Here is a 57,202-nt window from a genome sequence, read left to right as displayed (position 1 = left end):
TACGCGCACTCGATGCCGGCGATCTCTCTCGCGCACGCCGCCACCTGATGCTGTCGAAGACGGAGTGGTACCCCGGGCACCACTTCGGGCGCGACCTGATCACTGCGCAGACCGGCTGGATCCTGGAAAACTATGGGGTGCAACACTGCTGGGATTCCGTCGAGCAGTGCTACAACCTGCCTACGATGGGCCAGGTGCTCGATCAGATCGACACCATGCCGTACCGGGACCAAGTGCAGTGGCTGGCGACGCTGTTTCATCAACACGGCATGAAATACGAACTGCACGAGGACGAGGGCGGCTTCTGCTTCGATACCAAGCCCTGCGGCAGCGGTGGCCGGCTGATCGAGGAAGGCGCCTATGCCGCGCCGAAGAACCTGCCCATGGTCAAGGGCCCGGGCGTCGAAAGCTTCGGAGTCGACGCGATGCCCGTGTATTGCATGCATTGCCCCGGTACCAACAAGTACGTCCTCGAACACGACGGCCCCTACTTCCTGCTCGTCGAACCGGGTATCGAGGACGGCCGCATCACCGGGCATTGCCGGTTCAACATCTACAAGTCGCGGGAGGCGATCCCGCAGGACGTCTATGACCGGGTCGGCGTTCGGCGGCCGACTTCCACGGGGGTGAGCGCGCAGTGAACGACATGAGTACCGTCAATCAGCGGTGGATGGCCTGGGGCGGAATCGTCAGCATGGTCATCCTGCTGCTCGGCATGTGGGTGATCGCCGGGTTCGTGCCGCCGCCGGGCCCCAACAAGACGCTCGAGGAGATCGTCGCGATCTATGTCGAACGCGGCGCACGGATACGGATCGGCATCATCATCGCCTGCGCCGGCGTGACGTTGTTGGCGCCCTGGTCCGCCGCCATCGCGGTTCAGATGCGCCGCATCGAAGGACCATCCGCACCGCTGGCGTTGAGCCAGGCGCTGCTGGGCGTGATGTTGCTCGTCGAGTTCTATGTGCCCTGCATCATGTGGGAGGCCGCGGCTTTCCGTCCCCAGATCGATCCCGGCTTCACCTACCGCATCCACGATCTTGCGTCGATCATGTTCATCGCGCTGCCCTGGACCGGGATGCTGCAGGCAGTCATATTGGCGGTGGCCATATTTCAAGATCGACGCGAAAACCCGGTGTTTCCGCGCTGGTTGGCCTATTTCAGCCTATGGGCGGCATTCTGCTTCTTGCCCGGGGGCCTGAACTGCCTTGCGAAGACGGGCGTCATCGCCTGGAACGGCCTGCTGGCGTGGTGGCTCGGCCTAACGATCTTCGGCGGGTGGATCTTCGCGGTCTCTGTGTGCCTGGTGAAATATGCGATCCCGCACCAGGAAGCCGAGCAGACCGCCGCTGTCACCGCCAATTGATCACATTGCCCGTGCCGTTACGTCGACGCCGGGTCCAGGAAGCTGGTGGCCTGTCCTTCTGGAGCGGTGACGCCGATCATCCGGGCCAGTAGCTGAGTCGCCGGGTTGTTGACGGCCATGGTGTGGTCAGCGGGCAGGGCGCCCGCCTCGATGAGCATGTTGCCCGCCCTGTTCATCAGTACCGCGAACCTCAGGCCACCATAGACCTCGAACCACCTGGCGTGCGGAATCGCGTGGCCGCGAAAAGACGCGTAGCGGGCCAGGGTTTCGTCGCGGCCGGGCAGGCCGGCCGGCCACGGCGCGCCGACACCCTCGCTGTGGTGCCGGTCGCAGAACAACCACCAACCGAGGTCACAGCCCGCGGGCGCCAGCGTGGCCAGTTCCCAATCCAGGACGGCCGACACGCGGGGACCCTCGAACATCAGATTCCCGAGTCGTGCATCACCCCAGGACAATACGGTCGGACCGGGATCGGCGGGCCAGTGTTGGGATAGCCAGGCGAACGTCTCCTCGATGGTGGGACACACCTTACCGGCAGACCCCCAATCGAAAAATGCCCGCCACCAAGCGACGTGCTGAGCCAGCGCGTCGGCCCCCAGTGTGGGTCGGTTCAACGATTCCAGTCCCAGGGCGCGCCAGTCCACGGCGTGAACGGCGGCCAGCGTGCGCAGCGCGTCGTCGGCCATCACGGTTCGCTCTAAGTCGGACAGCGAATGCACCCAGCTGTTTGGGTCGGCGGGGAACGGCGGCTCGTCACCCGGGATGCGGCCCTCGCGACGCTCGATGACGAGGAAGGGACTGCCGAGGATCGCTGGATCCGGTTCGGAGAACAACACTTTGGGCACCGGTATGTCGGTCTTGCGGGCCAAGGCGTCCATGATCAACGCCTCCCTTGCCAGGTCGTATTCGTAGACGACGCGAAAGGCGCTGGGCTCGACGCGGATGACGAAACGCTCGCCGTCGTCGAGGTCGACGAGGAAGGTGTCGGTGGACCGGCCGTTGCCGACCGGGGTGGTCACTTCGGCGACGGAGGCTCCTTCGAAGCGTTCGGCGATCCACCCCGCCGCCCTGGTCCGGATTCTCTCGGCGCTGACCCCTCCGACGATGGCCATACTCAGACCAGTTTCCGCAGAATGCCGTAGGTGGCCAGGCCGGCGCCGTGGCGCCCGTCGCTGAGCCGCAGATTCACGAACTCGTCGTACGCGGAAAACGTCGGCCCGGTCTGGCGTCCGCCCTGCGGAACCCAGAATCCCACCGGCCGGTCGGCGATCTCGATGCGGACGGGGCCGCTCGGCAGCACCGTCTCGACGTCATTGAGCAGTCCGGATCCGTTGCGCGCGAAGGAGAATCGATCCAGCCGGTGTTGACCGTCCGGGGTGAGACGGAAGGCGAGGTCGATCTGCGGGCCGACCAGGCCCTTGAGCTTCCAGAAGACCAGGAACTCGTCGCCGAGCTCGGCCATCAGGTACTGGTATTCGTCCCACTGTGACGACTCGCTGCGGTAGCCCCAAGTGCGATCCCGTAGCCCGACGCCGTCGAATGAGCGTTGTTCGCCGCGTACCGCGATAGTTCCGGTCGCGCGTTGCGGCTGCTCGTAGTGATGCAGCGGGCGTCCCGCTTTGTTCGACGGCAACGCGTTGAGGGCGTGCAGGTCGATCGGTTGGTACTTCGGGTCCACGGTCGCGTTCAGTTGCAACTCGGGATGGTCAACGATCAGGCGACCGTCGAGATCGACCGTGATGTGTTCACTTTGGTGGGTGCCTTGGCGAGGGGTCTCGATGAGTTCGAACGCCTTGCCGCCGGCCCACGCCGACACGCGGGTCCGCCCGGGGAAGGCGAGGTCCGGGGAGGACATGTGATGGGTCATCACGTAGACGTCCGAGGCCGGGTCCCACCAGCAGAACAGCGCGTAGTCGCGCCAGGGCGTGCCGTCATCGTCGACGGGCGCCACGTCGTGATGTATCGGCGTCGCCAACGGCCCCCAGCGTCCCAGATCGACCGTGTCGTGAACTGTCATGTCGCCCTTCCTCGAGTCAATACGTGCGTTGTACGTATTGACTTCGAAAGTTACTCGCGCCGCCGGTTCCGGGGAACCCTTTCCAGGAAATTTGGGGCATTCGTTGCGAATTCTTTCCAGGAGATTCGTGACAAAATGCACGACCATGGCTCGCACCCGGTTGTTGACACACGACAGCATCGCTGCGGCCGCATTCGAACTGGTCGACACCGAGGGCGCCGGCGCGCTCACCATCGCGCGGCTGGCGGAGCGCCTCGGCGTGGCCCAGATGACGCTCTACAACTACGCCGCCGGCAAGCGGGAAATCGTCAACATGCTGCCCGACGTGTTGCTGGCCGACCTACCGCCGATCGATCGTGGCACCGGTTGGCGCGATCAACTCGGCGCGTGTTTTGCCGAGGTCCACGACAGGCTGGTACGGCACGGCAACGTCACGCAATTGATCGCGGGGCTTCCGGTGGCCAGCGACGCCCAGACAAAGCTGTTCTCAGAGGTGCTGGCGCTGCTCGACGCCGCCGGCTTCTCGGGACGGGACGCGCTGACCGTGCACCGCACGCTGTCGACCTACACGCTGGGCTTCGCCCTGTTCCAGATCGCCGAGAACTCGGTTGGCTCGCCCAGGCCCGGAACCGATGCCGCGCAATTCCGCGCCGGGCTGCGTGCGGTACTGAGCGCGTTCTCGCCCGACGGCTGAGGCTCTGAACCCGCTCATCTGGTAGTCATTACTCAAGCCTTCGAACGCATTGAACTGGCGCCGGGTGACAACACCGATGCCATCGAAACCGTCACCAGCATCTGGGATTTGCGCCTCGACGAATCGAAAGGACAGTAATGGGCCTACAGTTGACCGACTCCGAGCGGGAGGCGTTGCTGACAAACGCGCACACTGCGATGATCACCACGGTGCGCCGCGATGGATGGCCGGTCACATTGCCAATCTGGTTCGTCTGGACAGATGGCTGTTTTTATGTCAGGACGCCGCCGTCGTCGGCCAAGATGAAGCGCATTCGTCACGACGACCGATGTTGTGTCCTTGTCGAGGCGGGCAAAGCCTGGGTGGATCTGGCTGCCGTTGAATTCCCGGCTCGCGCAGTCAAGCTGGACGCAGGCCCGGAATCCGAAAGAGTTGCTGAATTACTCGACGAGAAGTACGCCGATTTCCAGCCGCCGTGGGACCGTGTCCCCGACGTTGTTCTCCGCAGCTACGCCGAACAGGTCTACCTGCGCATGGAGCCGGCCGGACCGATGATCAGCTGGGACAACTCGAAGATCAGGCTAAAGCCGCAATAGAGGCGACGGCGATGACTCCAGCGACCGCGAAATCTGCTGGCGTCCGGTTACGGCGATAGGCCTCATTCCCGAACAGTGGATCACCGCAAGTTGCGCGATCGGGTCGGTCGGCGATTGTGTCGCGCAAATACACCGCATCCGCGACGCCGGTGCCGACGAACTGGTCACCTACGGTTCGACCCCCGGCCAGAACGCCGCGCTGGCCCGCGCGTGGGCAGCATCGCATGATCCCGTATCTGCCGAGCCCGGTGCCTGAAGACCATTCAGGCGGCGTTGACGTCGGACGGCACCGGCGTTCGGGACAGCAGTTCGGTCAACAGCCAGACGGCATAGGCGGCGATGCCGATCGTCACCGCGGCGCCGAGGTAGGTGGCCCAGAGCGGGGCATCGGAACCGAGGGTGAGCCAGATCGGAAGAGCCAGACCGGCGTTGACCATCCCGTCGGCCATCGGCAACAGCGGGATGATGGCCGCCAGCTTCCAGCCGCTGCCCAGCCTGCCACGCAGCGCGAAGATCAGCCCGCCGGCGGCCATCGGCATGATCGACTGAACGGCAGCCTGCCACAACGGAAAGCCCCAGAAGTTCAGTGGCTGGTTTCCGTAATAGGCGTGAAAGCCGGTGAGCACACCCGGCGTTTCGACCAGCACATTGCTGACCGCGAACACGCCCCAGAGCTGCCAAATACGGACTGCCGGAACTCCCTTGGAGAAGACCCAGTACGACAGGTAGCCCTGGCCGCCGACGAACCACGGGTAGGCGAACACCAGGGCCCAGGGGATCGGGCGGCCGAGCGCGGTGAAGGCGCTCTGCTGCCCGAGCACGGGAAAGTATAGGCAACTCAGGACGTCGGCCACCGGTTCGAACAGCGCGGCCAGCGCGCCGCCGATGAAGCAGAACAGCAGCAGGGGGCCCTTGCCCCGGCGCACATGGTCGATGGCGATGACCAGCACGATCAACATCGGTACGCCGGTGACCACCGTGAAGAGCATTTGCGCGGCGGCTGGCATCGTCGTGTGGGCGATATCGGGCACATGGTGGCTCATCGGACGCTCCTGGAGATCGGCCCACAGTCAGGATGGCAGGGTGGGCATGGGTTCCGGTGGTGGATGGTCGATTCCGATCAACGGGGCGAGCGCCTGGGTGCCGATATTGTTCACCGGCCACGGGGAGTCGGGGGCGATCACGCCGAACGTCTTGAAGAGCGTCCCCATCCGCTGGAGGTGGACGGCCAGGCGGAACGCCGCGAACGTTTCGTAGAACGCGAAGTCATCCACTCCGATGCCGGTCTTTTCGCCCCACAGCGACACGGTGTCGACCTTCGAGAGGAATCCGGGCAGCCCGCACGGGTCGCCCGGCGCGCCGGTGTGAGCGTCCCCGAGTAGCGCCTTCTCGACGAGGAACCACCAGCCGAGGTCTTGGAGCGGATGACCGATGGACGCCATCTCCCAGTCGATCACGCCGACTGTGCGGAAGTCCCGAAAGATGAGGTTTCCCAACCGGGCATCGCCCCAGCTGAGGGCCAGCGGCTCGGGGCCGGCGGGACGGTTGGCCGCCAGCCATTGGCGTCCCGCCTCAGCAATGGGATTGGGTTCGTCCTCCGCGGCCCACTGCAACGCTTCGTCGTAGTACCGTAACCGCCCGTCGAGACCCGCCGGATACATCTCGGTGAGGAAGTCCAGCCCGGCAGCGCGCCAATCCAGGGTGTTGACCGCTGCCACCGTGTCCACCGCAGACCGCCACAGCGCGGTTTGCTGGTCTGGGGTGGCGTCGTGCAGCCAGCCCGCCTGCCAGTAGGGCGGCATGTCGGGCTGCACTTCACCTGCGATCCGATCCATGACGAAAAACGGTGCGCCCAGCCATTCTTCATCTTCCTCATACCAGTGGACGCGTGGCACTGGGATATCGTCACATTCGCCCAGGGCGGTCATCAATCGATACTGGGGTTCAAAGAAATCCGGTGCGCGGTAGAGGAAGTTGAAGTCGGTGGCCTTGACCCGCAGGGCCAGCGAGTGCCGATTGCGGTGGCCGCCGCCTGTCCAGGAGGCGTCGAAGAACAGGGTTTCGTTGGTGAAGCCGGCTCCGGACGGGTTGGTCACGGCGCTCAGTTCGATCTCGGAGGCACCTCGGACTCGGATATCCAGCCATTTGAGCAGGGTCTCGCGGGTCTGCGCCAGATCGCGCTGAGTCGGTACACCCATCGCTAGGCCTGGCCGGAGCTTTGCAGCGCTTTGTCTCGTAACCACTTTCGGAAGTGACGCGCATAGGTCCAGTCCTGCAGTTCGCCGCAGACGGCGTTGTTACCGTCCCACTCCCAGCGTTCGTAGCACCAGTAGGCGGCCAGGTCTCCCCACAGTCCCGGCCAGTCCAGCCCGGAGACGATGCGACCTTCGGCGTGCAGGGTACGGCCCAATTCATCAGTGGCATCGATGATCTCGCCCAAGGGCCAGCCATCGGGCGCGTTGATGCGTTGACGAGTGCCCGAGACAATGGTCGCGGGGACACCGTCCTTGACGTGGAAGCCCGCCGTGATCTTGTCCTTGACGCCATCGAGAGGGTCGTCCTCCCAGGGAATGTCGCATGTGGCGAAGGTGTTGAAGGCGTTGCGGTCGTCGGCCATTCCCAAGGAGTAGCCGCCGCGCAGGCGATGCATGTTCGCGAGAATCTTGCGCGGCCCCCAGGTGTGGTCACGAAAGACCACTCCGTCGCGCACGTCGATCGACTCGCCCTCGATGATCAGCGTTCCGTTCATCCGGCCGAAGTGCTCATAGTGACCGGTGGTGATCTCACCCTCAACGTCGCGGACGAAATCGAACATGCCTGCGTCGACGTCATTTTTCTGCTTGTCGAGTTTCAGGTAGTGAGGCGGGTACGACGCGGTGAACGTCAATTCGAATTCGCATCCCGGGGATTCGTACGTATAGCGATGTTCTTGCTGGGCGATGATGGTTTGGCAGCCGAAGCCGTTTTCGAGCTTGAAGTCGAACATGTCGGCCCCCTCGGGGATGCCCATGTGCCAGCTCCAGCCGTTGTGGGCAATCGTATTCATCGTCCGGCCGGTGGGATCCCAGATCAGCGGGCCGCCCATCGCGGTGTCCTGGTTCGGCCGGAAATAGAAATACAGCAAGCCCATGAGGTCGCGTTCTGGAACCCGGAAAGAGATGTAGGACGCCTCGTTCCACCACGGATCCGCATTTCGCGGATGAAAGCTGTCGTCCGCAAGGTTGATGACTTCCGACCAGACCATCCCGCGTCCCTCCTGCGACCTGATTGACATGTCTTTGGCCAGTCGGCAATCGATCCGAGAAGCCTTGTCACGTCACAGGTATACGTGTATAGTCCGGTCGGTGTCAAGACCCACAACCGGGAGTCGTGAATGACCGACCAGGGCGTCGACATCGCGATCCCTATCCTGGTCGACCGCCACCTGCCCGCTTCGGCGTTCCTTGATGCCGCCCGGGCCTACCAAACCAGCGGTGTCGTCGACTACATGCAGGGTTGGGATCAGCTGTCAAGCATGTTCCCTCCCCAGCTCTGGAACGTCGGCAACGCCCCGATGGCGTCCGTGGTGCCGGATCTGGACTCCTACCCGGATTTCGTCGCGATGCTCTCGGCGGCCAGTGTCGTCGCGCCCGGGCTGGGCACGGTGTTGAGCACCGATGCGGTGCGGCGTGGGCCGGCCGAACTGATGCAGACGATGCTCACCCTCGCCAACCTGACGCAGGGCCGTGCCCAGTTCCACTTGGGCTCCGGAGAGGTCAAGCAGTGCAAGCCTTTTGGCTGGAAACGCGCGGAGGGCTGGGACAAGCTCGAAGATGTGCTGCGGCTATCCCACCTGTTTTGGGAGCACGGCTCCGAACCTTTCGACTTCGACGGCAAATACTGGCAGTTGCGCGACGCCTGCTTGGGGGGAGCGCGCAACTATCGGCCTCAGATATGGGGGCTGGGCGGCGGTCCTAAGTTGATGGACTACGCCACCTCGTACTGCGATGGCTTCGCGACGTTGGCGCCATTCGTCGCCTACAGCCCGGAGCGTTGGCACCAGATGGTGACCTCGATGAAGGACCAGCTCGAACGCAAGGGCCGCGACCCGCAACAATTCGGATTCGGTTTGTACTGCGCGTATCTGGCGCACGACGATGAGAACCTGATCGAGGCCAAGCTCAGCAACCCGATGGTGGCCTGGTTCACCGCCGTCGTCGGCCGGGTGGTGATGACCGACTGGGATGCCGCGGGAATCGAACCACCGATGCCTCGGGAATGGCATTATGCGCTGCACCTGAAGCCGCACAGTCTGACCGACGCCGAGGTGTCCGACATCCTGTCACGAGTCACCCCGGCCATGTCGGATCGGGCGTGGATCAGGGGCACCCCGGCCAGGGTTTCCGACCAACTTCAGGCGTTCGTCGACGCCGGCGCCACGTGGATCAGCGCGATCGACATGATGCCTTCGATCCTCGACCTGGAAGATGGCGCGACGGCGGTGTCTCGGACGTTCGACATTGCGGGGCGGCTCAAGTCACGCAATACCGCACTGGCCCGCACGGTCTGATCGCCGCTGCGCCAACTACTTGCGGCGCGGTGCTCGGGGTTCGCTGGCGGCCTGCTTGGCAATTCCGTCGAGGATCAGAGTGAGGCCTTCGTCAAAGCCGCCTGCGGCATCGCGCGTGGTGAGCAGCTCGGCTAAGGCGGCCACATGCGGGAATTCGGCGGCTTCGATGTTGCGTAGCCCGGCCAGTCGGGTCGAGGCCGCCGCAGAGGACCGGCGGCCCGTGTGCTGCTGGTTGAAGCCGGCGGTGTAGGAGGCGAGTGTGTCGTAGGCGGCGACGATCTGCGGATCCGACAGTCCCGCCCGCTCCAGTGCCGCGAACACTCGTTCCATCCACCGAAATGCGACCTTGCCATCGGCCGGCTGGGCGGCGATGATCTGCGCGAACTCCGGGTGCGCCAGCCACATTCGGTGTAGCGCACTGAACACCGCGGCAACTTCGCCTCGCCAGTCCTCGCTGTCAACCTCGGGCACGTCCAGGTGGTCGAGCAGCCGATTGGCCAGTATGACCAGCAGCTCCTCTTTGGTTTGTACGTGCCGGTACAGGCTCATCGCGGTCACGTCGCAGCGTGCAGCGAGCCCGCGCATGGTGAGCGCCTCGAATCCTTCTTCCTGGATGAGCCGAGTCGCCTCGGCGATGATCGCCTCGAAAGTCAGCGGGGAAGAAGCGGGAATCGACACGACCACAGTATACGTGTATATCGGGGCGCCGAGAAGCTGCGCGCTTGCGGCGAACGGCGTCAGACCCGGGCGGCAGGCTATCGACCAGCACGCCGTCCTCGACGGTGGCGACGTAGCCACAGAGGGCTTCGCATATGCGCCAGTAGGTGTTCGCATGGTTGACGGTCATGGCGCCCCGAATTCTATGGGCTTTAGATTACGTTGTCACCAACAGCGCGTCCCTCGGCAGAAACGGCAGAGGACCGATGCGGTCACCGCTTCGTGACCAATGCGCACCCGTGAAGAAACGTTCACGTCCAGGCGGGTGCAAATGACTCGCGTGATCAATCTGGTCATCTGATGATGGACACGGTGGTCGGCAGGCGACATCCTAGGTAGGTGGAGATCCACCATCTGCGGTACTTCGTTGCGGTGGCCGAGGAGCTGAGCTTCTCGCGAGCAGCTGAACGACTCCATATGGCCACCTCACCGCTGAGCCGGCGGATAAGAGATCTCGAACGTGAACTGGGTGACGCGCTGTTCGTCCGCGGCTACCACCAGGTGTCGCTTACTGAGGTCGGCGCGCGGATCCTGCCGTTGGCCGTCGAGTTGGTCGACAAGTTCGAGGCGCTCCGCGCGACGGCCTCGGAAGCGGCGCAACCCGCGACGCGCTTTGCCACCGTTGGGATGGCCCCGGAAGTATCGCCCTGGCTCCGCTCGACATTCATCGAGCTCGTCAATGCTGTCGTCCCCCGCGTGCGCATCAAGCATGAACCAGCCAGCACCGCGCCGCTCCTGCGAGCGGTCGTTCGCGGCGAGATCGACCTCGCCTTCGTACACGGCCGGGTAACCGACCGCGGCCTGGTCGCGGTGCACGTAGAAGATCAACATGTAGCCGTCGTCGTGGGTCGCGGCATCGGCTTCGACCACCGCACCAGCGTGCGAATTTCGGAGCTTGCCCACCTGCATTACGTGTCGTTACGCGAGTCGGCAGCTCCGTTCGTCTATCGGGTCACCGACGAGCTGTTGAATAACAACGGAGTGCACGGCCGGATCGCCATCTCGTCGAACAACCAGGCCGACCTGGTCCCGATGGTGGCCGCCGGCCAGGCCTTCACCATCTGCGGTTGCGACTTCGGTGCTACGCGAAAAGTGTTCGCGGACGAATCGGTGGTGATGCTGCCGTTCGATGACGATATCCGCCTGGCCACCTACGCGGTGTGGCGGAAGGACAGGTTGGCCGACAGCCCGGCGCTCCGCGAGCTGAGTGGGATCGTCTGGGATCGACTGGCCGCGTAAAGGGGAGTCGTCCCATCAACAGATGACCAGTACGGTCACGTTCCGTTTCGCTGATTTGATCATGGACATTGCGGAGCATCGCGCCTTACGGTCACGGTGCGGCGCATCTCTTTACGAGATACCTCGGCGGGTGGTCGCTGCCGCCCTACCGGGAGCCTGACACATCGGAAAGCGAGCATACGTGGGCAGATTCGACGGCAAGGTTGCGTTCATCACCGGTGCGGCCCGGGGGCAGGGCCGCTCGCACGCGCTACGGCTGGCCGAAGAGGGCGCAGCCATTGTCGCGATGGACATCTGCGACCAGATCGAGTCGGTGTTCTACCCGATGGCCAGCAAAGACGATCTCGCCGAGACCGAAAGGTTGGTGACCGCGGCCGGCGGCTCGATCATCACGAGCGTCGGCGACGTCCGCCGCCGTGAAGACGTCCAGTTGGCGCACGACGGCGGAATTCGCGAGTTTGGCAAGATCGACATCGTGCTGCCCAATGCTGGCATCATGCCGGTGATCGAGCCCGGGGATCGCGAACAAGCCTGGTATGACGCAATCGACACCATGCTGACCGGTGTCTGGCACACGCTGGATGTGGTGGTGCCGGGAATGATCGAGCGCGGTACCGGTGGCGCCATCATCATTACGAGTTCAGCCGCGGGATTGAGCAGTATCGGCCTGAACACCTATCCCGGACAGGCGGCCTACGTCGCCGCCAAACACGGCGTCGTCGGGTTGATGCGCCTGTACGCATCACAATTGGCCAAACACATGATTCGGGTGAATACGGTCCACCCGACCGGTGTGAACACTCCGATGGTGGCCAATGAGCAGTACGGCGCCTGGGCGGTGGCGAACCCTGAGATAGCGGGCGGGCCAAACTATCAGAACCCCATGCCCGTTGAGTTGATCGAGCCGATCGACGTCAGCAACGCGATCGTCTACCTGGCGTCCGACGAGGCGCGCTACGTGACCGGGGTGACCTTCCCAGTGGACGCCGGCTACCTGAACCGTTGACCCCACCGGTCGACCGACGCCAGTTCCTAAGGAAATTCGATGTCCGATGTGTGCAAGACCTCGACCCGGCCGGACGGCTGGGATCATCTGCAGTACGACCACCGTGACTCGCGGATCGTGGTGGCGCCCCACGACCTATGGCGGCGGCTGCGGTCGCAGTGTCCCGTCATCCACAGCGATCGCTACGGCGGCTTCTGGTTCGTCAGCCGGTACGACGACGTCAGGACGGTGCTCAACGATTGCGAGACGTTCACCACCACCGAAGGCGTCAACATTCCGCGGCAGAACATATCGCTGTTGCCCGGAGAGGTCGACCCGCCGTTGCATCGCGAATATCGCCGAATCCTGGAACCTCAGCTCGCGCCCCAGGTGGTGAGAAAGCATATGCCGTGGATGCGCAAGCTGGCCAGGGAATGGCTTGCCAAGGTCTCCGGCCGGGACCACTTCGACGCTTGCGCCGACTACTGCGAACCGTATGCGAAACGCGTTGCGCTGCGCGTCATCGGCTACGACCTGGCCGATCTCGATAAGTTGGATCACTGGACCGGGGTGCTGGCGGCTGGTGTCCGCGACGATGAGGAGGGACTCCGCCTGTCGACCGAGTTCTTCGGACACCTGGCTAAGACCTTGCAGCAGCGGGCCGCCGAGGACCCACGCGAGGACATCATCTCCGCGATCGTGCACGGCCGGGTCGAGGGCCGCCGGCTGACCCTGGAGGAACAGCAGAGTCTCCTGCTGCAGGCCACTTTCGGTGGTTTGCACACCACTGGCGCGGTGATGGCCGGCGCAATCGTGTGGTTGGCCGGGCACCCCGAAGACCGGGCGCGGCTGCGCAAGGATCCCGCGCTGATGGGCACCGCGATTGAGGAATTCATCCGGTACGTCACGCCGGTGCCGCACATGAACCGCGCTGCGGCGAAAGACACGACGTTGGGGGGATGCCCGATCGCCAAGGGAGAGCGGGTGATGTTCGGTCTGGGGTCGGCCAACCATGACGAGAGCGTATTCAGCGACCCGGGCGACGTGGTGCTCGACCGCTTCCCCAACAGGCACTTGGGTTTTGGCGGTGGACCACACCGATGCGTTGGTTCGCACCTGGGCAAGCTGGCCGCGCGGGTCGGCCTCGAAGAGTTCGTGGCCGAGTTCGCCGACTTCGAGGTGACCGATTATTACGCGCTGCGGTACAACGGCGGGGAGGGTCGGGGGCTGCTGACCGTCCCGATGACCGCCACCGCGGATCGGTAATACCGTCGCCATGCGGGTGGGATTCGTCGGACTCGGCGACCAGGGTGAACCGATGGCCCAACGAATTCTCGATGCCGGGCACGATCTCGCCGTGTTTGCCCGCCGTCCCGAACAGGCGGAAGCGCTCATCTCACGCGGTGCCGTCAGCGCAAACTCTTTATCGGACCTTGCGGATCGCAGCGAGCTCCTCGGTGTCTGCGTCGGCACGGACGCTGACGTCCACGAGGTTGCCGCGGCCGTGGTTGGGCACATGCGGCCGGGATCGGTTCTGGCCGTGCATAGTACGGTCGATCCGCAGACGTGCATCAGCATCGGTGCCGACGCGAGCGCTCAGGGTGTTGCCGTCATCGACGCACCCGTTTCCGGCGGCCGGGCGCGTGCTGCAGCTGGTGAGCTGACGGTCATGGTTGGCGGCGAGGTCACGGCTGTTGAAAAGGCGCGGCCGGTCTTCGAATCCTTTGGCGCCCAGGTGATGCACGTTGGCGAGCTTGGCGCCGGCGAGGTGCTCAAATTTGTCAACAACTACCTGTTCGCCGCCCAGGTGTCGATCACCGCGCAGGCGATCGAATTGTGCGGCGAACTCGGGCTTGACGTGGCGCAGTCGATGACGGCGATCGCGTCGTCGACGGGATCGAGCCGGACCATCCAAATGTTCGTCGACGGCGGCTGCCGCAGCGCCTTTCCCATACACAGTGCCGGTCGCGCACGCGGCGCTGAATTGTTGGCCAAGGATATCGGCCTTGTCGATTCCCTGCTGGCCGGACGGTCGGTGCCGGAACTGCTTTACCGCGCCGTCCGCGCGGGGCTACTGGTGGCAGCGGGCGCGGAGCCCACCGGCGACGATCTGTGACGCTATGCGCCGAGGGATGGCGTCCCGTCATCGGTGCGCCGTCGCACATCCGTGCGCTCGCCGTCGTGTGAAGCGATGAACTTCAACGCCAAATCGTTGAACTGGTCCGGGAACTCGACCATTGGGCTGTGTCCCGCGGCGGCGAAGACGGCGAGTTCGGAGTCGGGCAACTTTTCATGCATTTCGTGGGCGCACCGGGGCGGCACGATGGCGTCGTGCTCGCCCCACACCAGCAGCACCGGGCAGGTGATCGATTCCGGGACCGTCGCGTTGACGGCGCGACCGGCGGCGGCGACGGCGTCGGCGGAGCCCGGGCCGCCGAAAAGGGGCATGGTCTGGGCCGCCAGGGCCGGCGACATGACGCGGGGATCACGGAAGGCCGCAAAAAGGGCAAGCCGCCGGACCCACGCCTTGGTTGTCAGGGCGCGACGAACGAAGCCTCGTCGCAAGACGGCGGTGCAGATGCGCAGTGCTACGAGGATGACGGCCAGGCGTCGCTCCGACATGGGCACACCGCCCGCGTCAACCAGGATCAGGCTTCGCACCAGCCGCGGATCGGCGCTGAACATCGCGATTGCGACCAGCCCGCCCATGGAATGCCCCGCCACCGTAGCTGATTGGACGTCGAGTTGATCCAGTAGCTCGAGCACCGTGCGCGCGTGGGTGGCCATTTCGGCGGGCGCTGGCAATTGCTCGGATCGACCGAAACCTGGTAGGTCGACGGCGATGACCCGGTGGTGCTGGGCCAGTGCCGGAATGTTCTCCAGCCACCACTGCAAACTGGCGGACATGCCATGCAACAGGACGAGAACGGGCCCGGTCCCGTAGTCAAGATAGTTCACCCGTAGGCCGTTGATCGGGCGACTGGCGGTCGACGGGGCCCAATCGATGTCGGTCCAGTGGGGAACCGGTGCCCCGGCGCCGGACAGTGGCGACGTCATCCCCGCAGCCTCGGTTGAGGGTGTGCTCTTGACCTCATCACGAGAGGTTAACGCACGTTCGTTCGCGCCGTTGCGTCAACTATCTGGCACAAGCCGGCTCGACGTCCTTGTGCTCGAGTGCCGCGACGTAGTCGGTGGGTGCACCACCACAGAGGCCTTGATACCGGAACAGCCGGAGTTTTCGTTCAGCCCATGCGCCGACGATGTGATCTCCCTTCGCGCCTCGACAGTTCCGCGCGATCTCGAACTGGCGCGACACGGCTATCACGAGATTGATATCGACCCGCCCTACATCGCGCTCGGCCCAGAGGGTCGATCGCCTTCTGGCGGGACATCCGTCGCACCTCCGATGAGATCAGTCGCTTCTCTCCTCGTGATGCGAGCAGGGTCGAGGAACTGATTAAGCAGTTGATGCCCATCTCTGACGTGGCGATCCAGTTGATGGCGACCAATCCGACACGACCCGACTTCGCTGCTAAGTCAGTCGAGGGGGTGGCGGCGGCGGACGACCTGGATTCCCACCATCGTCATCACCAGGTCGCCGTTCTGATCCACCATCTCGTAGAGGCAGTGCACGTCGGCCTTCCGCGGGCCCATCCTGACCTCGACGACCTGCAACGACCCGGTGAGTACCGAACCGGGACGCACGGGATTCGGCAGTCGCATTCGATCGAATCCCTTGCCGGCCACCAAGGCTGTCCGGGCCATGAACCTCGGTGACGAGATGCTGGCGAACAGCGACAGGGTGTGCATGCCGCTGGCGATCACGTCGCCGAACGGGGAGTCCGTCCCGTCGACGTGGATGGGTAGCGGATCGAAACGCCGTGCGAAATCGATGATTTCGTCACGGGTGACTTCGACGGGGCCCAACTCCATCCAGTCCCCGACGGCCAGATCCTCCGCATACAGAATCCGGTCGGCCGTCATCGGCGCAAGATCGCGGCCCTCGTGTCGCGGCAGGCTCATCCAGTCAGGCTAGAGGGTCGCTCGATGGGCGGTTCGGCCGGATACGCCCCACCAATATGTACCAAACACTGTTAGGCTGATCCCGCCGCAGTCCAGCGAAAGGACCGTCAATGACGACGCAGACCGATGTGGCCGTTAGCGACACGCATCAGGGGTTCCGCACCGTTCGGTGCCCCGCGGACGGACGAGTGGTCGGCACGGTGCCCGATATGACGCCGGGGCAGGTGCACGACATCGCTGCGCGGCTGCGTGCCGCCCAGCCGGCGTGGGAAGACCTGGGGCCCGACGGCAGAGCCAAACACCTCTTGCGCCTGCTGGACTGGGTGCTCGACAACGAGAAGCGGCTGATCGGCATCATGCAGGAGGAAACCGGCAAGTCCTGGGGTGATGCCCAGGTCGAGACCGCCGTTTTCGTCGACACGGTGAATTACTTCACCAAGCACGCCGCGGGGTTCCTCGCCGACCGCACGGTCGAGCGGTCGGGAGCGATGGCGCTGACCAAGAACCTGCGCGTCTTCCATCGGCCGCACCAACTCGTCGGCATCATCACCCCGTGGAATGGGCCGCTGGCCACCTCCACCATTGATGGCATCCCGGCTCTGATGGCCGGCGCCGCGGTCATGTTCAAGCCATCCGAGGTCACCCCGTTGACCTGGGCCGAGGTGACCCGCGGCTGGTTGGAGGAGGTCAATGGACCGCCGGTGATCGCCTGCGTGACCGGCGGTGGTGGGGTCGGGGCCGCGGTGGTCGACGAGGTGGACATGATCCAGTTCACCGGGTCGACGGCCACCGGACGCAAGATCGCGGCTCGGGCGGGGGAGCGGCTCATCCCATGCAGCCTGGAGCTCGGCGGCAAGGACGCCATGATCGTGCTCGACGATGCCGACATCGACCGCGCAACCAGCGGCGCGGTATGGGGCGGCCTGTGGAACTCCGGGCAGATCTGTGTCTCGGTGGAGCGAATCTACGTGCAGGACAAGGTCTACGACGAATTCGTGGACAAGCTGACCGCCAAAGTCGTGGCCCTGCGTCAGGGCATGGACCGCGATGGCAGCTTCGAAACCGAGATCGGGGCGATGGCCACCGCGAACCAGTTGGACGTCGTCGAGCGGCACGTCACCGGCGCACTGCAGGCCGGTGCCCGCGCCCTCACCGGCGGTAGGCGCGCCGATACCGGGATGTTCTTCGAGCCGACGGTGCTGACCGGTGTGGACCATTCGATGGCGTGCATGCGGGAGGAGACGTTCGGTCCGACGTTGCCGGTGATGCGAGTCCGCGACGAAGACGAGGCCATCCGGCTGGCCAACGATTCGCCTTACGGGTTGGCCGCCAGCGTCTTCAGCGCAAACAAGGAGCGAGCCGACCGGGTCGCCCGTCGGCTGGAAACCGGCGCCGTCAACATCAACAGCGTGCTGACCGCGACCATGTTGATCACCCTGCCGATGGGGGGCTGGAAATCCTCGGGCGTCGGTGGTCGAAACGGCGGGGCCGCTGGGCTTCTCAAATTCTGCCGGCAGCAGGCCATCGTGACCGAGCGGTTCACGCTGAAATCCGAACCGCACTGGTATCCGTATCTACCGCGGATGAGTCGACTGCAGGCTCTGCTGGTGCGACTCACCGGCGCGCACGACTGGCGGCGTCGACTCGGCCGTCGGGGCAAGAATCGAAAGGGGTGAAGGATATTGTCTCGGCTGAGCATTGACCCGGACAAGTGCCAGGGGCATGGCCGTTGCGTGCTCATCGCGCCGGATTATTTCGAGATGGACGACAGCGGTTTCGGAGTGGTGCTGCGCGACCATGTCGATGACGCGGACAAGGCGGATATCGACGAGGCGATACTGAGCTGCCCGGAACACGCCATCACACTGGAGTGAATGGGGGGCGCGCCCCTCAGCCGGAACCGGCGATAGTCTCGTCGGCGATCAGGGAATTGACTTCGTCGTCATCAAAACCGGCCTCACGCAGTACATCCCGGGTGTCCGCACCCCTCGATTTCGGTGCCGGCCCCCTTCGGCCCGGGGTGCGTGAGAGCCGCGGTGCGGGGTTGGCGGTCACAGAGCCGTCCGGCTCGGTGACGATCGTGGAGCGGGTCCGCAGGTGCGGGTCCTGCGCGAGCTCATCGAGTTCGAGAACCGGCGCCCCGCAACCGTCGACGTCGGCAAACACCGACGTCCAGTGAACGCGCGGTTTGGTCGCGAAAGCGGCTGCGATCCTGGCGCGCAGTTCGGTCCACTGCGCCGTGTTGAGCTGTTCGGACAGCTCAATGTCATCGACGCCGAGAGCGCTCAGGAAGTTGGCATAGAACTTCGGTTCGATGGCGCCCACGGCGAAGAACCGACCGTCGGCGCAGGCGTAGGGACCGTAGAACGGGGCGGTGCCGGACAAGATGTGCCGGCCACGGCCGGCCCAGATCCCGGCGTTGAACTCGGCGATGTTGGTCAGGTTGAGCAGCGCCGAGCCGTCGGTGATCGCCGCGTCGATGACTTGGCCCCGTCCGGTGATGGTGCGCTCGTAGAGCGCCATCACTATTCCCAGCGCGGCGAAGAGCGAACCACCCGCCAGATCGCCCAGCATGGCCAACGGCGGCACCGGGTGTTCGTCGCCGATCACGCCGAGGGTGCCCGCGATCGCGGCGTAGTTGATGTCGTGTCCGGCCCTGTCCCGGTAGGGCCCATCTTGACCCCACCCGGTCAGCCGGGTGTAGACGAGCCGCGGATTGCGCTCGCACAACACATCCGGGCCCAGGCCACGTCGCTCCAGGGTGCCGGGACGATTGCTCTCCAACAGGACGTCGGCGGCGTCGGCGAGCCGGGCGATAACCTCCGGGCCGCGTGGTGCGCGCATGTCGACCACGGCGGAGCGTTTGCCCCGCGACAGGGATCGGGCCGGATCGAAAGGGTGCGGGGTGCCCGGTCGTTCGACGGCGACCACGTCGGCCCCGAAGTCGGCAAGCAGCATCGAGCAGAACGGGCCCGGGCCCAGTGCGCTCACGTCCAGCACACGCACGCCGGTCAGCGGCGGCGCACCGGCCGGCGCGGGCCCTGGTGGCGGAAGGTCGACCACCCGGCCAAGATACCAAACAAAGTTTGTTTGTTGTGGCGGCGCCGCGCGGTGCTCAACGGAGGTGTGTCTCGGGAAGCCCCCATAAACCAAATAACGATCGTCAAATGCTTGACGATGTCTTATGCTGGACAGCATGTCCATGCGCACCTTGATCCAGCTCAGCAGGGGTAAGACGAGTAGGCAGGCCCACCGCGATCTGCCCACCGCCGGCGGCAACGGCGAACTCCTGAAGGACGACGAGCTCACGCGCCGGGGGTTCGACGGTCGCGAGGCCGTCTTGTACCGGACCAATGACCCGACGGTGTTCCGCACCGAGGGGCGGTTCCGATCGACCAGCGTGCTGCTCGGTGACATCAAGCCGGAGGACCTGACCGATTCGCGCGGCAATCCACAGCGCCTGTACTACAACGCCGATGCGACCATCTGGTTGTCCCGGCGGGCTGAGCCGATGCCGTTCTATCGGCGCAACGTCGACGGCGACGAGTGCTGGTTCGTCCATCGTGGATCGGGCACCGTCGAGACGGAATTCGGTCCAATCGGTTACGGGCAAGGCGATTACGTCGTCATCCCCAAGGCGATCACCCACCGCTTCGTCGTCGATGGCGGCGAGACCATGTTGTTCGGCATCGAGACGGTTGGTGAGCTACGCGCACCCACCTATGTCGGACTCGGCCGTCACGCCCCCTTCGATCCCGACGTGATCCGGGTGCCCGAACCCACCGCCGCCCCCTCGGACAGTGACGAATACGAGATCAGGGTCAAATACGACAACGAATACTCGTCGATCTACGTCGACCATCACCCGTGCGACGTTGTGGGCTGGAAGGGCGATTACTTTCCGTTCGCGTTCAACATCGGCGACTGGAACGTGATCATGTCCGACAGCCTGCACCTGCCGCCGTCGATGCATTGCTTTCTGGTCGCGGACGGCATCAACATCATCAACCTGCTCCCGCGCCCGTTCGAGTCGGTCCACGGCGTCGAGCGCATTCCGTGGTTTCACCGCAACGCCGACTACGACGAGATCGCCTTGATCCACGGTGGCAAATCGTTGGGACGTTCGCTCAAAGCTGGTCTGGTCAGCCATGATCCGCAGGGAATTCACCACGGGTTCCCCGATCGTGCGCGCATCAAGTCCCGCCGCGAATGGGACGAACACGCGCGAATCGAATGGGAAATCATCATGGTCGAGGCCGCGCTGCCGCTCAAGCTCGATCCCGTCGTTCAAGGCTGACACGACGCCGCCAGCCACGGCGCATCGCATGTTGGACGTGATCCACTTCATATGGCATGCTGGCCAATTAAATACCTAACACTGTTTGAGTACCGTCCGCCTGACTTTCGGAGCCGTCTCGATGACCTCGTCCGCTGTTGATCGCAACCTCGCCGCGCTGCTCCCCACTTTCGACCTGTTCGATGCCGAACACGAGAACTGGAAGTACGACGCTTTCGCCCACGCTCGTGAGCACTGCCCGGTCGTACGCACCGAGACCGAGCTCACCGGTCCGATGTGGATGGTCACGCGATACGCTGACGTCCGCCACGTTCTCGAGGATTCCGAGACGTTCTCGTCGCAGGGAGGCTCACCCGCGCCCACCCCTATCGGTCTGGGCCCGCTTGATGCGGATCCGCCGCTGCACACAGGTTTTCGCAAGTTGCTCAACCCGTACCTCTCACGGAAGTACGCCCTGACGTTCGAACACGAGATGCGCAGCATTGCCCGCGAGCTCATCGACACGTTCATCGACAAGGGGAAGGTTGAACTGCTCGGTGACTTCGCAGGCCCCTTCGTCTCGCGGGTGCTGGCGTCGGTGGTCTTCAACGAGACCGACATGGCGAAGATGGAACGGGCAAAAAAAGTGGTCTTCGCGGTCACCGAAGACGGCACCGAAGAAGACTTCATGAACCTCGGGATGCTCGCCGCCGAATACCTGGCCGCGGCCACCGAGAATCCGCCGGAGGAAGACGGCATCCTGCGGTCCCTTGTCACCGGGATCGTCGACGGCAAGCCGCTGGAGCCCCAGCAAGCGCTCGGCGCCATCTGCGTGCTGTTCCTCGGCGGGCTGGACACCACTCGTTCGGCGATCGGCACCATCGCCATGCAGGTTGCGCTGCAGCCCGAACTTGAAGCGCGGGTGCGGGATCCGCGGTGGGTGCGCAACGACATGGACGAGTTCATCCGGCACGCATCCCCGGTGGCCACCTTCGGTCGGACCGTCACCCGCGACACCGAGGTTGGCGGTTGCCCAATGAGCAAGGGGGATCGGGTGTTGGTGCGTTTCGATTCGGCCAACCGCGACGAAGAGAAGTTTCCCAACGCCGACCAGCTGCAGTTCGACCCACCGCGCGGCGGCAACGCCGGCTTCGGCCTCGGCATCCACCGCTGCGTAGGCATGCACTTGGCACGACTCGAGATCACGATTGCGTTCGAAGAGCTGCTGGCGCGCATCACGAATCTGAGATTCGATGGAGATCCGGCCGATCTCAGGTGGGCGCCCGGCATCGCAAACTGCCCGGACCGCGTTCCTCTGACTTTTGAAAAAGTATAAGCGCCAACACATTCCGATCCGCCTATAGGAGAAACACATGACCGGACGGGTAGCTGGCAAGGTTGCGTTGATCACCGGTGCGGCGCGCGGACAGGGGCGCAGCCATGCGTTGCGGCTTGCCAAGGAGGGCGCTGACATTATCGCGCTCGACATCTGCCGTCAGATCGAGTCTGTGCCCTATCCGCTATCGACTCCCGAGGATCTCGAGGAGACCGCCCGTCAGGTCAAGGAACTCGGTCAGAGCGTGGTGACCCGCGAGGTCGACGTCCGCGACGGGGAGGCGCTCATCTCCGCGGTGAACGACGGAGTGGCCCAGCTTGGGCGACTCGATATTGTGATAGCCAACGCCGGGATCCTTTCGGTCGGTGCGTCTTTCGAGCTGTCCGAGGAGACCTGGTCGCAGGTGATCGACATCAATCTGTCCGGGGTGTGGCGCACCACCAAAGCGGCGGTACCGCATCTGATCGCCGGCGGTAACGGCGGATCGATCGTGCTGACCAGCAGCATTGCCGGGCTCATCGGTCAGCCCGGAATCGGGCATTATGTCGCGGCCAAGCACGGAGTGGTCGGGCTGATGAAAACGCTGGCCCTCGAACTGGCGCCGCTGAACATTCGGGTCAACAGTATCCACCCGACGAATGTCGATACCGGCATGATCATGAACGAGGCGACCTATCGCGTGTTCCTGCCGGATGACCCGCATCCGACCAGGGAGAAGTTCGCGGTGCCTGCCGGTGAGATGAACGCGCTGCCGGTGCCGTGGATCGAACCAGGCGATGTGAGCAATGCGGTGCTATTTCTGGCCAGCGACGAGGCCCGCTACATCACCGGGATTTCGCTGCCCATCGATGCGGGTGCGGTGATCAAGTGAGGGGCAACGGCGCCGGCCAGGCTTTAAACGGCGTGGAGGACATCGTCTCCCAAAGCGGTGGCGAGGTGTTCGACGTATTGGTAGTCGGTGCGGGCGCGGGGGGAATGGCAGCGGCGGCGCGCCTCAACCGTCTTGGCTACCGGACGCTACTGGCGGAAGGTCGCGATCGCGTCGGGGGACGTGCCTCCACGATTGACATCGAGGGATTCCGGGTCAACACCGGAGCGCTGATCATCGAGACCGGTGGTGAGAACGGCAGGCTCTTCGACGAACTGGGTGTATCGATGGGAACGCGCTTGCCTGCGCAGCCGCTGGTGCTGCGCTTGGGTAAGCGCGACGTGCCGGTGATGAACGGGCCGGCCGGCGCCATAGTGAAGACCGCGGTGGCACTGCTGGGTGGTTCCGCGCGGCGGTTCCCTCGGATGCGGCCTTCGCCTGGGCGCACGCTCGCCGACGTGACGGCGCGGAGGGGTCCATTCCTGCGTGGCTTGCTGCGCAACTTGACCAGCGCGCTGTTCGCGGCCGAGCCCGCCGACGTCGAGGCCGCGTTGCTGTTCGACTACCTCACCAAACCCAAAGCTCTGGACACCTACGCCATGCACCCCGAGGGCAGCATCGGGCCGTGGCGTGCGCTGGCGGACCAGTTCCAGCGCACCGGCGGCAAGCTGTGGCTGAACAGCGAGGTCACCCGGCTGACATTTGACGACACCGGTCGGGTCACCGGTGCGGTCGTGCGCCGCGAGGGCCGCGACGTGTCGGTGTCCGTCGGCGTCGTGGTCAGCAATGCCGGCCCGGTGGCGACGGTGCGGATGTGCGGTGAGGAGAACCTGCCTGCCGGCTACGCCGAACGGATCAGGGCGCAATCGGCGCCGAGCACCTTGATCACGGTGAACTTCGCCAGCAGACGGCCGCTGACAACGGTGCCGGGAGTGGTGTTCTTCGGTCCGACGCGCCGGCTGGCCTACGCAGCCAATCTGACCGAGACATGCCCCGAGATGGCGCCACGGGGATGGCATCTGTACGCCGGCGCCGGCACGCCGCATCCGGCCACTGGCCCATTCGATGAGGCCGTCGAGATCGAGATGTTGAAAGCCGATCTGGCCGAGCATTTTCCGGGTTTCGAGACCGCGAAGATCTTGTCGATACAAATCTGTGCCGGTGAGGATTGGCCCGCCCAGCGGGCGATCGCGGGTCGCGACCTTCCGCAAACCACACCGATTCCCAACCTCTTCAACGTCGGCGACGGCGTGCGGGAATGGGCAACGGCGGGGCAGAGCGGGTGCGTGCACTCGGCACGGTTGGTAGTCGACCGCATTGCGGCCGCGCTCCCAGCACTGGCGGGCGCAAAGCGATCTGCTGGCTGACCGGGTCCGCGATATGGTTTGATGGCAAGAACCAATTATTGTTTGGTTAATCGACTGCAAATGGTGAGACGATGAAGACGCTAGTCATCGGTGGCAGTGGGTCCACGGGTGTCCCGGTGCTGGAGGGCCTGCTGCGGCGCGGACACGACGTGACGATGCTGCATCGCGGCGTGCACGAACCCGACGGCCTGCCGGATGTCCCGCACATCCACGCGGACCCGCATTTCCCGGAGACGCTGACCGAGGCCATTGGTGACGCCCAATACGACGTCGTCCTGGCCATGTACGGTCGGGTCGCCACGATCGCCGAGGTATTCGCCGGCCGGTGCGGCCAACTGATCAGTATCGGCGGGGTGCCCGCCTACCGGGGCTGTTTGCAGGCCGCGAAAGTTCATCCCTACGGCATGGCGGTCAATGCCCGCGAAGACGGGCCACTGTCCGACGGCACCGAGCCGGTGCCTAAGTTCGCCAAACTGATTCGCGCCGCCGAACGCGCCGTGCTCGGCCGCGCCGAATCCGGCGCGTACCGAGGCACGGTGATTCGCTACCCGGCGATCTACGGACCGCGCAACCTGGTGCCCTGGGAATGGTCGGTAATGCGCCGGGTGCGTGACGGCAGACGTCGGATGGTATTGCCGGACAACGGGCTATGGATTATCTCGCGGTGTGCGGGCCGTAACGCCGCCGAGGTAGTACTCGCCGCGGTCGACCATCCCGAGATGGCCAACGGCCAGGCCTACAACGCCGCCGACGATGACCAATTCACCGTTCGGCAGTGGGCCGAGGCCGTCATCGACATCATGGGAGCCCAACTGGAATTCGTCGGCGTACCGCGGGAGATGGCGCCGTCGGCGCTCATCGAGCTGTTGCCGCCGGGCGGTGATCCGCACATTCTGCTTGACAACAACAAGGCCAAGCGCGAACTCGGCTACCGGCAGGTGGTTCCCGCCCAGGTGGCGATGGTCGAAGCGGTCGAGTGGCTTACCGCCAACCCGGTGACGCCCGCGGACTATCCGTTGTATCCTGCGCGCTTTGACTACGACGCCGAGGATCGGCTGATCGATGCCTACCTGCGCGCGGCGGCATGGGTGCGCGAGCAGGTACCCGACGAAGCCCCCGATGTGCGCCACCCGATGCCGCATCCCAAGACCGTGTCCGTAGGCCGCGACGAGGGCGGTCGGTGATTTTCGTGACCAGAAGGCCCGGGAGGCAACAGTGAGTCTGATGTGGCGTCGATTCTCCGAGCTCGTCGGTGTCGAGCACCCGGTGATGCAGGACGGCATGGGTCCCTCGCCGACGACGCACCTGGCCGCCGCCGTATCGGCGGCCGGCGGGCTGGGCACGGTGAGTTGCCCGAGCATCGTCAACACCTCAGAGGAATTTCTGCGCAAGGGGTTTCGCGGCGCGATCGAGTACGTCGCGTCGAGCACCGACCGGCCGTTCGCTGTCAACGTGCCGGTCGGTCGCACCCCCGATGGAGAGCTGCTGCTGGTGAGCCGGACCTGTATCGACGAGGCGATATCGGTCAAGCGTGACGGCGGCAAGGCGGGCGAGCAGTTGCGCGCGATCGTGACGTCTGCCGGCTTCGCCGGCGAGTTCGGTTCCGCCATCCGCGAATCCGGCCTGGTACACATGGCCAAGGTGGGTTCACTTCGCCATGCCATGAAGGCCGCCGAGTACGGCGCCAACGTCATTATCGCCTCCGGCTACGAGATGGGTGGGCATACCCACGCCAAGGGTGTGCACACAATGGTGTTGGCGCCGCAGGTGATTGGCGCCCTCGATATCCCCGTGGTGGTCTCCGGAGGCATCTGCGATGGGCGCGGGCTGGCCGCGGTGCTGGCAATGGGTGGTGCCGCAGCGGCCATGGGCACGCGGTTCATCGCCACCCGGGAGCATCAATGGCACCAGGCCTACAAGCAGCGGATCGTCGACGCCAAAGAGTGGGAGGACGTCGTTTACGGCGGCATTTACGCGCCGATCCGCGGTCTGCGGAACGACGCGATCGCCGCGCTGGATAAGGCCCGGGAAACCCTGTCGCCCGAGGAATTCCAGGCCTGGGAAGAGGAACAGATACGGGTCGCCCAGCGTGACGGCGACGTAGAGCGCGGCCTCCTCGTCGCCGGGCAGGTGTCCGCCGCGATCCACGACATTCCCACCGTCGCGGAGTTGGTCACCCGGATCGTGAACCAGGCACGCGAGCTGCTGTCCGCTTCGGCCACGGTGCTCAAAGAGCCGGCGTGTCCATAACGGAGACGATCAATTCTGGCGGCGTCGCCGAGCTGGTGGTACACCACCCGCCCGCCAACGCCTACACCATCGCGGACCTGGCGCGGCTCACCGAACTGCTGCGCAGCTATGAGCACCGCGAGGAGGTACGCGTCGTGGTGCTGCGTGCCGATGGCAACGGGTTCTGCGCCGGCGGTGATCTCAAGGAGGTGCAGACCCTGCCGGGGTTTGGGGGAATCCTCGGACAGGCCAGGGGTTCCCAAGACTCCAGCTTGGCGATCGCCGAGTGCGCGGTACCGGTGATCGGCTGCGTGCACGGCTACTGTGTGGGGGTGGGGGTGTTGCTGGCTGGCACCTGTGACGTGCTGATCGGCAGTGCCGCAACGAAATTCGTTCTCGCCGAGGTCGACAACGGAGCCACCACCGGTGGGGTACAGGCGCTCGGCCTGCTCCCGGAGAAGCGGATGCGCACCGCGATGTTCACCTGCGAACCCTTCGACATCGCCGAGCTGCACGCCTATGGCAGCGTCTACCACGTGGAGCCCACCGCGGCGGCCGCGGTGGACAGGGCCCGGGAGGTCGCCGCGACGATCGCGGCCAAGACGCCGCGGGTGGTGCGCGCGATGAAACAGTCGCTGAACAATACCGCCGCCCGCGACCTACGCACCCTCTATCGGCAAGAGCTCAGCTATACCTTCGAGCTCAACATGCTCGGGGACGCCTCGGCCGCGCGGCAGACCTTCCTCGATCGGACCCGTGCGGGCTATCTGGACGGTGATTGACCGAGCCCCGGCTCACGACGTGGTCGCCGGTTCCAGCCGGATCGGTAGCGCGTCGGCGAATCCGGTCAGCACCCGCGGTCCCGGGGTGAACGTGGCCGGCATCGCCAGATAACCATTGACCAGAGGGATCGTCGGGTACTGGCGGACGCCCTCGCGGTCGATGACGTAGTCGGGTATCCGCCGAAGCACCTCGCCGAGCAACACGGTCAGCTCCATCGGTGCCAAGAACACTCCCAGGCAGCGGTGCACACCAAAGCCGAAAGACAGGTGCTTGCTGCTGTTTTCGCGGTCCAAGCGCACCTCGTCGGGGTGCGGAAAGACCGCGGGGTCGAGGTTGGCCGCGCCGATCGCGCAATACACCCGGTCACCCGGCGCGAAGCGGTGGCCCTCGATCTCGACGTCTTTGATGACCGTGCGGGCCACCCCGGTGCCCGGTGGAAAGTACCGCAACATCTCGTCGATGGCCGAGGGGATCCGGGCCGGGTCGGCGATCAGCGCTTGGCGCTCACTCGGATGTGCGGCCAGGTAGCCGAACATGTGCGCGATCAGCGCGGTCGAGGTGTCGATGCCGCCGTTGAGCAACATGAACAACAGCTCAGTGACCATCTCGTCGTCGAGCGGCTGGTCATCGACCTTGCCGGTGAGCAGCGCGTCGACCAGATCGCCACGCTCGCCGGCCGTCGCCCGGCGCTCGGCCACGGTGGACCGCACATCGTCCACGAGCGCCATCAGGTCGCGCACCGAACCCTTCTCGCGATACACGGCCTTGTGCAGCGTCGTCGCGTACTGTTCCCACTTGTCCAGCGACAGCCCGAAGTAGTCAAGGGAGACCAGCGCGGGCAGCGGGTTGGCGATCTCGTCAACGAAATCGACGCTTCCGGATTCGATGACACGATCGATGGTCCAGGACACGATCTCCTGCATCCGTGGGTGATAGGTGTCAATTGCCTTGCGCGACAACAGTGGTGCCAGCAGTTTCCGGTAGGCCTGGGATACCGGCGGATCCATCTCCATCATGCCCATGCGGACCGGGTTGGTGGGCACCGTCACGCCCCCGCCGACAACCTCGTCACCGAAGGACAAATCGCGGCCGCAGACGAAGGTGTCGGGGTCGGCCAGCACCTTCTTGATGTCGTCGTAACGGGTCAGGATCGAAAAGCCGTCGTGCCGATCACTGTGTGCCACGGGGCAGTGTTGGCGCATACCGGCATAGATGTCGCGCCAGTGCTCGGCGAAGTCTTGCGAGTGATGGTCGAACTGATCCACAGCGGCTCTCCCGATCCGGACGGCGACGATCGCCACAATACCAAACAGCGTTTGGTACAGCAACGTCGCCCGGGTGCCCGCGGCGGGTGCCGAGATTTTGACTGGACGAACGGCCGAGCGAGTGCTCTACCAAACACCATATGGTTATGATGGGCACACCGCAGCGCCGACGCGATCGGCCACCGGGGTGATGACCGTCGCCACTAGTGAAACCGTAAAGGGGCCGGCGATGAGCGTGGAGCACTATGCAACCGACGTCGTGCAGTATCACTCGCGTCGTCGGCCCGATGAGCCGGCAATCGAGGACGTGCGCACCGGCGAACTGGAGACGTGGCGTGAGCTCGAGCGTCGCGTCGCCGGCTTGGCCGGAGCACTCGCTGACGACCTCGGCGTCGGTCGCGGTGACAGAGTCGCGGTGCTGGCGGCCAACCACCCGTGGGTATTGATTCTGCAGTTCGCGTGCATGCGAATCGGCGCGATGCTGGTTCCGCTGAACTTCCGTCTCGCGCAGCCTGAACTCGAGTTCTGCTGTGTCGACTCTGAACCCGCTGCGCTCGTCCACGACGCGGCCTGGGCCGAGATGGCGACAAAAATCGGTGCCGCGGCGCGGGTGCCCCGATTGGCGTCATTCGGGGTTGAGAATGCCGCGTATGACATCGTTGCCGCCGCCGACTGCGGGGCGCCCCGTAGTGCGGCGCCGATCGTCGACGTCACCGACCCGGTCCAGTTGATCTATACCTCCGGTACCACCGGACGGCCCAAGGCGGCGATCTGTACGCACCGGATGTTGCACTACCAGATGCTGAACTCACTGGACCCTTACGAACTGACTTCGCGCAGTCGCTACCTGGCGGTGCTGCCGTTCTTTCACGCCGCGGGTCTCAACAGCATGACGAACCCGATCCTCGCGCTGGGCGGCACGGTCGCCGTGCTGCCGTCGTTCGACCCGGCCGAGACCGTGCGCTTGCTCTCCGACCCCGCAAACGGGTTCACCCACTTCTCCGGAGCGCCGGTGATGTATCAGGTGATGGCCCGCGTTCCGGCGTTTGCCGAGGCCGACTTCAGCCACATGCGGCACGGTCAGGTCGGTGGTGGGTTCTTGAACTACGAGGTGACCAAGGCCTTTCACGACCGGGGTTGGCCGCTGAGCCCCGGATACGGCGCCACCGAGATGGGTCCCATCGTCAGTGTGGTGAGGCCATCGGACTCCCTGACGAAATTCGGCTCGTGCGGCGATCCCGTGCAGTACACCAACATTCGCATTGTTGGGCCGGACGGTCACGATGTCGAGGATGGCGAGGCGGGGGAGTTGTGGGCCAACGGACCGGCAGTGACGGCCGGCTATTGGCGTCGCGAGCGCGCCGCCGACGCGGCTTTCGCGGGGGATTGGTTCCGCACCGGGGATGCCGTCAAGCGCGACGAAGACGGTTTCCTGACGATGGTCGACCGTTTCAAGGACATGTACAAATCCGGCGGCGAAAACGTTTATCCCGCCGAGGTCGAGCGGGTGTTGCATGAGCATCCCGATGTCGCCGACGCGGCCGTCATCCCCATCGTCGACGAGCGCTGGGGCGAGGTCGGAAGGGCGCTGATCGTGCTGAATCCGGGTGCCGATCTTGATCGCGGCGCGCTCGCCGAGCACTGCAGCGGACGCCTGGCCAGGTATAAGGTGCCCACGGAGTTCTTGGCGGTGGAGCCGTTCGAACGCAATGTGACCGGCAAGCTCCCCAAGGCCGATTTGAAGAAGCGATACGGTTCGCCGACCCCGACCGTCTCAGCCCAGTGAGCGTCTTGTGAGTGTCTTCCCACCCTGGCGGCGGTGTTTGGTTAGCCTGGGACCACACATTCTCGGGAGGCGAACGGCATGGTAAGGCCCAAAGTTGCGCTGATCTCGCGGCGCAAGGTTCTCGAGACGGCGCTCACCATCATCGACCAGGACGGGCTGGCGGGTCTGAGCATTCGCCGCTTGGCCGACGCGCTCGGTGTCAACGGCGCATCGCTGTACCATCATTTCGAAAATAAAGACGAAATCCTTGTCGGGGCAGCGGAATTGGCGCTGAGCAACGTTCGTACGCCCGAAGCGTCCGACGACAACTGGCGGCATTGGATGTCCCAGAACGCCCGCAACCTGCGCAACGCACTGCTCGAGCATCCGGGGCTGGTCCCCCTGATCGTGTCCAAGCGATCCCTGGGGATGGGTGCCCGCATGTTGGACACCTCGGCGGAACGGCTCATGGCAGAGGGGGTGCCGAGTGCGGCGGTCATGCCCCTGCTGGACGCGCTCGAGCTGTTCGCCATCGGCAGCGCTTTGCATGACACACAGGGTTATTCGCCCGAGGATCAGCACGATATCGACGGCGACAAATACCCGGCGCTGGCCAAAGCGATGTCGGAGAGCGGCTTGTCCTCCGACGAGATCTTCGACCTCGTCACGACCAGCATCCTGGACGCGATCGACGCGGCGGTGAAGGTGCGCCAGGCAAGGTGGTTGCCAGCCGCCCAGGCCGAGGATGGATCCGGCGCTAACGGCCGCGAAAAGCGGGCTTAGCGCCCGGCCCATGCGCGAGCAGCGTCTCGACACCGATCGCCGCGTCTTCACTGCTCAGCACAGGTCCGGCCAGTTCGGGGGTGGCGGCGTCGGCGGCCCCGACGCCGCGGTCACGGGCGAGCGCAATGATCTGCTTGGCGATTCCGGTGGCGACCGTGGGGCCCGCCGCGAGTTCGGCGGCGAATTCGCGGGCTCCCGCCAGCAGCTGTGCCCTCGGCAGAACGTTGTCGACGACCCCCCAGTCATGCAGCACTGACGCCGCATAGGTCCGCCCCGTGATCACCATTTCCCTGGCGTGGGAAAGCCCCGCCCGTGCCACCAGACGCTGAGTGCCGCCGGCGGCGGGCGTGATGCCCACCCGGGCCTCGACCAATCCCATGCTGGCTTCCTCGGCGGCCCAGATGAAATCGCATGCCAACGTCAGTTCGAGGCCGATGGTGAGGTTCAGCCCGTGGACGACGGCAACTGTGGGAAGCGGAAGCCGCTCGATCCGTTGCACGAGGCCCAGCAGGCGGCGGCTGAACTCCGCGCCGGCCGCGGCGTCCATCGTGGTGAACTGCTGCGCCTGCACTCCGGCGCAGAAAACCTTGCCGTCGGCCCGCAGGATCAGTGCGCGCACCCCGTCGGGAAGGTCGTCCAACACGGCATCGTATGCGTCGGCCACCTCAGGGGTGAACAGGTTGAGCTCCGGTGCCGCCCACACGATCTCGGCCACGTCACCGTCGAATTCCAGCGCAAGGTCGCCGTGCCGGATGGTCATGTGCGGAGCGTACTGACGTCCGGTGCGGTTAATCAAGCACTGTTTGTATAACCGGGGGTGCTGCCGGTCGGACGCCATGTACAGTCATGCGAACACTGTGTTCGATCGGTGCGAACGGGAAGCGGGTTTCAGGTGGCCGTAACCAACAGTCCGGTACACAGCCGGTCCGGTGCGCAGACCGCATGGTCAAGGGTCAACTTCTCCGAGGCGATTCAGGGCGTCCAGACCCCGCTCAGCTGGACCTTCTGGCAGTTTGCGATGGAGACGGCGGTACGCCGCGGCTTCGGCGAACTCGGCGTGCTCACTCGTGCCGAAGTTCCGCCACCGGCCAGCTCGGATCAGCGCATCAGCGCCGCGTTTTACGGACTGCCGGCGGGGAACCTCAACACGTTTCACCGCCTCGGCCAGCGAATGCCCGGGACGGACGGCGATACGGTCGTACAACAGATGTTCGGCGAACCCCGAGGCACCGTCGGGGCTGGACAATCCGCGACGTCTCGGCTGCGGGCGAAGCTGCGCTACCCGGTGATTCTGGTGAGCACCGTCTCGAGTGCCTACCGGCACCGCAAGCACATCCGCCCGCACCGCGAGGACATTCGCGCCTGGTGGCGGCGTAGTGCGGTGGACTCCCCGCCCACGACCATCGCGGGAGCCCAGCGACTGCTGCGCGAGGCCGCCGAGAACTTCGTAACCATCGGGACCATGCACACTACCCTGTCGCTGGTGGGTCAGGCGCTCGGTGAGCAGGTCGAGCTGCTCGCGCTATCCGCGTTCGGTAATCGCGACCGGGCGGCCGAACTGATGACGGGATACGGGGGCGTCGACGAGACCGAAGTCATCGCCGACCTGTGGAGCTTGGCCAATGGTGAGCTGCCCATGACGGAATTCGTTGCCCGGCATGGTTATCACGGCCCGAGCGAAGGCAACCTGCCCAGTCGTGTTTGGCGCGAAGATCAGACACCACTGTGGTTGCTGGCCAATCGTTACCGTTGTCGTGAAGCACCGCACCCTGACCAGGTATGGCGGCGTCAGCAGCAGATACGCCTCGCTGCGGAACGAGAGATCTTGGCAAACCTCAATGCCGTCAACAAGATTCGTGCTCGACTTGTACTGCGGCTGGCGGCTGAATACATCCCGATCCGCGAAGTCGGCAAAGCCGGCTTCCTACATTGCGTCGACGCGGCCCGTTGCGCCGCGCGCATTATCGGAAATCAGTTGTCCGCCACCGGCCAGCTGGCAGATCTCGAAGACGTTTTCTTCCTGACGTACGACGAACTGGTGAGCGATGCGCCGAACCGTCCTGCGGAGGCGCTGCGCGGACTGGTTCTCGCGCGCAGGGCCGACCACGACGGCTTCCAGCGCCTGGATGTGCCGGACCGCTGGATCGGCAATCCTGAGGCGACGGAGGCGTCGCCGACCGTCGATGGGGATCGGCTCGCGGTCAGTGAACTCTCCGGTATCGGTGTCTGCGGTGGCGAGGTTACCGGTACCGCGCGGGTGGTCTTCGATCCCGACGATGCCGACCTCGAAGAAGGGGACATTCTGGTGTGTCCCACCACAGACCCCAGCTGGACACCGTTGTTCATGCTGGCCGAGGCGTTGGTGATCGATACCGGCGGGGTGATGAGCCACGGTGCGATCGTCGCTCGTGAACTCGGTGTCACTTGCGTGATCAACTCCAAACACGGCACGCGCGATATTCCGGACGGTGCACAAATCACCGTCGACGGCACCTCGGGCCGCGTCGTTATCCACCAGCCGCTCGCGGCGTCGGAACGGAATAGCGGTTGACGCACAACGGATCTGAGGATTCGCCGCGTCCCAGGGGAAATCTCAGCGGGGGAACTGCCCGTCGTCGACTTTGACGATGGTGCCCGTGACGAAGTCCGATGCCGGTGCGGCGAGGTAGAGCAGTGTGCTGTCGAGTTGGGCGGGATCCCCGATGCGCTTGCGGGGCAGGTCGTCTGTGAAGTCGCCGACGCGCGCGATCCGGCCTTCCATCATCTCGGTCATGAACGCACCGGGTGCGATCGCGTTGACGTTGATGCCGTAGCGGACCCACTCGACCGCGAGGGCTTCGGTCATCCGGTTGATGGCCGCTTTGGTGATCGAGTACAGCGCGGCTCCATCGCCTTGGTACTGGTAGGCGCCCATCGACGAGAGATTGATGATTCGTCCCGGTAGCCCCGCGGCGATCAGTCGCCGGGCCACCTCGCACGTCAGCACGAACGGCCCGCGCAGGTTCGTGTCGATGACCGCGTCGATCAGTTCCAGCGACATGCGGTGCGCCCGTTGCGCGTCCGGGATACCGGCATTGTTGACCAGAATCGTGATGGGGCCGAAGGCTTTTTCGGCACGGTCCACCGCGTCGCTCAGCCCAGTGGAGTGTGACACATCGATCGCCACCGGTGCGCAACGGTGACCGCGTTCGGTGATCTCGTCGGCGACCTGCTGCAGGCGCTCGAGCCGGCGGCCGGCGACCACGACAGCGGCACCGGCGGCCGCGAGTACCGCGGCGAAGCGGCGACCGAGTCCAGCGGTGGCGCCCGTCACCAACGCCACTTGGCCGTTGAGGTCGGTCGAGGCGTGCGGTAGCGGAAACCTGTTGGGCGGGTTCACGCTTTATGCCGCTGAGGGGTCGGTCATCGGCAGGTTCGGATCGCCGTTCCATTCCATCATGCTCGCGTCATAGACCGCGACGTCGTCGCGCCCGCACAACTTCAAGGCGAATCCGGTCATGGTGGCGCCAATTCCGGCTCCGCAATAGGTGATGACTTTGCCCTGATTGCGAAGACCACTGGCGCACAATTGATCCCGCAGCCGGTCGCTATCGATGAAGCATCCACTGTCGGCATCGACCAGGGACGCAAAATAAATGTTGACGGCGTCCGTGATATGTCCTCGGCGCGTGCCGAAGGTGCCGTACTGCTTGTCTTCTTCTCCGTTATAAGACTTCGGGCTCAATGCATCGACGATGGCGCAGGAGCCATTGTGAACGGCGTCAAGAACGTCCTCCTTGGTAGCCAACCCGCGCCTGGCGTCTGGACTGACGACAAAGGTGGTCGGTTCGTAGTCGATGGGTTGGGTGGACACTGGTCGTCCCTCGTCGAGCCACTTCTGCCAACCGCCATCGAGTAGTGCGACGTCAACGCCGGCGTGATGCAGCAGCCACCAGGCCCGGGTGGCCCAGGTCTGTCCTACCGCAGCGGGATTCGGCGTGCCCGCGTTCGGGCCTGCGTAGACCACAACCCGGCTGGTTACGGAGATGCCCAGACCGCCGATCGCCTCTGCGAGGCGTTCAGAGGACGGCCAGGTGAACGGCAGGGTTGCGCCCGGATCGGCGAGCACCCCACGGGGGTTTGCGATATCGAGGTATGCGGCACCCGGGATATGGTGGTGCGCGTAGTGCATTTCGCGTCCATGGTTCAGGAAGTCGGTCGTTCCAACACTGCCGGTGCAGTCGAAAATTCGGATATCCGGATCGTCCAGACGTTTGGCGAGCCAGTCGGTCGACACCAGGTATTCGAGGCGATCTTCAGACATCCTTGTCCCGTTCTGTCTTGCCCAAGACGCCTAGAGCGTCACGTTTACCTATCGAATTAAGGTTTAGGGTAGCTGGTGGCGCGGTGTAGTCAACGTTGGCCGACTGATTTGAGACGTGAAGACTCAAAATGATAGTGTGACGTCCGTGCGCCTTTCGGAGACGGGCCCGCGGGCATGACGACGACTGCCTCTGTGACTGACACTGACCTACCTGCTGATGCCGATGCGGCACATCGGCTCGGCGCGCTGCGCCAACAGGTGCGTGAGTTGACCGGTTCGTGGCTGTCCGCGGGCCGCTACACGCCGCGCAGCGACTGCTGGTTGCGCTCCTTTGATCTCGAATTCTCCCGCGAGCTTGGGGCGCGGGGACTCATCGGTATCACGTGGCCGGTGGAATTCGGGGGTGGCGGCCTGGACGCCCGGTCGCGGCTGGTTGTCACCGAGGAGCTCCTGCGCGCCGGGGCGCCGGTCGCCGCCCATTGGATCGCCGATCGGCAGATCGGCCCGGCGATTTTGCGTCACGGCAGCCATGAGCTGCAGAAGGAGTTGTTGCCGGGCATCATCAGCGCCGAGTTCCTCTTCTGCCTGGGTATGAGCGAGCCGGAAGCGGGATCGGACCTCGCCGCCGTGCGGACGGCGGCGAAGAAGGTCGAGGGGGGCTGGTCGGTCAGCGGCCACAAGATATGGACCAGCGTTGCGCATCGCGCTACGCACGCCTATCTGCTGGCTCGCACGGATTCAACCGGCAAAAAGCACGAGGGCCTGTCGGAATTCATCGTGGACATGTCCACGCCGGGGATCGAGGTGTCACCGATAGTTGACATGTCGGGGGAGCACCATTTCAACGAGGTCACTTTCACCGACGTCTTCATCCCACAGAATCGTCTGCTCGGGACCGAGGGAAACGGTTGGCGTCAGGTGGTCGAGCAACTGTCGTTCGAACGCGGCGGTCCAGAGCGGGTGTTGAGCACGTATCCACTCCTGGTCGAAACGCTCGACCACCTGCGCCGTACCTCCGACGACCGCCACGACGTGGAACTCGGCGCGCTGGTGGCCCGCCTGGCCACGCTGCGGCGACAATGCTGGGAGATCGCCAACGCCCTGGATGCCGGTCGCGCACCTGTCGTGGAGGCGGCGAGCTTGAAGTATCTCGGCACGGAGTTCGAGAACGACGTCATCGAATTCGCCCGGCGGGTAGGCCTGCCGACCTCGCGCACCGACCCGCTGGCGGAAGCGCTTTTGGCCTCGCCCGGGTTCACCCTCCGGGGAGGCGCCTCGGATGTGCTGCTTTCGATCGTCACGAAGAGCGAGACCAAGCCGTGAGTGAATTCGCCCGCGAATTGACGGACCTCATCAGGAACCTCGCCGCCGACGCCGGGGATACGGACTCGGTGTGGGGCCAGGTCTGCGAACTGGGCCTCGCCGGAATCGGCATGCCCGAGGACAAAGGGGGCTCCGGCGGCAGCCTGGCCGACCTGGTGGTCGTCGTTCGGGAGCTGGCACGCGCCGGGCTGAGCACCCCGATCGTCGAGGCGTCGACGACGGCGTACGCCGTGGGCGCGGCAACGGGCGGCGAAAGTTTCGACACCATCGTCGTGGCTCCCGACCTGGATGTTCCGTCAAAAACGCTCAACACCAACCTGATTCAAGTGCCCTTCGCCGACCAGGCTAGCGGGCTGGTGATCGTGACCGGATCGTCGGTGATGACCGTCCCGCTGGCGGGGGAGTCGGTCACCGTCGAGCCCAGCCACGACATCGCCGACCTACCCGACGCACGGGTGAGCCTTGACGGCGCCCCCGTCGCACACGTACCGGGCGGACCTGGCGCTGCGCGAGTCATCGACCGACTGGCGCTCGCCCGGTCGGCCGCACTGCTGGGCACTGCCTGGGGGGCGTACGAGCTCACCCGTAAGTACGTGATGGAACGCGAGCAGTTCGGTGCGCCGTTGGTGAAGATTCCGGCGGTATCGAGCACGCTGGCGCAGATGGCGGTGCGTACCAGGTTCGCCCAGTCGGCGCTGGACCGGGCGACGACGGCGTGCACGGATGCCCGCACACCAGAGCTGCAACGGTCCGGCGCGGTGTCCGCGGCACGCATCGGCGCGGCCACCGCGGCGACCCTGGTGGCACGGACATCGCACCAACTGCACGGGGCGGTGGGCATCACCGCGGAGTACGGCTTGCATCGCTACACCAGCAAGTTGTGGGCACTGCGAGACGCCGATCAGTCGGAATTCGCCTACTGCCGCCGGCTCGGGGCGCGGGTGCGACAAGAAGGCGAAATTGAGCTGTGGGAGAGTATTTCGGCTTAGCCGGCAGTGATGCCAGCGAAACTTCAGGAGGCACACAATGACTGACACCGTCCTGGTCGACACGGCGGATCGGGTCATGGTCATCACGATCAACCGGCCGCAAGCCAAGAACGCGATCGACAGCTCGGTCGCCACCGGTATCGCCGCGGCGATCGACGACTTGGAATCCCGTGACGACCTCACGGCGGCCATCCTGACGGGTGCTGACGGAACATTCTGTGCGGGAATGGATCTCAAGGCCTTTCTGCGCGGCGAGTCACCATCCATCGCGGGTCGCGGCTTTGCCGGGCTCACCGAAAGCCCGCCGACCAAACCCCTGATCGCCGCAGTGGAGGGTTGGGCACTGGCCGGCGGCTGCGAGCTGGCCTTGAGCGCCGACATCGTGGTAGCGAGCACGGCGGCCAAATTCGGTTTGCCAGAGGTCAAACGAGGCCTGGTGGCGGCCGCGGGCGGCCTGCTCAGGCTGCCGAAGGCGCTGCCGTACTCGCTGGCGATGCTGACCGCGTTGACGGGCGAGCCGATCAGCGCTCAAGACGCGGAGCGTCACGGACTTGTCGCCGTGCTGGCCGAACCGGGCCAGGCGTTGGCGGCGGCCCGCGACATCGCGGCGAAGATCGCCGCCAACGGCCCGCTGGCTGTCAAGGCGACGAAGAAAATTCTGGCGCACCAAAGCAATTGGACCGATCTCCCCGCGTTTGAATGGCAGCGCGAAATCACCGGCCGGGTACGGGAATCGGCCGACGCCAAGGAAGGCGCGCTGGCGTTCGCCGAGAAGCGACCACCCCGGTGGCAGGGCAGGTAGCTCCGCTCAACCGTTGAGGTCGGCACCCGGCTGAGTGCCGCCCGGCTGGTTGGTGGGTCCTTGGCCGCTGGTCCAAGCGTCGGGATCTTGGCTGAGGTCGATGTCGTGATCGAGGTCAGGCATCACCGGAAATATGCGGCAGAGGAGAGGAACGCTGGCGCGGCAGGGATCGAAGCCCGGGTCGGCACTCGCAGGTGCGGCAACACAGAGAGCGGTCGCCACAGCGGCCGACACGATGGTCGCGGCCTTTTTCACGATGGACATCGAGCTTTCCCTCCCGCTTCCGGCAGCACCCACTGAAGAACCGCGGCCACGCTGCGCAATCCACCTCCGCTAGCGGTGAGCATCGTCTGAGCGCTTCCCGGCGGGAGTGAAGGGTTCACTGCCTGTCGAGTACTGCCCGGTTCTCTGATGAGCAGCCAGTCTATTGAGACGGTGAGTCTCACACAACCCCGAACTGGGCTCGGAAACGTAGGTGCGGCTGGTTTCGCAGTGATCGCGAGCAGCAGCACTCAGACGGTGCCGCTGAACGCGCAGAATCACTGAAATGTTGCCTGAGCGTCCATGTTACTGGCCTCTATTCCCGATAAAGCTGGTGGTGGCTCCGGTGGGCGCCGGCAGGCCAAGCAGCTTCGCGACCAGCTGGCTGGCCGGATTGCTTTGTGCCATAGGCGAGTCCGGTGGCAGCAGTCCTGCCCCGATCATCATATGCGCGGCGCGGACCATCAGGATGGAAAGCCGGGTGCCACCGAGGATCTCGTAGTATTCGAGATCGCGCAGTTTGTGTCCCGTCTTCTGCTCGTAATAGTCGATGGTTTCGGCGTGGTCCGGGATACCAGCCGGCAGCGGGAGGCCGACGCCCTCGGTGTGGTGGCGCATCAGGAACAGCCACCAGCCGAGGTCTTGTTCGCGACTGGCCAGCGTCACCATCTCCCAGTCGAGCACACCCGCCGGGGCAAGGTCGTCGGGGAAGATCATGTTGCCCACTCGCGCATCGCCCCAATTGAGGACCTTGGGTTCATCGTGCTGCGGACGGTGCTCGTCCAACCAGCGCAGGGCCGCTTCGAGTGTCGGATTGGGCTCACCCTCGGCCGCCCAGTCGAAGGTGCGTTTCCAGTGGGCCAGGCCCGCGTCGAGGCCGCTGTGGTTCTGGGGTGAATCGAGAAACTCCAGCCCCAGCGCACGCCAGTCGACGCCGTGGATCTGAGCCAGCACATCAATGCTGTTGTGCCACATCTGACGTCGCTGGCCCGGCGTGAGGTCCAGCACCCACCCCGCGGCGGTGAACGGCGGGTCGTCGGCCGGGATGCGCCCGTCGATTCGCTGCATCACCAGGAACGGGGCGCCGAAGACCGACGGGTCTTCTTCGAAGAAGTACACCTCGGGCACTGGGACCGGCGACTGCTCGGCGAGCGACTTGATGACAGCGGCTTCCTTGGCCAGGTTGTAGTCGGGAAACACCCCGGGGCCGTCGGGCTGCACGCGGGCGACCATGCCCCGGGTCTGCTCACCGTCGGCAGCACGCCAGTTGGCGGTGAACAGAACCGTCTCATTGGAAAGTCCGCCGGCGCCCGGGACATTCACATCGGTCACGGTGATGTCTTGTGCTTCAGGCCATTTCGATGCGAGCCAATCGACAATCCGCTTGGCGGCCAATTCCGTGTCGATGATGTTCTTCAGGGCCATCTTTTGCTCCGTTGCGTCAATGTGCCGATGAGAGACATCTGCACCGCTGGTCTCACGGTTGCGAGACTGCCAATGCCCGGCGCTTCATCATCTGCTGGTATTTGTCGAACCAGACTTCTTGGTACGTCGCGTGAGTGGTTCGGCCCTGTTCGTCGGTCCAGCGGTACACGCTGTCGTGAAACGAGGCGTTAGGCCAGGCCGGCAACGGCGCGCACGCGATCACCTCACCCTGGAACCGGTACACCTCCCCGTTTTCGTCCTCGGCGGTGATCTCCTGGCGGGTCGGCAGATGGATGCGGGGGTGGTACTCCAAGACGTTGCGGCGCACCCACTTGATCGCCCGGGTCTCTTCGCCACGCTGAATCCAGGCGAAGTGATGCGATGGGCGATCGCCGACGTCGTAGAGCCCGGCCCAGGCGGGATCGGTGTCGAGTGGCTCGAAGCTGACCTGGTTGAAGATGAGATCGGGGCCGAAGTACATCGGTGACCAGCCGACGGGCGGGAACGGGACCGCGCCGCGACGTTCCACCCGGATCTGGCGCCAGGAGCGGTCGCGCGGGGCGTAACAGTCGACCGGATAGGCTGTGCCGTCGAGGCGCAACTCGCCGGTCATATGCATGAACTGCTCGGTGCCGCCCGGCTCGCGCGCCGCGTCGAGGTGGTCCTCCTCGCCCGGCATGACATGTCCGCGGGCCAGCAGTGGCGTGACCGCCTCGGCGAGGACGTCGATGGCGGTGCCCCCGTCACTGCTGCGGTAAGTGATCCGTGCGGTACGGCCCGGCTCCAGGAAGTCGATGGTCAGCCCGTTGTCGGTCGTGATCGTGTTGCCCTCGACTCGCGGCCACGGCATCGTGACCTCGTAATCGAAGAAAGCCATGTCGGTGTACTCGACGTTGTCGGTGCCCTGGAAGATGCAGACCCCGCCTTGCGACAGAGGGAACGCCGGCTGGTAGCGCACGTAGAGGAACGCGCCGATCGCCGCTTCGGGAATGCAGAAGCCGAAGTAGTGGGTGTGGACCAGATGCGGATCCCACTGCTCGCCATCCGCCGGCAGCGGCAGCAGCAGGTCGGTTTCGGCGGGATGTGTGGCAAATGCCATGCTCGCTCCTAGGCGTTGACGGGGCTTGGGACGGAAGTCCTCGATGACGGCGCCGAGATCGCTTTGAGCTTCTGCCACAACGTCTCCGACTCCGGGTGCGGCAGGTCGCCGCGACCGACAACGGACAGGCCGATGATCCATACCGAGAACAGCGCCAGCCCGAGCGTGACGAAGGACGCCAGGTAAGTCCATACGTAGGACACGTCAGGCTGGTTGAGCGCCGCCCACATCGGCCACGCTGTGGCGCCGTTGGCAATGCCGTCGGCCATCGGGACGCAGGGTATGACCGCGAGCAGCTTCCACGTCGTGTTCAGATGCGGCCGGATGTGGAAGATCAACGCGCCGGCCACCATTGGCATCACCGGATTGACGAATCCCCACCACAGCGGAAATCCCCAGAGGTTGAACGGCTGATGGCCGTAATACAGGTAGGTTCCCGCGAGGATGCCGGGGCTTTCCAGGAAGATATCGACGAGAAAGTCGGATGCCCACAGCAAAAACAGGTCACGCATCGTGACACCGCGTTTGAACAGCTTGTAAGCCAGATAGCCCAGACCCCCGACGTACCAGGGGTAGACGAAGCAGATATAAAGCGGCATCGTGCGATCGAGGATCGTGAACGTGCCCAGCGCACCCTGCTCCTTCAAGAACACCAAGCCGAGCACGTCGACCACCGGCTCGAAGCTGGCCGCCAGCGCCCCGCCGAGGATGCAGTACAACAGCAGCGGTCCCTGCCCTTTGAAGAGCTTGCGCAACGCCAGAGCCAACGCGATACCCAGCGGGATGAAGATGAAGATGTTGAAGATCGTTTCCGCCGTCTTGGGCATCACCGCATCGACCGGAGGCTGCGGAATTGTTGCCAAGATCGTCGTCACCATTGCCGCTCCCTAACTCGTGAGCCAATTCAGCACAGATGGGCCTAAGCTAGCACTCAAATGAATATACTTTCAAGGATGAATCATGATTCATTGGGTAATAATCCCGGTGTGAAGCCTGAAACCGAAGGCAAGGCCACGACGCGAGCCGACCGTGCGCGGCTGCGTACCCGCCGCCTGCTGCTCGATGCCGGTCGAACGCTGATCGCGGCCAAAGGCGTGGCCGGCCTGCGCATCCAGGACATCACCGAAGAGGCCGACGTGGCGCTGGGTTCGTTCTACAACTACTTTCAGTCCAAGGAGGAACTCCTCGAGGCGGTGATCACCGAAAGTCTCTCCGATCTGACGTCGGCGATCATCACCAATGTGGAGGATGACACCGACCCCGCCGAGGTCGTCGCACTGGCTAATCTTCGAGTCATCCGGCTCGCCTACGATGAGCCCGACTTCGCCCGGCTGATCGTCAACATCGGCCACTCTGAAGCGCTCTTCGGTGACGCCGTGCAACCCTACGCCCGCATTGCCGTCGAGCGCGGAATCCAAAGCGGCCGTTTTATTGTCGCGGATATCGAGGTTTTGCTTACCGCGGTCATCGGCGGCGCCTTCGCGCTGATCCGGGAAATCCTCGGCGGTCGCCACGGTACCCACGCGCACGAGGCTTTCGCTCGCCACGTGCTGGCGTCACTCGGGCTGCCGGCGCCAGAGGCTGAAACCATCGTTCGCGCGGCCGTGGGTCGAGAGCGAGGGGGCGCTCGGGACTCGCTGCCGAGCTAGTCGGTGGACAACGCGTCTATTGGCTGGAGGTGGCGGACCCGTAGATCAGCCGCCACCCGACCTCCGAGATCGAGCGCGCGAATGCTTTATCGGCCGACGCGGGGGCGGTGGCGATGTGCTGTGCGGTGAGCCGCTCGAACCCGTAGACGATGAATTCGGCGACCGTCTGGGCATCGAGGTCGTCGGGCACCGAGCCATCCCGTTGGCCGTTGCTGATCCGTTCCTTCATGACGGTGACGACGGCCTTCATCCGGTCGTCCCAGATTGCGGCGAGTTCGGGATGGTACGCGGCGGCTTCGAAATACGCCCGCAACAGCGGTGCGTGCTCGCGCCAGACCCGCACGGTGTTCCAGTGTGCGGCGACCATGGATTCCCTGCCGCCGCTGCCCGCGGCCCAGGCGCGGGCAGTGTCGAACAGGTCGGCCGTCGCGTCGGCGACGACCCTGCGCAGCAGATCGGTTTTATCGGCGAAGTTCTTGTAGAACGCCGACCTGGCGACACCGGCCTCCTCGCAGATGCGTTGGATGCCCAGGCCGGTCACGCTCTCCCCGGCCGAAAGGCATCGCACCGTCGCATCGATGACGTCCCGAGTAACGCCGTTGCGGCGAGTCCGGCCGCTGGAAACCTTGCGCGTTGACACTTGGCAAGTTTAGCTTCTTCCAGAAGTTAATGGACACTATGTCTCTTTATTGATAGCTTGATGCCATGTTTCCCACCGCCGCAAACAATCCGCTTGCCACCACTGAGCAGCGTGACGGCGAGGCACTTGCCATGCACGCCTTGGCATCTCCGGTCGTCGCCCAGGCGCGTGAGTTGGTCGCCATGCGGTGGAAAACCCTTGCCGGGCGCGGCGCCCCGCAAGAGGCATGGGGGCCGCGGTTCGACGAGCTGATCGAGGAGTTCGCCTTCAACTACTGCCTGAAGGCCGTGGTGGGCGACCCCAACCACCCGATCGTCCTGGGGATGCACTACTGCCCGCCACACCGATGGTTCGGCGTCGACGTGCCGGGCTCGAGGGGCTCCGGAGGCGACGGGCCGGATCAGCATTACGTGCTGACCCCGGTCACCTATGGCGCGCACTATGAGATCGAGGGCCAACGGTTCGATCCGGTTCCGGCGAATATCCCGCTCACGATTCTGGGCAACCCGTCGCTCACGATGACCTTGGGAAGCTTGGATCTCTTGCAGATCAATGTCGCCGAGGACGGTCGCTACCGGCTCACGGTCGGCCCCGAAGCCGCCAACGGCGATCCGAACCATGTGCAGGTGCCGCCCGGTGCCTTGTATCTGTTCAACCGGGAATGCCGTTCTGACTGGCGGCAAGTGCCCAGCAGCTGGACCGTCCGCCGCATCGATCCGCCGACCGCCGGGCCCTGGACCGAGGACCAGGTGGCCAACCGGGCCGCGGCCACGATGATCGAGGACGTGCCGGCGATGCACTGGTTCATCAGCGTGTTCGCCGGGATGGAACCCAACTCCGTGTCACCGTTGTTCGGTACGGGCTGGGTAGGAGGACTGGTGTCGCAGATGATCATGTTCGCCCGGCTGCAGGTCGACGAGTCCCATGCGTTCGTATTCACCATCGGGGATGGTGACGCCCCGTACCGCAATATCGTGTTGCATGACTACTGGTTTCGCACCATCGACTACTGGAAGCGTCAGAGCTGCCTGAACAACGGCCAGTCGACGCCGAATCCGGATGGCAGCATCACCTACGTCGTGTCTCACGAAGATCCCGGCGTGGCGAATTGGCTGGATCCCTGCGGCTTTGAGCATCTGCTGGTCGTCAACCGCTGGCAGGGTATGCGCGGTGGGGTCGAGCCCACCGCCGAGGGTCGCCTGGTGCCCATATCCGAACTTGAATCCGCACTGCCCATTGACGTTCCGCGCGTCACTGAAGAACAACGGGCCCAACAACTTCGGGAACGCCTAGAGACGTTCCAACTGCGATTCGCCACCGAGGGAGCATCATGACCGAACGTACCGCGCTGTGGGAGCCGCCGCCCCGTCCCGAATGGGTCCAGCGGATCAACGAAGAGGGCGCGCACATGAATATCAGCGCGGTGGTCCCGTTGGACCCGGAGTCGCTGATTTCGGCAGCCCAGCGCAGCACCGGGTTGTCCGATTTCGGCGACGATGCCTGGCGTGAGCCATTCGAAATCCTCTGTAAGGCAATGGAGGAGGAGGCCGATCTCAACCTGATGGGCCGGCTCCGGACCCGATCCGAAATTCTGCAACTACTGGAGGGGCGGCTACAGATCGAGGATTGGTACACCCGCCACCCCGAGATCGACGACGAGGTCGTCAGCGCACCCATCTTCGTGATCGGGCAAGGCCGTTCGGGAACCACGATGCTGGCCAACATCCTGGACGCCCACCCCGACAATTGCGCGCCCAAACACTGGGAGATCATCTTTCCCTGTCCGCCGCCGGAGGCGGCCACCTACGAGACCGATCCCCGGATCGAGCTCGGGCATCAATTGATCGACCAATGGAACCGCGTGACGCCCACGATGGTTTCCCTGCATGAATTCGGCGGCAGGCTACCGATGGAGTGTTGTCAGATCCTCGGATTCGGCTTCCGCTCCTCGACCTGGTTCGACAGCCTCGGCCAAGTCCCCAGCTACCAGTTGTGGCTGGCCGGTCAAGACGTCCGCATCGCCCTGGGGTATCACAAGCGCGTCCTGAAACTGCTGCAGTGGCGCAACCCGCGGACACACTGGATCCTGAAGGATCCCATGCATCTCGACCGCATGCCCGAGATGCTCGAGGTCTACCCGGATGCGCGGTTCGTGTGGCCGCACCGCGACCCGACCAGGGCGCTGGCGTCGGCCGTCAGCCTGCTGGGAACCGTCCAATGGGGGCGAACCGACCATCCATTCCAATTCGGAGCCTTCGACTACGTCACCAATCCCGACCTGTCCGCCGGCCGCTTCAACGCCGTCATCGACCAGATCGAAGCGGGGGCGATCCCCAAAGACAGGCTCTATCACACGTTCTACGCCGATCTGGTCGACGATCCGATCGCCGCGATCGCCGCCATGTATGGCGCGTTCGGCCTCGAATTGACCGATGCCGGCCGCGCCGGGATGCAAGACTATGTCGACGCTCACCCCAGGGGCGCGCGGCCGGCGCACAAGGTCAACCTGGGCAGCGACGAGATGAACTCCCGCGACCGGATCGCCTTCGCCCGCTATCAGGAGTACTTCGCGATTCCGTTCGAGTAGGCGGCGGTGCCGTCACCGCCTCTTGTGGTCGCGAATCGCCGTCTGCGCGGCGAGCTTGCCGGGCAGCGCGCACACCCCGCCGACGGGATGGGTGCCGGCCCCGCTGAGGTAGAGGCCCTTGACCGGCGTGCGATAGCCGCCCAGCCCGGCTGCGGGCTTCAGCGGCCCGAATCGCGTAATCAGCGGGTCGACGTGATAGACGTTGCCCGCCGGGGCGTTGAACCTCGCCTCCAGGTCAGGACCACCCAGCACGGCCCGGTCGATCTCGAGCCTGTCGAGTCCCTCGTAATACTGTGCGGAGTCCCGCAATACGGCGTCGCCGACCTTGTCGCGCACGTCCTCCCACGGCTCTTCGGGCGTCACCGGGATGACACCCGACCACAGCCACAGGTTGTCGCGGCCCTCGGGGGCCTGCGTGGGATCGACCGCAGACGGGATGATGGCGCAGCTCACCGGCACCGGGTCGGGCCACTGGCCGCGAACCACGGCGTTCCAGGCGTCGTCCTGTTCTTTCAGGGTGTGCCACGCGATGAGGTACTTGCGCAGGTCCAGGCCGTCGCCGCGCCAATCCTCGTGCTTCTTCATCGTGACGTGGCCCTCGAGGGCCACGTTGATCTTGAGCGACGTGGCGTGCGTCTTGCGAATCGGAATGTCTCTGGCGCGCACCGACAATTTGGTGTCCAGCGTGCCCGCGGGCAACAGTTCATTGAGCGTGACGACGGGGTTGCAGGTGGTCAGAACCCCGTTGCGCGCCGAGACGAATTGCCCGGATTCCAGCTGTACGCCGGTCACCCGGTCGTTGGACACGGCGAGTTGCTGCACCCTGCTGTTGGTGTGCACCGTGCCGCCCAGTGCGGTGAGGCAGCGATGCAACGCGGCGGGCAAGGCTCCGGTGCCGCCGACCGGCATCGCGTTCTCAACCTTTTGCACGACACCGAGATAGATCATCGCCCACGCGGTCGCGTCAAGGCGCATCTGCGAAAAGGCGGCCATGGCCGCCAATGCACCCTTGGGGAGCTCCGTTTCGAAGGTCTCGTCAAGGAATTCGGTGTGCGACGCGGTGATCATGTTCCACAAGCCCGACACCTGCTTGATGTGACGGGCGGCGCCGAGCAGCGAGCGGCCCATCTCGCGGTTGAACGGCCGCGTCGGATGCGACTTCATGTAGGCGACGACAACGTCCATGATCGGGTCCAGCGCATTGGACATGTCCAGCCAGGCGCGCGCGTCCTTGGGCGAAAAGCGGCGCAGTTCGTCGGCGGTGCGACTGGCGTCCTTCCAGATGGCCAGCGAGCTTCCGTCCGGGGCCAACTGGATGTGCGCCGGGTCCACGGAGATTCGCTGCAAGCCGTACTTGTGCAATTCGAGATCTTCGGCCACCCCGGAGAGCTGAAAAATCCCGGTCAACTGGATCGCGCCCTCATTGAAGTAGTGGCCCGGCGCCTTGGAAAGGGTGGCGTTGGTCGAGGTCATGCCGCCCACGGTGGGCGACGCCTCCAGGACTGCCACGCGGTGCCCGGCGCGGGCGAGATAACACGCGGCGGTCAGTCCATTGTGTCCAGCTCCGATGATCACGTAGTCGGCTTCGGCAGGCAGGGTCGTTTCCGTCATATCTGCGATCCTCATCGAACTCGATTACAAAATCAAGATTGAGATAGGAATCGGATGCGATACTGCTGTCGTGACCGTGTCTCCTGCCCCGATGGGACGCCGCGATCGGCGTAAGGCCGAAGCCCGGCAACGGCTCTTGGCCGCGGCCCACCAGCTGATCGCCAAGAACGGAGTGTCAGACCTTCGAATTGGCGATGTCACCGATCACGCCGACCTCGGCTTCGGCACCTTCTACACGTATTTCGAGTCCAAGGACGCGCTCATCCAGGCGGTGGTGGCCGACGTGCTTGCCGGACTTGCGGCAAGGATCGGCGCGGATGCCCTCGAATTCACCGATCCCGCCGAGGCGGCGTCGGCGTCTTACCGGCGTTTCCTGCGATTCAGCCGGGACGAGCCCGAATTGGCCGGGGTTCTCGTCGAGCTCGATCGCGTCAATGCGATTTTCGAGGACGCGGTGACACCCTGGGCGATGGAGACCCTGTCCCGCGGCCGCAAATCCGGTCGATTCGCGATCGACGATCTGAACCTGGCCCTGACCTCGATCGTGGGCGCCGCGTTGGCCGCGATTCGCGCGATCCTGGCCGGGCGGCTCCCGCCGGGGCCGAGGACAGAGTCGCGGGGCGCGGAGATGATGTTGCGCGGCTTCGGCGTCGACCACGCCGCTGCGAAAGAGATCGCTCGCCGCAGACTACCGTAGCTGCACCCGTACCGATCCCGCACCGCCGTCGACGGTCACTCGGTCTCCCGTGCGCAGTTTTCGGCTGCCGTCCACAGTATTGATGACACAAGGGATTCCGAGCTCACGCGCGACGATGGCTCCGTGGGATAATGACCCACCGATGTCGATGACGACCGCCGCGGCCACCGAGAGCAGTGGGGCCCATGACGGGTCGGTGATGCGGCACACCAGAACGTCGCCCGGTTCGATATCATCGGCCTGGTCGCTGTCGGCGTCGTGGATGACCCGCACCGTGCCCTCGACAATTCCGGGGCTGACACCCATGCCGGAGACGACGTCGACGCGTTCGCACGGTTCGTCGTCACCGTCCAGAGGTCGAGGTGTGGGGTTACCCTGCCAGGTGGGCGGCAGATCCAAGCCGCGGTAACGGGTATAAAGAGCGCGGCGCTCGGCGATGACGTCACCGCGGTCGGCACGTGGATCGGTGATCAGCTCATCGAGGGTCAGGAAGAACACGTCCTCGGCATTGTCGAGAACACCATCGGCGACCAGCGATGCGCCGATCGCCCGGGCGCCGGCGCGCATCCCGTCCATGGCCAACAGGAATCCGGCTTTGCCGACTTCGCGTCCGAGCACGAACCGTCGCGTCAGCGCGAGCGTCGGCGCCACCAGCGGGCGGCGCGACCACGGGAGGCGTGCTCGCAGTTCCCGTTCGGCGGATTTTCTCGACGTGCGCGTCGACGCCGCGTTGGCGAGGGGATCGGCTCCAGACTTGCGGTACGACTGGGCTAACGCCCGGATCGGGGTGAGGTCTTCGCGCCAGGAGCGGCTCGACACGTCGCCCTCGCCGCGGCCGTGGTAGCCGTGCCGGCGCACGAACTCCTTCTCGGTGAGGCGCCCGCTCGCCAGCTCGCGCACGTCGGCGACCACGGCCGACTCCTCCATGCCGCCGTACCCGCTCACCAAAGTCCTTTCCTCGCTGTCCATTCCGGCGGCGGTGCACAGCTTGGCGAGTTGGTCGTAGAAGGCCTGGGCCAGGAGCGTGACGATGCAGTGCGCGCGCATCACCGGGACGTAGCGTTGGCTGCCCTGGGAGAGCACGGCCAGGCCCTCGCTCACCCCGACGGGGGGACGATCGCAGATGTTCTCGGTCCACCAGGTGTAGTTGTCGGCTCGATAAGCGGCGACCTGGCGCGGGGTCTGGATCACGTTCCACGGCATCTTCGCCGCGACCACCGGATACCGTTGTGGCGCGGGGCGATTGCGCTCTTGCGACATCTTGGCCCCGAAGAATTGGATCTCCACCGCATCGCCCGAGGTGCCGGGCATCCGATCGCCGAAGGCGCGAAACGTGTTGACGTTCGCGGCGTATCGCCCATAGAAGATGCAGCCGAACCGTCTGTTGACATCGGACACGTCGGGCGGGCGGGGCCACGCGCCGAGGGAAACGACGACCTCGGAAAGCACCCGTTCGGTCAGGCCGCCCCAGATGCTCCAGCCCAGCGGCGTGTGCACGCCGGGGGCCGCCTCGGCGACGTTGCCCGTCGAAAAGAAGGTGCCAGGGGAGCTGACCATGTGCAGAAGGTTGGGCTGCTCGACGATCGGTGCGGTTTGGCTACTCATCGCGGCCAATGTACGACATTGGAACGCGGAACGGCAATTGTTCCATGTGCTATGTTCCAGGGATGAGCGCCGGCGTCGATGCGGATGTTGTCGTCCTGCGCGCGGACGCGACGGCCGCCGAGCGTGCGCGACCATCCGGAAAGGTCTGGCTTTGGGCCGCTTTGGGCCTTGCGCTGGTGGGGCTCGCGGTGACCTGCTGGACCAGGTGGTTGCTGTCCCCGCAGGCCACGCCCGTCGACCCCGGGCCCGATCCGTACGCGTTCGGCTGGGTCATTCGGCTGACCGAGGTGATCAGCCTTTCGGTGTTCGCAGGACTGCTCTGGTGCACACTGCTGCGGCCGGCGTACCGTCGGCGGACCGTCACCCTGGACGGAAAGCTGTTTCTCGGCGGACTGTTCGCGTCGGTTCTCGACGTTCTGTGCCAGATGTTCAACCCCACGTGGGCGATGAACGCTCATTCGCTCAACCTGGGCACCTGGGCCGGGCAGTTCCCGGGGTTCGCGGCGCCGCAGGCCGATCGATGGGCGTGGAGTCTGGGCTGGTGCATGCCGGCCTACATCTGGCTGGGAGTGGGCGCCGCCATCGTGGGATGCGCCTACCTGGACTGGTTGCGCGGGCAGTTCCGGCGACTGCCCTCGGTCGTGCTGTACGCCGTCGTGCTACTGACTTTCATGGTGGTCTTCGGATGCCTGGCGACCGTATGGAACCGAACCGGTGTCTACACCTACGTGTCTTCACCGAACGCTTTGACCCTGTGGGCCGGCACCACCCATCGGTTACCGCTGACTGAGTTGCTGTTCATTTCGTCCTATTGCTTGATGTTCACCTGGCTGCGCGACGGACGCGATGCGAACGGTCGTTGCGCGGTGGACCGCGACGTCGACGCGTTGACCGTGGGGGCCGGGGCCAAGACGCTGTTGTCCACCCTGGCGGTGTGCGGATGGGCGGGTTTCACCACCTTGGCGGCCTACCAGATACCCAACGACTGGGTGGGGATGACCGGCGGCGTGAACAGCATCCCGGTGCTGCCGTCGTATCAGCAGGGCAGCATTTACTGTGGTCAGCCCGGAAAGCCGCTGTGCCCCAACCAGTATTTGAATCAGCTCAAACATGCCCAGGGCAGCGCCGCGACCGGAGGCGGTTAGATGGTCGCCATGCTCACCGACAATGGGGAACCCGCACTGCTGGATCGGGTGATCGTTGCCGCCCGCCGCTGCTTCGCCCGTTATGGCGTGGACCGGACCACGATGCAGGACATCGCCAAGGAATCGGGTATCGGGCGCACGGGCGTCTACCGGCTCGGCCTGACCCGTCGCGAGATCACCGAAGCCGCCATCGTCACCAGGCTGCGCGAACTGGGGGAGGGCATCAGGCCGATCGCCGACCGCGACGCCCCCTTCGACGAGCTGTTGCTGGAGACCTCGATCGCCACGGTGGACGCCGCGCGCTCCGATGCGGAATTGGGCCACCTGCTGGACACCACCACGACCGTTTCCCTGCACCGATTGATCACCGGCCATGAATCCTCCATGCAGGGCATCGTTTTAGACGTGCTCGGCCCGATGTTGCGGCGGGCCCGCGTGCGCGGCGAGATCCGGCCTGAGGTCAGCGACGACCGGGTAGTCGAGTGGCTGCGTGGGGTCTATTTGATGTTGATCCTGCGCGAGGACCTTGACGCCAAGGCCGAGAGGGCGCTCGTCACCGACTTCGTACTGCCCTCACTGGTGGTCAGCACAAAATCCGAGAGAAAGAGAGCGAAGAGATGACAGCCAACGCCGAGAACGGACTCGCGGATCACGGACCGGTCTTCATCGTCGGTGCCGGACCGTCCGGCCTCACCGCAGCGTACCGGCTTCGGGCCCAAGGCATTCCGGCTGTCATTTTCGAGAAACGCGACCGCACCGGCGGCATGATCCACACCCACCGCGAACAGGGGTACCTCATGGAGGAAGGCGCCACCATTTTGCCGAGCGCCTACGAGCCGGTGGTCAAGCTCGCCCATGAGATCGGTAGCGGTCCAGACCTGATTCCGGCCGGGTCGATCATCGGCTTCGCGCGCGACAACACCATCCACAACCTGCGCTCGGACCATCTGTTTCTCGACGTCCTCAAGACGCCGCTGGTGTCGCTGAAGTCCAAGGCGCTGATGGCCCGATTCGGGGTCGACGCGACCCGCGCCAGCAAGCTCCTGAACTACGAAGACCTCTCTCGCGCTTCAGCATTCGACACGATGACGCCGCGCGAATACTGCTCATTGCATCTCGGGCTGTCCGGGGAGGTTTACGACTACGTCATCAATTCGACGGTGCGCGGCGTGCTGGGTGTGCGCGGCGACGCCATCTCCAACCTCGAGCTGTTCTTCATGCTCTACAACATCCTCGGCAGCAAGCTCTATGCCTTCCGCGAGGGATATTCGACCTACGTCGACCGTCTGTCCGAGGGCATGGACATCCGGTTGGGCGCCACGGTACAGGAGATCCGGGAGGACGCCGACGGGGTGAGGGTCACCTGGACGGGCGCGGACGGCGTCACCCACACCGAATCCGGTGCGGGCGCGGTGATCACCGCCCGTGGCGATACCATCCCCGATCTGGCACCCGGCCATTTCGCTGCGGCCTCGGAGGCCTTCCTGCGCAGCCTGCGGTACACCAAGTGCGTCGTGATGAACACCGGCGTCACCCGTAAGCCCAAGGGCATCGCGGCTTCCGTGATCAACATTCCGGAACCCGTTGATCCCGACTTGATGGGCTTCACCTGCGAGCACAACAAGGCGCCGGGCCGCGCACCGGAGGGCCACGGTCTGCTCGACATCCTGACGATGACCGAATTCGCCGAACAGATCATCGACGAGGATGACGACACCATCCGCACCCAAATCCTGCGTCGGATGGAGAAAGTGATCCCCGGCCTGAGCGACACGGTGGACTACACGCGAATCGCCCGGTGGAACGAGGTGATCGTCTACAGCAGACCGGGGCTATACAAGGAGCTCGGGCAGTTCCAGGCCCGGCAGGCGGCTATCAGCTCGCGTATCCAGCTGGCCGGGGTGTTCCGTTCGTCATCGAACATGTGCACCGCTACGGTGTCGGGCGAGCGTGCCGCGGCGGAGCTGGTGAGCCAGCTGCGTGCACCTCGCCGGCGCTTCGTCGCGGTTTAGCCGGGTTGGCCTCTGACAGTGGAGTGTTACGAAAGCCGGAATCGCTGACACGAATCAGTGCCGCAGTGAATCAGTCTTATCGGGCGCCAAGGTTTCCACGATGCCGGAAAATGCGTCGGTCGCATCTTGCATGGTCAACGGTGGTACGTAGGGGGTGTGCAGGAGCATCAGATCGACGTGCCCGTGGTACTCCTGAAGCTTGTGCCTGGCCTCTTCGGGGGTGCCCGTGATGGAAAGTTTGTCGACCAAGCGATCGCTGGTATGCGCGAAAGCTTCTGGCCCCTCAACTTTGAACCTGGCGCGTAAGTCTTCGACTTCGTCGAGCAATCCGTAGCCGGCTAACAGCGCATTGGTGATTGGGTGCACCGCATAGAACCCGACTTGCCTGCGGGCGCGCGCGAACGCTAATCGGCGATCGGTCGATATCGAGCAGACCATTTCGACGCAGATCTCCACGTCGGCCTTGGTCCGCCCAGCTTTGGCAGCACCTTTCTCCAGATTCGTCCGTACGAAGGAGTCGAGTAGCTCCGGGGTGTAGAAGTATCCGATCCAGCCGTCGGCGCGGCTACCGCACAACCGGATCATCTGCGGCCCCATGGCCGCGAGGTACACCGGAACTTGCGGTCGGATCAGTTCCCTTTCCCCCCAGGGGTTTACCGGTGGGGGGGAAAACCGAAAATGCTCACCCTCGAACCTTCGCCCGTGTCCCGTGGCCAGGTAGTCCCAGGATCGACGCAGTACATCGATGTACTCTCGCATCCGAGCGATTGGCGCATCCCCGTTGCTGTTGTGGAAGGCGCGCAGCGCCTCGGGAGCACCCGTGCCGATACCAAGCGTCATTCGCCCTCGAGACATGTCGTCAAGGTCCAGCGCCGAGTTGGCAAGGTCGAAGGGACTGCGGGCGAAGGCGCCGATGATGCCGGTGCCCACGCGTGAGCGTTCGGTGGCCATCGCCGCAGCGGCCGCAACCAGGAGAGGGTTACGAAGAACCTCGTACGACCACTGCGCATCGAAACCCGCGGTATCGGCCATGGCGGCGAGGTGTGCAACGTCGGCCATCGACCCCACTCGACTAGGAAGTGTCACCCCAAGTTTCAACTTTCACCGGCCTTCCCGCGCACATCATTGGCGTTTAACGATCGTTATCGTATCCTGAGCGCACCGGCTCACGGTCGGTAACGCTCGGCGAGTGCGGCCCGCCACGCGCGTGCGTCGGCCAGAAAGTCGTACCCCTCCCAGTCCAGGGTCCAACGGAATGCCAGGCCGAGACATTGCGAGACGAATTGCTGGGCCTCGTGATCGATGTCGAGATCTTGGCGGATCGTTTTGTCGCGCTTGCCTACCCGCAGTGACTGCTTCATGTTGGCCTCGTAGTCGGCGAACCATTCCCGAAAAGCAGCGCGCAGCGCCAGGCGTTGTGCGCCGGTCTCGAAGGCCAGCACGAAGAAGGCCCGCGCCACCATCTCGTCGCTTTCGACGAACGCAATGAACTGGTCAACTTGCAACAAGATCTGCCCGAGTCCGGTGCGATCCGGGTCGACCGGGGGTGTAACCCTTTGGCGCAGTTCAATATCGAAGAGAACCTGAAGAAGTCCTTCTTTGGAGCCGTACCGGCGGCGAACCATCGCCCGGCTGTAGCCGGCTCGTTCACCGATCTGCGCCGCAGTCGTGCGGTCATATCCTTGCTCGGCGAACAACTCGACGGCGGCCGGGAGAAGCCGCCGAGTCGATTCGGCGACCCGTTCGCGCTGCGTGCGCGCCGGACGTCGCGAATCCGCAACCCGCTGCTTTGACGATGCGTCGACAGTCATCCCGCGGATTCTACAAATTTATGTGCGTGAGCGCACATAAAAGTGCTACCGTCGGGGCCGCTGCATGTTATGTGCGTAACCGCACGCAACACGCGGTGCGGCCGACGAAGGAGATCCTGTGCTATGACCCGCGCCGATGCGTCTGCGCCAGAAACGGCCCCAGAAGCGGCAGTGGCCTCGCGCGCACCGTTTGAATCCGATCTTTTCTGCACGCTGGATGACGAGCCGAGGCTGATCGCATCCCGATGCGAATCATGCTCCGAAATAACCTTTCCCGAACAGTCGTCCTGCCCGCGGTGCGCGTCGCAGTCGGTCGCGCGTGAACCGGTGGGGCCGCACGGTGTCTTGTGGACCTGGACAGTGCAGACGTTCGCCCCAAAGCCGCCGTTCCTGGCCACCGACTCGTTCGAACCGTTCGGGGTCGGGTATGTCGAACTGCCCGGCCAACTCCGGGTGGAGGCACGGCTCACCGAGTCCGACCCCGCCCGGTTGCGGATCGGACTGCCGATGAAGCTCACATTCGTCGAGTTGCCCGGCCACCCCGATCGCACCACCTTCGCGTTCGAGCCGGCGGAGGGACAGCCGTGACTTGCGACGTAGCCATCGTCGGTGTCGGAAAGACATCCTTTGGCCGACACGAGGATTCGACGGGTCTGCGCCTGGGCGTCGAGGCCGCCCGCGCGGCGCTTCAAGACGCGGGCCTGCAGTGGGCCGATGTCCAGGTCGCCGTCGGCGGGTCAATGTCGGCCGGCAACGCCGACGCGTCTGTTTCCGCCTTGGGGCTCACCGGGCTTCCGTTCATCAACGTCTTCAACGGATGTGCGACCGGCGGAAGCGCGCTGACTACCGCAAGCGCGATGATCACATCGGGGGAAGCCGATGTGGCCCTGGCGGTGGGCTTCGACAAACACCCACGCGGTGCCTTCGACCTCGACCCGCAAGATTGGGGTCTGGGGGAGTGGTACGGGCACAACGGCCTCATGGTCGCCCCGCAGTACTTCGCCATGAAGATTCGGCGTTACATGCACGACCACGGCATCACGGACCGGTCGCTCGCGCTGGTCGCCGCGAAGGCGTTCCGCAACGGGTCGCTGACCCCGACGGCCTGGCGGCGCACCGCGCTCTCGGCCGACGACGTGGCGGCAGCACCGGTGGTCTGCCCGCCGCTGACCCAGTTCATGTTCTGCGCGCCCGGCGCCGGAGCGGCCGCGGTGGTGCTCGCGTCTCGCGAGCGGGCGAAAACAATTACCAAACTACCGATTTGGCTGCGCTCAGTGGCGCAGCGGACCCGTCAATTCGGCGCATTCACGGTGTTCAGTCCCTCCCTTCCCATCCAGTCCGGCGTCGAAACGACGACCGACGCCGCCCGCGCGGCATTCGCACAGGCCGGTATCGGTCCCGGAGATGTACAGGTCGTGCAGATTCAAGACACTGAATCCGGCGCGGAGATCATCCATCTTGCCGAGGCCGGACTGTGCGAGCACGGAGAACAGGAGCGCCTGCTGCACGACGGCGAGACCGACATCGGCGGCCGGCTTCCGGTCAACACCGACGGCGGCTGCATCGCCAACGGCGAACCGGTCGGAGCATCGGGTCTGCGACAGATCCATGAAATCACCCTGCAACTGCGCGGCGATGCGGGACCGCGTCAGGTTCCGGGTAACCCCGCCGTCGGATTCACCCACGTCTACGGTGCGCCCGGGGTGAGTGCATGCGCGGTATTAAGCCGTTGAACAGGCAACTGATCATTCGTTAGGGAGGCCCCAATGAACCGTCGTGCCCAGCTCATCTGTGTGTGGTCAGGTCCGCTGCTGACCGTGCTGTTCATCATCGGAGCGGTATTGCTCGGGCGATTCATCCCGCCGCTCATCGCTCCCAGCGACTCCGCGCAAATGGTCGCGGCGAAGGTCGCCGACCACGGGACCCGCATTCGCCTTGGTGCGCTGATCACCATCATCAGCATGTCGCTCGTTGCGCCCTGGGGAGTGACGGTCGCCGCGCAAACACGGCGCAAAGAGGGCAATTATCCGATCCTGACCTACGTGCAACTGATGTGCGTGGCGGTCGGAACCACCGTGGTCGTGCTGATGAGCATGTTCTGGGCAATCGTGACATTTCGTCCCGACACCTACTCACCCGAATTCATGCAGTTCGCCAACGACATCGCCTACTTCCTGTTCCTTTTCACCTGGCCGCCGTTCTCGGTGTGGGTGCTCGCGGTCGCGCTCGCGGTATTACTCGATGACAGTGGGGCCCCGGTCTATCCGCGCTGGGTCGCGTACCTGAGCCTGTGGGTCTTCATCCTGTTCATGCCGGCCGGCATGATGGCATTCTTCAAACACGGCGTGTTCGCCTGGAACGGCGTCATGGCGCTCTACATTCCGGTCG

Annotated in this window: 55 protein-coding genes (2 of these 55 only partly in view); 34 read left to right on the top strand and 21 right to left on the bottom strand. The window is 64.7% G+C overall.

Going from position 1 to position 57,202, the window contains the following annotated elements:
- Both EPN51_RS08765 and EPN51_RS08760 read left to right on the top strand, forming a co-directional pair.
- Positions 1–641 carry the 3' portion of a hypothetical protein gene (locus EPN51_RS08765; RefSeq protein ID WP_293040465.1) on the top strand. It extends 697 nt beyond the left edge of the window, so only the last 641 of its 1,338 coding nucleotides appear in the window; its start codon lies off the left edge, out of view; it ends in the stop codon at positions 639–641.
- A gap of 5 nt (positions 642–646) precedes the next feature.
- Positions 647–1,363: a hypothetical protein gene (locus EPN51_RS08760; RefSeq protein ID WP_293040462.1), complete on the top strand. Its 717-nt coding sequence runs from the start codon at positions 647–649 to the stop codon at positions 1,361–1,363.
- 17 nt (positions 1,364–1,380) lie between these two features.
- Here EPN51_RS08760 and EPN51_RS08755 read toward each other — a convergent pair whose 3' ends face one another.
- Both EPN51_RS08755 and EPN51_RS08750 read right to left on the bottom strand, forming a co-directional pair.
- The gene (locus tag EPN51_RS08755; protein ID WP_293040459.1) at positions 1,381–2,475 is read right to left on the bottom strand and encodes a phosphotransferase family protein; all 1,095 of its coding nucleotides are present in this window, start codon (positions 2,473–2,475) and stop codon (positions 1,381–1,383) included.
- Between the two features lie 2 nt (positions 2,476–2,477).
- A complete protein-coding gene (locus tag EPN51_RS08750) occupies positions 2,478–3,380 on the bottom strand; it encodes a hypothetical protein (protein WP_293040456.1) in 903 nt (300 codons plus the stop codon).
- 145 nt (positions 3,381–3,525) lie between these two features.
- Here EPN51_RS08750 and EPN51_RS08745 point away from each other — a divergent pair, with 145 nt between their 5' ends.
- Both EPN51_RS08745 and EPN51_RS08740 read left to right on the top strand, forming a co-directional pair.
- Positions 3,526–4,074, top strand: coding sequence for a TetR/AcrR family transcriptional regulator C-terminal domain-containing protein (locus EPN51_RS08745; protein WP_293040453.1), 549 nt, complete (start codon positions 3,526–3,528; stop codon positions 4,072–4,074).
- A 149-nt stretch (positions 4,075–4,223) separates the two neighbouring features.
- The gene (locus EPN51_RS08740; RefSeq protein ID WP_293040450.1) at positions 4,224–4,670 is read left to right on the top strand and encodes a pyridoxamine 5'-phosphate oxidase family protein; all 447 of its coding nucleotides are present in this window, start codon (positions 4,224–4,226) and stop codon (positions 4,668–4,670) included.
- A 263-nt stretch (positions 4,671–4,933) separates the two neighbouring features.
- Here the strand turns inward: EPN51_RS08740 and EPN51_RS08735 are convergent, their stop codons facing one another.
- From EPN51_RS08735 to EPN51_RS08725, 3 genes are read right to left on the bottom strand one after another with little or no spacing between them, the layout of a single operon-like run.
- Positions 4,934–5,713, bottom strand: coding sequence for a hypothetical protein (locus tag EPN51_RS08735; protein ID WP_293040448.1), 780 nt, complete (start codon positions 5,711–5,713; stop codon positions 4,934–4,936).
- Between the two features lie 27 nt (positions 5,714–5,740).
- Positions 5,741–6,868 carry a phosphotransferase family protein gene (locus tag EPN51_RS08730; protein WP_293040445.1) on the bottom strand — a complete coding sequence of 376 codons (1,128 nt, stop codon included), beginning with the start codon at positions 6,866–6,868 and terminating at the stop codon, positions 5,741–5,743.
- Between the two features lie 2 nt (positions 6,869–6,870).
- The gene (locus EPN51_RS08725) at positions 6,871–7,914 is read right to left on the bottom strand and encodes a hypothetical protein (protein WP_293040442.1); all 1,044 of its coding nucleotides are present in this window, start codon (positions 7,912–7,914) and stop codon (positions 6,871–6,873) included.
- Positions 7,915–8,043: 129 nt separating this feature from the next.
- Here EPN51_RS08725 and EPN51_RS08720 point away from each other — a divergent pair, with 129 nt between their 5' ends.
- Positions 8,044–9,219, top strand: coding sequence for an LLM class flavin-dependent oxidoreductase (locus EPN51_RS08720; protein ID WP_293040439.1), 1,176 nt, complete (start codon positions 8,044–8,046; stop codon positions 9,217–9,219).
- A gap of 15 nt (positions 9,220–9,234) precedes the next feature.
- Here the strand turns inward: EPN51_RS08720 and EPN51_RS08715 are convergent, their stop codons facing one another.
- Positions 9,235–9,897: a TetR/AcrR family transcriptional regulator gene (locus EPN51_RS08715; protein ID WP_293040436.1), complete on the bottom strand. Its 663-nt coding sequence runs from the start codon at positions 9,895–9,897 to the stop codon at positions 9,235–9,237.
- Positions 9,898–10,275: 378 nt separating this feature from the next.
- Between EPN51_RS08715 and EPN51_RS08710 the strand changes: the two genes are divergently transcribed.
- The 4 genes from EPN51_RS08710 (at position 10,276) to EPN51_RS08695 (ending at position 14,276) form a co-directional block, all read left to right on the top strand.
- On the top strand, positions 10,276–11,175 hold the full coding sequence (locus EPN51_RS08710; RefSeq protein WP_293040433.1) for a LysR family transcriptional regulator: 900 nt from the start codon (positions 10,276–10,278) through the stop codon (positions 11,173–11,175).
- Between the two features lie 181 nt (positions 11,176–11,356).
- Positions 11,357–12,181, top strand: coding sequence for a mycofactocin-coupled SDR family oxidoreductase (locus EPN51_RS08705; protein ID WP_293040430.1), 825 nt, complete (start codon positions 11,357–11,359; stop codon positions 12,179–12,181).
- 39 nt (positions 12,182–12,220) lie between these two features.
- Entirely contained in the window at positions 12,221–13,426 is a 1,206-nt protein-coding gene (locus tag EPN51_RS08700) for a cytochrome P450 (RefSeq protein WP_293040427.1), read from the top strand.
- A 16-nt stretch (positions 13,427–13,442) separates the two neighbouring features.
- The gene (locus EPN51_RS08695) at positions 13,443–14,276 is read left to right on the top strand and encodes an NAD(P)-dependent oxidoreductase (protein WP_293040424.1); all 834 of its coding nucleotides are present in this window, start codon (positions 13,443–13,445) and stop codon (positions 14,274–14,276) included.
- Between the two features lie 2 nt (positions 14,277–14,278).
- Here the strand turns inward: EPN51_RS08695 and EPN51_RS08690 are convergent, their stop codons facing one another.
- Both EPN51_RS08690 and EPN51_RS08685 read right to left on the bottom strand, forming a co-directional pair.
- On the bottom strand, positions 14,279–15,217 hold the full coding sequence (locus EPN51_RS08690) for an alpha/beta hydrolase (protein WP_293040421.1): 939 nt from the start codon (positions 15,215–15,217) through the stop codon (positions 14,279–14,281).
- A gap of 480 nt (positions 15,218–15,697) precedes the next feature.
- Positions 15,698–16,183, bottom strand: coding sequence for a MaoC/PaaZ C-terminal domain-containing protein (locus EPN51_RS08685; RefSeq protein ID WP_293040418.1), 486 nt, complete (start codon positions 16,181–16,183; stop codon positions 15,698–15,700).
- A 110-nt stretch (positions 16,184–16,293) separates the two neighbouring features.
- On the opposite strand from EPN51_RS08685, the gene EPN51_RS08680 reads away from it, so the two are divergent.
- Positions 16,294–17,859: an aldehyde dehydrogenase family protein gene (locus EPN51_RS08680; protein ID WP_293040415.1), complete on the top strand. Its 1,566-nt coding sequence runs from the start codon at positions 16,294–16,296 to the stop codon at positions 17,857–17,859.
- A gap of 6 nt (positions 17,860–17,865) precedes the next feature.
- Positions 17,866–18,057, top strand: a complete 192-nt coding sequence (locus EPN51_RS08675; RefSeq protein ID WP_293040412.1) for a ferredoxin — start codon at positions 17,866–17,868, stop codon at positions 18,055–18,057.
- 16 nt (positions 18,058–18,073) lie between these two features.
- On the opposite strand, the gene EPN51_RS08670 is transcribed toward EPN51_RS08675, so the two are convergent.
- A complete protein-coding gene (locus EPN51_RS08670; RefSeq protein ID WP_293040409.1) occupies positions 18,074–19,246 on the bottom strand; it encodes a CaiB/BaiF CoA-transferase family protein in 1,173 nt (390 codons plus the stop codon).
- Between the two features lie 121 nt (positions 19,247–19,367).
- On the opposite strand from EPN51_RS08670, the gene EPN51_RS08665 reads away from it, so the two are divergent.
- The 7 genes from EPN51_RS08665 (at position 19,368) to EPN51_RS08635 (ending at position 27,041) form a co-directional block, all read left to right on the top strand.
- A complete protein-coding gene (locus EPN51_RS08665; protein ID WP_293040407.1) occupies positions 19,368–20,480 on the top strand; it encodes a homogentisate 1,2-dioxygenase in 1,113 nt (370 codons plus the stop codon).
- A gap of 121 nt (positions 20,481–20,601) precedes the next feature.
- On the top strand, positions 20,602–21,795 hold the full coding sequence (locus EPN51_RS08660) for a cytochrome P450 (protein WP_293040405.1): 1,194 nt from the start codon (positions 20,602–20,604) through the stop codon (positions 21,793–21,795).
- Positions 21,796–21,832: 37 nt separating this feature from the next.
- Positions 21,833–22,666: a mycofactocin-coupled SDR family oxidoreductase gene (locus EPN51_RS08655; RefSeq protein ID WP_293040402.1), complete on the top strand. Its 834-nt coding sequence runs from the start codon at positions 21,833–21,835 to the stop codon at positions 22,664–22,666.
- A complete protein-coding gene (locus EPN51_RS08650; protein ID WP_293040399.1) occupies positions 22,663–24,030 on the top strand; it encodes an NAD(P)-binding protein in 1,368 nt (455 codons plus the stop codon). Before EPN51_RS08655 ends, EPN51_RS08650 begins: the two co-directional genes overlap by 4 nt.
- A gap of 71 nt (positions 24,031–24,101) precedes the next feature.
- On the top strand, positions 24,102–25,214 hold the full coding sequence (locus EPN51_RS08645; RefSeq protein WP_293040396.1) for an epimerase: 1,113 nt from the start codon (positions 24,102–24,104) through the stop codon (positions 25,212–25,214).
- A gap of 40 nt (positions 25,215–25,254) precedes the next feature.
- Positions 25,255–26,280 carry a nitronate monooxygenase family protein gene (locus EPN51_RS08640; protein ID WP_293040393.1) on the top strand — a complete coding sequence of 342 codons (1,026 nt, stop codon included), beginning with the start codon at positions 25,255–25,257 and terminating at the stop codon, positions 26,278–26,280.
- Positions 26,271–27,041, top strand: coding sequence for an enoyl-CoA hydratase-related protein (locus EPN51_RS08635; protein ID WP_293040389.1), 771 nt, complete (start codon positions 26,271–26,273; stop codon positions 27,039–27,041). The genes EPN51_RS08640 and EPN51_RS08635 overlap by 10 nt, the downstream gene beginning before the upstream one ends.
- Before the next feature lie 12 nt (positions 27,042–27,053).
- Here the strand turns inward: EPN51_RS08635 and EPN51_RS08630 are convergent, their stop codons facing one another.
- Complete coding sequence (locus tag EPN51_RS08630) at positions 27,054–28,307, bottom strand: cytochrome P450 (protein WP_293040386.1); 1,254 nt, start codon at positions 28,305–28,307, stop codon at positions 27,054–27,056.
- A gap of 229 nt (positions 28,308–28,536) precedes the next feature.
- On the opposite strand from EPN51_RS08630, the gene EPN51_RS08625 reads away from it, so the two are divergent.
- The gene (locus EPN51_RS08625) at positions 28,537–30,093 is read left to right on the top strand and encodes an AMP-binding protein (protein WP_293040383.1); all 1,557 of its coding nucleotides are present in this window, start codon (positions 28,537–28,539) and stop codon (positions 30,091–30,093) included.
- A 78-nt stretch (positions 30,094–30,171) separates the two neighbouring features.
- Positions 30,172–30,855 (top strand): TetR family transcriptional regulator, encoded by a 684-nt coding sequence (locus EPN51_RS08620; protein ID WP_293040380.1) that lies wholly within the window; start codon positions 30,172–30,174, stop codon positions 30,853–30,855.
- Here EPN51_RS08620 and EPN51_RS08615 read toward each other — a convergent pair.
- A complete protein-coding gene (locus tag EPN51_RS08615) occupies positions 30,830–31,615 on the bottom strand; it encodes an enoyl-CoA hydratase/isomerase family protein (RefSeq protein WP_293040377.1) in 786 nt (261 codons plus the stop codon). The genes EPN51_RS08620 and EPN51_RS08615 overlap by 26 nt on opposite strands.
- 132 nt (positions 31,616–31,747) lie before the next feature.
- Here EPN51_RS08615 and EPN51_RS08610 point away from each other — a divergent pair, with 132 nt between their 5' ends.
- A complete protein-coding gene (locus tag EPN51_RS08610) occupies positions 31,748–33,406 on the top strand; it encodes a PEP-utilizing enzyme (RefSeq protein ID WP_293040374.1) in 1,659 nt (552 codons plus the stop codon).
- A 42-nt stretch (positions 33,407–33,448) separates the two neighbouring features.
- Here the strand turns inward: EPN51_RS08610 and EPN51_RS08605 are convergent, their stop codons facing one another.
- Positions 33,449–34,234, bottom strand: a complete 786-nt coding sequence (locus EPN51_RS08605; RefSeq protein ID WP_293040371.1) for an SDR family NAD(P)-dependent oxidoreductase — start codon at positions 34,232–34,234, stop codon at positions 33,449–33,451.
- 3 nt (positions 34,235–34,237) lie between these two features.
- The gene (locus EPN51_RS08600) at positions 34,238–35,158 is read right to left on the bottom strand and encodes a rhodanese-like domain-containing protein (RefSeq protein ID WP_293040368.1); all 921 of its coding nucleotides are present in this window, start codon (positions 35,156–35,158) and stop codon (positions 34,238–34,240) included.
- Between the two features lie 192 nt (positions 35,159–35,350).
- Between EPN51_RS08600 and EPN51_RS08595 the strand changes: the two genes are divergently transcribed.
- From EPN51_RS08595 to EPN51_RS08585, 3 genes are read left to right on the top strand one after another with little or no spacing between them, the layout of a single operon-like run.
- Positions 35,351–36,481 (top strand): acyl-CoA dehydrogenase family protein, encoded by a 1,131-nt coding sequence (locus EPN51_RS08595; protein ID WP_293040365.1) that lies wholly within the window; start codon positions 35,351–35,353, stop codon positions 36,479–36,481.
- Positions 36,478–37,470: an acyl-CoA dehydrogenase family protein gene (locus EPN51_RS08590; RefSeq protein WP_293040363.1), complete on the top strand. Its 993-nt coding sequence runs from the start codon at positions 36,478–36,480 to the stop codon at positions 37,468–37,470. Before EPN51_RS08595 ends, EPN51_RS08590 begins: the two co-directional genes overlap by 4 nt.
- Positions 37,471–37,507: 37 nt before the next feature.
- Positions 37,508–38,272: a crotonase/enoyl-CoA hydratase family protein gene (locus EPN51_RS08585; RefSeq protein ID WP_293040361.1), complete on the top strand. Its 765-nt coding sequence runs from the start codon at positions 37,508–37,510 to the stop codon at positions 38,270–38,272.
- 567 nt (positions 38,273–38,839) lie between these two features.
- On the opposite strand, the gene EPN51_RS08580 is transcribed toward EPN51_RS08585, so the two are convergent.
- Genes EPN51_RS08580 through EPN51_RS08570 form a run of 3 tightly spaced genes read right to left on the bottom strand, consistent with a single transcriptional unit; the run spans position 38,840 to position 41,932 of the window.
- On the bottom strand, positions 38,840–39,958 hold the full coding sequence (locus EPN51_RS08580; protein WP_293040359.1) for a phosphotransferase family protein: 1,119 nt from the start codon (positions 39,956–39,958) through the stop codon (positions 38,840–38,842).
- Positions 39,959–40,010: 52 nt separating this feature from the next.
- Positions 40,011–41,057, bottom strand: a complete 1,047-nt coding sequence (locus EPN51_RS08575; RefSeq protein ID WP_293040357.1) for a tyrosine protein kinase — start codon at positions 41,055–41,057, stop codon at positions 40,011–40,013.
- A gap of 8 nt (positions 41,058–41,065) precedes the next feature.
- Positions 41,066–41,932, bottom strand: a complete 867-nt coding sequence (locus EPN51_RS08570) for a hypothetical protein (protein ID WP_293040355.1) — start codon at positions 41,930–41,932, stop codon at positions 41,066–41,068.
- A gap of 111 nt (positions 41,933–42,043) precedes the next feature.
- Here EPN51_RS08570 and EPN51_RS08565 point away from each other — a divergent pair, with 111 nt between their 5' ends.
- Positions 42,044–42,706, top strand: a complete 663-nt coding sequence (locus EPN51_RS08565; protein WP_293040353.1) for a TetR/AcrR family transcriptional regulator — start codon at positions 42,044–42,046, stop codon at positions 42,704–42,706.
- Between the two features lie 16 nt (positions 42,707–42,722).
- Here the strand turns inward: EPN51_RS08565 and EPN51_RS08560 are convergent, their stop codons facing one another.
- Positions 42,723–43,346 (bottom strand): TetR/AcrR family transcriptional regulator, encoded by a 624-nt coding sequence (locus tag EPN51_RS08560; RefSeq protein ID WP_293040350.1) that lies wholly within the window; start codon positions 43,344–43,346, stop codon positions 42,723–42,725.
- Positions 43,347–43,411: 65 nt separating this feature from the next.
- Between EPN51_RS08560 and EPN51_RS08555 the strand changes: the two genes are divergently transcribed.
- Both EPN51_RS08555 and EPN51_RS08550 read left to right on the top strand, forming a co-directional pair.
- A complete protein-coding gene (locus tag EPN51_RS08555) occupies positions 43,412–44,680 on the top strand; it encodes a hypothetical protein (RefSeq protein WP_293040347.1) in 1,269 nt (422 codons plus the stop codon).
- The gene (locus tag EPN51_RS08550; protein WP_293040344.1) at positions 44,677–45,933 is read left to right on the top strand and encodes a sulfotransferase; all 1,257 of its coding nucleotides are present in this window, start codon (positions 44,677–44,679) and stop codon (positions 45,931–45,933) included. The genes EPN51_RS08555 and EPN51_RS08550 overlap by 4 nt, the downstream gene beginning before the upstream one ends.
- A gap of 12 nt (positions 45,934–45,945) precedes the next feature.
- On the opposite strand, the gene EPN51_RS08545 is transcribed toward EPN51_RS08550, so the two are convergent.
- Positions 45,946–47,544 carry an NAD(P)/FAD-dependent oxidoreductase gene (locus EPN51_RS08545; protein WP_293040341.1) on the bottom strand — a complete coding sequence of 533 codons (1,599 nt, stop codon included), beginning with the start codon at positions 47,542–47,544 and terminating at the stop codon, positions 45,946–45,948.
- Positions 47,545–47,614: 70 nt separating this feature from the next.
- On the opposite strand from EPN51_RS08545, the gene EPN51_RS08540 reads away from it, so the two are divergent.
- A complete protein-coding gene (locus EPN51_RS08540) occupies positions 47,615–48,241 on the top strand; it encodes a TetR/AcrR family transcriptional regulator (RefSeq protein WP_293040338.1) in 627 nt (208 codons plus the stop codon).
- Here the strand turns inward: EPN51_RS08540 and EPN51_RS08535 are convergent.
- Positions 48,233–49,846 (bottom strand): PEP-utilizing enzyme, encoded by a 1,614-nt coding sequence (locus tag EPN51_RS08535; RefSeq protein ID WP_293040335.1) that lies wholly within the window; start codon positions 49,844–49,846, stop codon positions 48,233–48,235. The two genes, EPN51_RS08540 and EPN51_RS08535, sit on opposite strands and share 9 nt — an antisense overlap.
- A gap of 62 nt (positions 49,847–49,908) precedes the next feature.
- Here EPN51_RS08535 and EPN51_RS08530 point away from each other — a divergent pair, with 62 nt between their 5' ends.
- Genes EPN51_RS08530 through EPN51_RS08520 form a run of 3 tightly spaced genes read left to right on the top strand, consistent with a single transcriptional unit; the run spans position 49,909 to position 53,003 of the window.
- Positions 49,909–50,991 (top strand): spirocyclase AveC family protein, encoded by a 1,083-nt coding sequence (locus EPN51_RS08530; protein WP_293040332.1) that lies wholly within the window; start codon positions 49,909–49,911, stop codon positions 50,989–50,991.
- The gene (locus EPN51_RS08525; RefSeq protein ID WP_293040329.1) at positions 50,992–51,612 is read left to right on the top strand and encodes a TetR/AcrR family transcriptional regulator; all 621 of its coding nucleotides are present in this window, start codon (positions 50,992–50,994) and stop codon (positions 51,610–51,612) included.
- The gene (locus EPN51_RS08520; protein ID WP_293040326.1) at positions 51,609–53,003 is read left to right on the top strand and encodes an NAD(P)/FAD-dependent oxidoreductase; all 1,395 of its coding nucleotides are present in this window, start codon (positions 51,609–51,611) and stop codon (positions 53,001–53,003) included. Before EPN51_RS08525 ends, EPN51_RS08520 begins: the two co-directional genes overlap by 4 nt.
- A 54-nt stretch (positions 53,004–53,057) precedes the next feature.
- Here EPN51_RS08520 and EPN51_RS08515 read toward each other — a convergent pair whose 3' ends face one another.
- Together EPN51_RS08515 and EPN51_RS08510 are read right to left on the bottom strand one after the other, a co-directional pair.
- Positions 53,058–54,089: an LLM class flavin-dependent oxidoreductase gene (locus EPN51_RS08515; RefSeq protein ID WP_293040325.1), complete on the bottom strand. Its 1,032-nt coding sequence runs from the start codon at positions 54,087–54,089 to the stop codon at positions 53,058–53,060.
- Between the two features lie 80 nt (positions 54,090–54,169).
- Complete coding sequence (locus EPN51_RS08510; protein WP_293040323.1) at positions 54,170–54,814, bottom strand: TetR/AcrR family transcriptional regulator; 645 nt, start codon at positions 54,812–54,814, stop codon at positions 54,170–54,172.
- Between the two features lie 69 nt (positions 54,815–54,883).
- Here EPN51_RS08510 and EPN51_RS08505 point away from each other — a divergent pair, with 69 nt between their 5' ends.
- The 3 genes in view from EPN51_RS08505 to EPN51_RS08495 are tightly spaced (at most 33 nt apart) and all read left to right on the top strand, a layout consistent with a single transcriptional unit that may run on beyond the window.
- Entirely contained in the window at positions 54,884–55,402 is a 519-nt protein-coding gene (locus EPN51_RS08505; RefSeq protein ID WP_366509409.1) for an OB-fold domain-containing protein, read from the top strand.
- Positions 55,399–56,547, top strand: a complete 1,149-nt coding sequence (locus EPN51_RS08500) for a thiolase family protein (RefSeq protein ID WP_293040318.1) — start codon at positions 55,399–55,401, stop codon at positions 56,545–56,547. The genes EPN51_RS08505 and EPN51_RS08500 overlap by 4 nt, the downstream gene beginning before the upstream one ends.
- A 33-nt stretch (positions 56,548–56,580) precedes the next feature.
- On the top strand, positions 56,581–57,202 hold the 5' portion of the coding sequence (locus EPN51_RS08495) for a hypothetical protein (protein WP_293040315.1). It continues 137 nt past the right edge of the window; the window shows 622 of its 759 coding nt (coding positions 1–622); the start codon lies at positions 56,581–56,583; the stop codon falls past the right edge of the window.

This window comes from Mycobacterium sp. (assembly GCF_004298145.1).
In the GTDB taxonomy this organism is placed as follows: domain Bacteria; phylum Actinomycetota; class Actinomycetes; order Mycobacteriales; family Mycobacteriaceae; genus Mycobacterium.
This window is presented reverse-complemented; position numbering and strand designations above follow the sequence as displayed.

Bases quoted from the DNA above. Each gene is read 5' to 3' on its own strand.
- EPN51_RS08580 (WP_293040359.1), bottom strand. From the start codon at position 39,958: ATGGCCCTGAAGAACATCATCGACACGGAATTGGCCGCCAAGCGGATT.
- EPN51_RS08505 (WP_366509409.1), top strand. From the start codon at position 54,884: ATGTGCGTAACCGCACGCAACACGCGGTGCGGCCGACGAAGGAGATCC.
- EPN51_RS08655 (WP_293040402.1), top strand. From the start codon at position 21,833: ATGACCGGACGGGTAGCTGGCAAGGTTGCGTTGATCACCGGTGCGGCG.
- EPN51_RS08530 (WP_293040332.1), top strand. From the start codon at position 49,909: ATGAGCGCCGGCGTCGATGCGGATGTTGTCGTCCTGCGCGCGGACGCG.
- EPN51_RS08525 (WP_293040329.1), top strand. From the start codon at position 50,992: ATGGTCGCCATGCTCACCGACAATGGGGAACCCGCACTGCTGGATCGG.
- EPN51_RS08555 (WP_293040347.1), top strand. From the start codon at position 43,412: ATGTTTCCCACCGCCGCAAACAATCCGCTTGCCACCACTGAGCAGCGT.
- EPN51_RS08700 (WP_293040427.1), top strand. From the start codon at position 12,221: ATGTCCGATGTGTGCAAGACCTCGACCCGGCCGGACGGCTGGGATCAT.
- EPN51_RS08660 (WP_293040405.1), top strand. From the start codon at position 20,602: ATGACCTCGTCCGCTGTTGATCGCAACCTCGCCGCGCTGCTCCCCACT.
- EPN51_RS08680 (WP_293040415.1), top strand. From the start codon at position 16,294: ATGACGACGCAGACCGATGTGGCCGTTAGCGACACGCATCAGGGGTTC.
- EPN51_RS08545 (WP_293040341.1), bottom strand. From the start codon at position 47,544: ATGACGGAAACGACCCTGCCTGCCGAAGCCGACTACGTGATCATCGGA.
- EPN51_RS08600 (WP_293040368.1), bottom strand. From the start codon at position 35,158: ATGTCTGAAGATCGCCTCGAATACCTGGTGTCGACCGACTGGCTCGCC.
- EPN51_RS08535 (WP_293040335.1), bottom strand. From the start codon at position 49,846: ATGAGTAGCCAAACCGCACCGATCGTCGAGCAGCCCAACCTTCTGCAC.
- EPN51_RS08730 (WP_293040445.1), bottom strand. From the start codon at position 6,868: ATGGGTGTACCGACTCAGCGCGATCTGGCGCAGACCCGCGAGACCCTG.
- EPN51_RS08625 (WP_293040383.1), top strand. From the start codon at position 28,537: ATGAGCGTGGAGCACTATGCAACCGACGTCGTGCAGTATCACTCGCGT.
- EPN51_RS08735 (WP_293040448.1), bottom strand. From the start codon at position 5,713: ATGAGCCACCATGTGCCCGATATCGCCCACACGACGATGCCAGCCGCC.
- EPN51_RS08520 (WP_293040326.1), top strand. From the start codon at position 51,609: ATGACAGCCAACGCCGAGAACGGACTCGCGGATCACGGACCGGTCTTC.
- EPN51_RS08690 (WP_293040421.1), bottom strand. From the start codon at position 15,217: ATGACGTCGCCACTGTCCGGCGCCGGGGCACCGGTTCCCCACTGGACC.
- EPN51_RS08575 (WP_293040357.1), bottom strand. From the start codon at position 41,057: ATGGCATTTGCCACACATCCCGCCGAAACCGACCTGCTGCTGCCGCTG.
- EPN51_RS08750 (WP_293040456.1), bottom strand. From the start codon at position 3,380: ATGACAGTTCACGACACGGTCGATCTGGGACGCTGGGGGCCGTTGGCG.
- EPN51_RS08510 (WP_293040323.1), bottom strand. From the start codon at position 54,814: ATGACTGTCGACGCATCGTCAAAGCAGCGGGTTGCGGATTCGCGACGT.
- EPN51_RS08755 (WP_293040459.1), bottom strand. From the start codon at position 2,475: ATGGCCATCGTCGGAGGGGTCAGCGCCGAGAGAATCCGGACCAGGGCG.
- EPN51_RS08665 (WP_293040407.1), top strand. From the start codon at position 19,368: ATGCTGGACAGCATGTCCATGCGCACCTTGATCCAGCTCAGCAGGGGT.
- EPN51_RS08760 (WP_293040462.1), top strand. From the start codon at position 647: ATGAGTACCGTCAATCAGCGGTGGATGGCCTGGGGCGGAATCGTCAGC.
- EPN51_RS08725 (WP_293040442.1), bottom strand. From the start codon at position 7,914: ATGGTCTGGTCGGAAGTCATCAACCTTGCGGACGACAGCTTTCATCCG.
- EPN51_RS08685 (WP_293040418.1), bottom strand. From the start codon at position 16,183: ATGAGCCTGCCGCGACACGAGGGCCGCGATCTTGCGCCGATGACGGCC.
- EPN51_RS08620 (WP_293040380.1), top strand. From the start codon at position 30,172: ATGGTAAGGCCCAAAGTTGCGCTGATCTCGCGGCGCAAGGTTCTCGAG.
- EPN51_RS08550 (WP_293040344.1), top strand. From the start codon at position 44,677: ATGACCGAACGTACCGCGCTGTGGGAGCCGCCGCCCCGTCCCGAATGG.
- EPN51_RS08745 (WP_293040453.1), top strand. From the start codon at position 3,526: ATGGCTCGCACCCGGTTGTTGACACACGACAGCATCGCTGCGGCCGCA.
- EPN51_RS08645 (WP_293040396.1), top strand. From the start codon at position 24,102: ATGAAGACGCTAGTCATCGGTGGCAGTGGGTCCACGGGTGTCCCGGTG.
- EPN51_RS08585 (WP_293040361.1), top strand. From the start codon at position 37,508: ATGACTGACACCGTCCTGGTCGACACGGCGGATCGGGTCATGGTCATC.
- EPN51_RS08720 (WP_293040439.1), top strand. From the start codon at position 8,044: ATGACCGACCAGGGCGTCGACATCGCGATCCCTATCCTGGTCGACCGC.
- EPN51_RS08640 (WP_293040393.1), top strand. From the start codon at position 25,255: ATGTGGCGTCGATTCTCCGAGCTCGTCGGTGTCGAGCACCCGGTGATG.
- EPN51_RS08615 (WP_293040377.1), bottom strand. From the start codon at position 31,615: ATGACCATCCGGCACGGCGACCTTGCGCTGGAATTCGACGGTGACGTG.